The sequence below is a fragment of the Nostoc foliaceum FACHB-393 genome, from assembly GCF_014698505.1.
Taxonomy (GTDB): Bacteria; Cyanobacteriota; Cyanobacteriia; order Cyanobacteriales; family Nostocaceae; genus Nostoc; species Nostoc foliaceum_A.
Window position 1 is genome coordinate 1 of record NZ_JACJTD010000032.1, and the last position, 57,671, is coordinate 57,671.

Annotated in this window: 47 protein-coding genes and 3 pseudogenes (1 of these 50 running past the window's edge); 30 read left to right on the plus strand and 20 right to left on the minus strand. The window is 42.0% G+C overall.

The annotated features are described in order from the left end of the window. Both H6G92_RS39655 and H6G92_RS23300 read right to left on the minus strand, forming a co-directional pair. Positions 1-154: pseudogene (locus H6G92_RS39655) on the minus strand (RNA-guided endonuclease TnpB family protein); the annotation flags it as partial. Between the two features lie 185 nt (positions 155-339). Continuing rightward, a pseudogene (locus H6G92_RS23300) lies at positions 340-774 on the minus strand (ISAzo13 family transposase); the annotation flags it as partial. A 150-nt stretch (positions 775-924) separates the two neighbouring features. On the opposite strand from H6G92_RS23300, the pseudogene H6G92_RS41355 reads away from it, so the two are divergent. Continuing rightward, positions 925-1,008: pseudogene (locus H6G92_RS41355) on the plus strand (DUF7219 family protein); the annotation flags it as partial. Here the strand turns inward: H6G92_RS41355 and H6G92_RS23305 are convergent. Continuing rightward, entirely contained in the window at positions 1,007-2,638 is a 1,632-nt protein-coding gene (locus tag H6G92_RS23305) for a DUF655 domain-containing protein (protein WP_190896219.1), read from the minus strand. The pseudogene H6G92_RS41355 and the gene H6G92_RS23305 sit on opposite strands and share 2 nt — an antisense overlap. Before the next feature lie 217 nt (positions 2,639-2,855). Here H6G92_RS23305 and H6G92_RS23310 point away from each other — a divergent pair, with 217 nt between their 5' ends. From H6G92_RS23310 to H6G92_RS23345, 8 genes are all read left to right on the plus strand, one after another. Continuing rightward, positions 2,856-4,025, plus strand: coding sequence for a cysteine desulfurase family protein (locus tag H6G92_RS23310; protein WP_190896353.1), 1,170 nt, complete (start codon positions 2,856-2,858; stop codon positions 4,023-4,025). 277 nt (positions 4,026-4,302) lie between these two features. Further along, a complete protein-coding gene (locus H6G92_RS23315) occupies positions 4,303-5,154 on the plus strand; it encodes an STAS domain-containing protein (protein ID WP_242059285.1) in 852 nt (283 codons plus the stop codon). Between the two features lie 10 nt (positions 5,155-5,164). Next, positions 5,165-5,578, plus strand: a complete 414-nt coding sequence (locus H6G92_RS23320) for an STAS domain-containing protein (RefSeq protein ID WP_190896222.1) — start codon at positions 5,165-5,167, stop codon at positions 5,576-5,578. Next, a complete protein-coding gene (locus tag H6G92_RS23325) occupies positions 5,565-5,963 on the plus strand; it encodes an anti-sigma regulatory factor (RefSeq protein ID WP_190896224.1) in 399 nt (132 codons plus the stop codon). Before H6G92_RS23320 ends, H6G92_RS23325 begins: the two co-directional genes overlap by 14 nt. 1 nt (position 5,964) lies before the next feature. Next, entirely contained in the window at positions 5,965-6,975 is a 1,011-nt protein-coding gene (locus H6G92_RS23330) for an ATP-binding SpoIIE family protein phosphatase (RefSeq protein WP_190896226.1), read from the plus strand. Between the two features lie 69 nt (positions 6,976-7,044). Then, positions 7,045-9,219, plus strand: a complete 2,175-nt coding sequence (locus tag H6G92_RS23335; RefSeq protein ID WP_190896228.1) for an ATP-binding protein — start codon at positions 7,045-7,047, stop codon at positions 9,217-9,219. Then, positions 9,212-11,203, plus strand: a complete 1,992-nt coding sequence (locus tag H6G92_RS23340; RefSeq protein ID WP_190896230.1) for a hybrid sensor histidine kinase/response regulator — start codon at positions 9,212-9,214, stop codon at positions 11,201-11,203. Before H6G92_RS23335 ends, H6G92_RS23340 begins: the two co-directional genes overlap by 8 nt. Before the next feature lie 282 nt (positions 11,204-11,485). Continuing rightward, a complete protein-coding gene (locus tag H6G92_RS23345) occupies positions 11,486-12,220 on the plus strand; it encodes a DUF1995 family protein (RefSeq protein ID WP_190896232.1) in 735 nt (244 codons plus the stop codon). A gap of 205 nt (positions 12,221-12,425) precedes the next feature. Here the strand turns inward: H6G92_RS23345 and H6G92_RS23350 are convergent, their stop codons facing one another. Then, complete coding sequence (locus tag H6G92_RS23350; protein ID WP_190896234.1) at positions 12,426-15,437, minus strand: zinc-dependent metalloprotease; 3,012 nt, start codon at positions 15,435-15,437, stop codon at positions 12,426-12,428. 533 nt (positions 15,438-15,970) lie between these two features. Here H6G92_RS23350 and H6G92_RS41360 point away from each other — a divergent pair. The 6 genes from H6G92_RS41360 to H6G92_RS23380 all read left to right on the plus strand — a co-directional run bounded on the left by H6G92_RS41360 (position 15,971) and on the right by H6G92_RS23380 (position 25,848). Beyond that, positions 15,971-17,740 (plus strand): pentapeptide repeat-containing protein, encoded by a 1,770-nt coding sequence (locus H6G92_RS41360; RefSeq protein WP_190896236.1) that lies wholly within the window; start codon positions 15,971-15,973, stop codon positions 17,738-17,740. 46 nt (positions 17,741-17,786) lie between these two features. Next, positions 17,787-18,026 (plus strand): hypothetical protein, encoded by a 240-nt coding sequence (locus H6G92_RS23360; RefSeq protein WP_190896238.1) that lies wholly within the window; start codon positions 17,787-17,789, stop codon positions 18,024-18,026. A gap of 223 nt (positions 18,027-18,249) precedes the next feature. Next, positions 18,250-21,150, plus strand: coding sequence for a pentapeptide repeat-containing protein (locus tag H6G92_RS23365; protein ID WP_190896240.1), 2,901 nt, complete (start codon positions 18,250-18,252; stop codon positions 21,148-21,150). A gap of 329 nt (positions 21,151-21,479) precedes the next feature. Continuing rightward, entirely contained in the window at positions 21,480-22,550 is a 1,071-nt protein-coding gene (locus tag H6G92_RS23370) for an LOG family protein (protein WP_190896242.1), read from the plus strand. Positions 22,551-22,969: 419 nt separating this feature from the next. Then, positions 22,970-24,292, plus strand: coding sequence for a D-alanyl-D-alanine carboxypeptidase (locus H6G92_RS23375; RefSeq protein WP_190896244.1), 1,323 nt, complete (start codon positions 22,970-22,972; stop codon positions 24,290-24,292). A gap of 341 nt (positions 24,293-24,633) precedes the next feature. Further along, positions 24,634-25,848 (plus strand): HhoA/HhoB/HtrA family serine endopeptidase, encoded by a 1,215-nt coding sequence (locus H6G92_RS23380; protein WP_190896246.1) that lies wholly within the window; start codon positions 24,634-24,636, stop codon positions 25,846-25,848. A gap of 371 nt (positions 25,849-26,219) precedes the next feature. Here the strand turns inward: H6G92_RS23380 and H6G92_RS39660 are convergent, their stop codons facing one another. From H6G92_RS39660 to H6G92_RS23420, 8 genes are all read right to left on the minus strand, one after another. Next, the gene (locus tag H6G92_RS39660; RefSeq protein ID WP_242059286.1) at positions 26,220-26,411 is read right to left on the minus strand and encodes a plasmid stabilization system protein; all 192 of its coding nucleotides are present in this window, start codon (positions 26,409-26,411) and stop codon (positions 26,220-26,222) included. After that, entirely contained in the window at positions 26,408-26,635 is a 228-nt protein-coding gene (locus H6G92_RS23390) for a hypothetical protein (RefSeq protein ID WP_190896248.1), read from the minus strand. Before H6G92_RS23390 ends, H6G92_RS39660 begins: the two co-directional genes overlap by 4 nt. A 29-nt stretch (positions 26,636-26,664) precedes the next feature. Continuing rightward, the gene (locus H6G92_RS23395) at positions 26,665-27,567 is read right to left on the minus strand and encodes an MBL fold metallo-hydrolase (protein WP_190896250.1); all 903 of its coding nucleotides are present in this window, start codon (positions 27,565-27,567) and stop codon (positions 26,665-26,667) included. An 11-nt stretch (positions 27,568-27,578) separates the two neighbouring features. Beyond that, positions 27,579-27,962: an aspartate 1-decarboxylase gene (gene panD, locus H6G92_RS23400; RefSeq protein WP_190896252.1), complete on the minus strand. Its 384-nt coding sequence runs from the start codon at positions 27,960-27,962 to the stop codon at positions 27,579-27,581. A gap of 136 nt (positions 27,963-28,098) precedes the next feature. Further along, positions 28,099-28,611 carry an inorganic diphosphatase gene (locus H6G92_RS23405; RefSeq protein WP_094349222.1) on the minus strand — a complete coding sequence of 171 codons (513 nt, stop codon included), beginning with the start codon at positions 28,609-28,611 and terminating at the stop codon, positions 28,099-28,101. A 402-nt stretch (positions 28,612-29,013) separates the two neighbouring features. Next, positions 29,014-29,202 (minus strand): hypothetical protein, encoded by a 189-nt coding sequence (locus H6G92_RS23410; protein WP_190896254.1) that lies wholly within the window; start codon positions 29,200-29,202, stop codon positions 29,014-29,016. Positions 29,203-30,169: 967 nt separating this feature from the next. Further along, positions 30,170-31,141, minus strand: a complete 972-nt coding sequence (locus H6G92_RS23415; protein WP_190896256.1) for a DUF362 domain-containing protein — start codon at positions 31,139-31,141, stop codon at positions 30,170-30,172. 73 nt (positions 31,142-31,214) lie between these two features. Then, positions 31,215-32,297 carry an ATP-binding protein gene (locus H6G92_RS23420; RefSeq protein WP_190896257.1) on the minus strand — a complete coding sequence of 361 codons (1,083 nt, stop codon included), beginning with the start codon at positions 32,295-32,297 and terminating at the stop codon, positions 31,215-31,217. 176 nt (positions 32,298-32,473) lie between these two features. On the opposite strand from H6G92_RS23420, the gene H6G92_RS23425 reads away from it, so the two are divergent. Continuing rightward, positions 32,474-35,221: a cation-translocating P-type ATPase gene (locus H6G92_RS23425; RefSeq protein ID WP_190896259.1), complete on the plus strand. Its 2,748-nt coding sequence runs from the start codon at positions 32,474-32,476 to the stop codon at positions 35,219-35,221. A 132-nt stretch (positions 35,222-35,353) separates the two neighbouring features. On the opposite strand, the gene H6G92_RS23430 is transcribed toward H6G92_RS23425, so the two are convergent. Then, on the minus strand, positions 35,354-36,790 hold the full coding sequence (locus H6G92_RS23430; RefSeq protein ID WP_190896261.1) for an aspartate ammonia-lyase: 1,437 nt from the start codon (positions 36,788-36,790) through the stop codon (positions 35,354-35,356). A 171-nt stretch (positions 36,791-36,961) separates the two neighbouring features. Between H6G92_RS23430 and pgsA the strand changes: the two genes are divergently transcribed. From pgsA to H6G92_RS23445, 3 genes are all read left to right on the plus strand, one after another. Next, positions 36,962-37,489 (plus strand): CDP-diacylglycerol--glycerol-3-phosphate 3-phosphatidyltransferase, encoded by a 528-nt coding sequence (pgsA, locus tag H6G92_RS23435; protein ID WP_190896263.1) that lies wholly within the window; start codon positions 36,962-36,964, stop codon positions 37,487-37,489. Between the two features lie 118 nt (positions 37,490-37,607). Continuing rightward, positions 37,608-38,513, plus strand: coding sequence for a S66 peptidase family protein (locus H6G92_RS23440; protein ID WP_190896265.1), 906 nt, complete (start codon positions 37,608-37,610; stop codon positions 38,511-38,513). Positions 38,514-38,674: 161 nt separating this feature from the next. Beyond that, positions 38,675-39,478, plus strand: a complete 804-nt coding sequence (locus H6G92_RS23445) for an FkbM family methyltransferase (protein WP_190896267.1) — start codon at positions 38,675-38,677, stop codon at positions 39,476-39,478. Positions 39,479-39,525: 47 nt separating this feature from the next. On the opposite strand, the gene H6G92_RS23450 is transcribed toward H6G92_RS23445, so the two are convergent. Continuing rightward, a complete protein-coding gene (locus H6G92_RS23450) occupies positions 39,526-40,275 on the minus strand; it encodes a class I SAM-dependent methyltransferase (RefSeq protein WP_190896269.1) in 750 nt (249 codons plus the stop codon). A gap of 820 nt (positions 40,276-41,095) precedes the next feature. On the opposite strand from H6G92_RS23450, the gene H6G92_RS23455 reads away from it, so the two are divergent. The 3 genes from H6G92_RS23455 (at position 41,096) to H6G92_RS23465 (ending at position 44,328) form a co-directional block, all read left to right on the plus strand. Beyond that, positions 41,096-41,755, plus strand: coding sequence for a glycosyltransferase family 2 protein (locus H6G92_RS23455; RefSeq protein ID WP_190896271.1), 660 nt, complete (start codon positions 41,096-41,098; stop codon positions 41,753-41,755). A gap of 73 nt (positions 41,756-41,828) precedes the next feature. After that, a complete protein-coding gene (locus H6G92_RS23460) occupies positions 41,829-42,980 on the plus strand; it encodes a glycosyltransferase (protein WP_242059288.1) in 1,152 nt (383 codons plus the stop codon). 52 nt (positions 42,981-43,032) lie between these two features. After that, positions 43,033-44,328, plus strand: coding sequence for an ABC transporter substrate-binding protein (locus H6G92_RS23465; RefSeq protein WP_190896275.1), 1,296 nt, complete (start codon positions 43,033-43,035; stop codon positions 44,326-44,328). A 3-nt stretch (positions 44,329-44,331) separates the two neighbouring features. On the opposite strand, the gene H6G92_RS23470 is transcribed toward H6G92_RS23465, so the two are convergent. Continuing rightward, complete coding sequence (locus H6G92_RS23470) at positions 44,332-45,081, minus strand: hypothetical protein (protein ID WP_190896277.1); 750 nt, start codon at positions 45,079-45,081, stop codon at positions 44,332-44,334. Between the two features lie 222 nt (positions 45,082-45,303). Between H6G92_RS23470 and hemE the strand changes: the two genes are divergently transcribed. The 3 genes from hemE to H6G92_RS23485 all read left to right on the plus strand — a co-directional run bounded on the left by hemE (position 45,304) and on the right by H6G92_RS23485 (position 49,282). Then, a complete protein-coding gene (hemE, locus tag H6G92_RS23475) occupies positions 45,304-46,365 on the plus strand; it encodes a uroporphyrinogen decarboxylase (protein WP_190896279.1) in 1,062 nt (353 codons plus the stop codon). A 165-nt stretch (positions 46,366-46,530) separates the two neighbouring features. Continuing rightward, positions 46,531-47,490, plus strand: a complete 960-nt coding sequence (locus H6G92_RS23480) for an NAD-dependent epimerase/dehydratase family protein (protein ID WP_190896281.1) — start codon at positions 46,531-46,533, stop codon at positions 47,488-47,490. A gap of 193 nt (positions 47,491-47,683) precedes the next feature. Next, entirely contained in the window at positions 47,684-49,282 is a 1,599-nt protein-coding gene (locus tag H6G92_RS23485; protein WP_190896284.1) for a B12-binding domain-containing radical SAM protein, read from the plus strand. A 209-nt stretch (positions 49,283-49,491) separates the two neighbouring features. Here the strand turns inward: H6G92_RS23485 and H6G92_RS23490 are convergent, their stop codons facing one another. After that, positions 49,492-50,760 (minus strand): tetratricopeptide repeat protein, encoded by a 1,269-nt coding sequence (locus H6G92_RS23490; RefSeq protein ID WP_190896286.1) that lies wholly within the window; start codon positions 50,758-50,760, stop codon positions 49,492-49,494. Between the two features lie 263 nt (positions 50,761-51,023). Between H6G92_RS23490 and H6G92_RS23495 the strand changes: the two genes are divergently transcribed. After that, positions 51,024-52,172: a DUF711 family protein gene (locus H6G92_RS23495; protein WP_190896288.1), complete on the plus strand. Its 1,149-nt coding sequence runs from the start codon at positions 51,024-51,026 to the stop codon at positions 52,170-52,172. Positions 52,173-52,174: 2 nt separating this feature from the next. Here H6G92_RS23495 and H6G92_RS23500 read toward each other — a convergent pair whose 3' ends face one another. Then, positions 52,175-52,843: a 2OG-Fe dioxygenase family protein gene (locus H6G92_RS23500; RefSeq protein WP_190896290.1), complete on the minus strand. Its 669-nt coding sequence runs from the start codon at positions 52,841-52,843 to the stop codon at positions 52,175-52,177. Between the two features lie 261 nt (positions 52,844-53,104). Between H6G92_RS23500 and sfsA the strand changes: the two genes are divergently transcribed. Further along, positions 53,105-53,830: a DNA/RNA nuclease SfsA gene (gene sfsA / locus H6G92_RS23505; RefSeq protein ID WP_190896292.1), complete on the plus strand. Its 726-nt coding sequence runs from the start codon at positions 53,105-53,107 to the stop codon at positions 53,828-53,830. 189 nt (positions 53,831-54,019) lie between these two features. On the opposite strand, the gene H6G92_RS23510 is transcribed toward sfsA, so the two are convergent. Then, positions 54,020-54,421, minus strand: a complete 402-nt coding sequence (locus H6G92_RS23510; RefSeq protein WP_190896294.1) for a fasciclin domain-containing protein — start codon at positions 54,419-54,421, stop codon at positions 54,020-54,022. An 855-nt stretch (positions 54,422-55,276) separates the two neighbouring features. Here H6G92_RS23510 and H6G92_RS23515 point away from each other — a divergent pair. Continuing rightward, the gene (locus H6G92_RS23515; RefSeq protein ID WP_190896296.1) at positions 55,277-55,687 is read left to right on the plus strand and encodes a 2TM domain-containing protein; all 411 of its coding nucleotides are present in this window, start codon (positions 55,277-55,279) and stop codon (positions 55,685-55,687) included. Positions 55,688-56,029: 342 nt separating this feature from the next. Here H6G92_RS23515 and H6G92_RS23520 read toward each other — a convergent pair whose 3' ends face one another. After that, positions 56,030-56,266: a TIGR03792 family protein gene (locus H6G92_RS23520; RefSeq protein ID WP_390625466.1), complete on the minus strand. Its 237-nt coding sequence runs from the start codon at positions 56,264-56,266 to the stop codon at positions 56,030-56,032. A gap of 206 nt (positions 56,267-56,472) precedes the next feature. Here H6G92_RS23520 and H6G92_RS23525 point away from each other — a divergent pair, with 206 nt between their 5' ends. Both H6G92_RS23525 and H6G92_RS23530 read left to right on the plus strand, forming a co-directional pair. Then, complete coding sequence (locus H6G92_RS23525; RefSeq protein WP_190896299.1) at positions 56,473-56,796, plus strand: phasin family protein; 324 nt, start codon at positions 56,473-56,475, stop codon at positions 56,794-56,796. A 78-nt stretch (positions 56,797-56,874) separates the two neighbouring features. Continuing rightward, a complete protein-coding gene (locus H6G92_RS23530; protein ID WP_190896301.1) occupies positions 56,875-57,396 on the plus strand; it encodes an FKBP-type peptidyl-prolyl cis-trans isomerase in 522 nt (173 codons plus the stop codon). Positions 57,397-57,457: 61 nt separating this feature from the next. Here the strand turns inward: H6G92_RS23530 and dnaB are convergent, their stop codons facing one another. Continuing rightward, positions 57,458-57,671, minus strand: the 3' end of a protein-coding gene (dnaB, locus tag H6G92_RS23535; protein WP_190896303.1) for a replicative DNA helicase. Its footprint extends 1,130 nt past the window's final position; only the last 214 of its 1,344 coding nucleotides appear in the window; the start codon falls outside the window, past its right edge; it ends in the stop codon at positions 57,458-57,460.

A 57,671-nucleotide genomic window follows, 5' to 3' on the forward strand; every position in this document is an offset into this window, starting at 1 on the left:
CGCAATATTTATTAAGGTCATATCTGCCAATATTTTTATTATCCATCCAGTAGCGCAAGCACTTATTTTGGATGAATTGACTAGTGCGTATGGCTTCGTCAATAGCGCTATACTGTTTTTCTTTCCCTTTAACTTTGAACTCGTAAACAATCATGGTGTCGACCAGTTAACCACTAACTTATGTTAACACTTCTCACATAAGATAGCCAAATTTATTTGGCATATTCGCTTATATCCCCCGGTTGGAAACCGAGGGTTTTACGCATCACACTTCATAAAAATAGCTTTATTTACCCTCGCGATCGCTACTAAGGAGTTATGTAAAAATAACTTGAACAATTAAGTGCCTACTTTGGGTTTGATAATATAGTTCCACTCACCATGAAAAGAATTTCGTTCGATTGCAATAGTCTCAAGCTCTTGGTCTGTAACTTTGATTCCCGTTTTGTAGAGATTTGGATCTAATCTAGCCTCAACTTCTAATCCTTGCGTGGTGGTAGTATTGCGAATTAGATTAATCACAACTTGTAAGCTGGTCAATAGTCTGCCTCGCCAGTTTTGGGTAATGTGGCAAAACAAGCGATGCTCAATCTTATTCCATTTACTTGTGCCTGGAGGAAAATGGCACACATGAATAGTTTTACCAGTCTGGGTTGCTAATTCTTGTAGCTTCAATTTCCACAATCGAGAGCGATAACTATTGCTACCACCACAATCAGCCGTAATCATTATATGCTGACTTTTTGGATAAACTTCTTTTCCCATTGAGTACCACCTCTCGTTCAAATAGGGCTTTAACGAATCATACTTGTCTTGAATGCTTTGTACTACTTGGTTATCAGACATCTAAGCCTTTAATTCGGTTACATTCTGATGATCTAACCATTCCGCAAATTGTTCAAGTTATTTTTACATGATGCCTAAGGTCAAGTTAAACCAAAAAACTTAGTATTTAATGCCAACCTCCAAGAATTTGCTCAAAAAGTTAGTAAACATCTGTGCGCCCTTACCAAATAAGGCGCTCACCCCATTTTTCTAATGTCTTAGTACTAACTCCTGGAACTCTTTTCAAGTCTTGTAAAGATGTAAATTTTTGCTGTTGACGGCTAACAATTATCCGCTGTGCTAACTTCTTGCCCACGCCAGGGAGAGTTGCTAATTCTTCCATACTTGCAGTATTGATATTTATTTTTTTAATTGCTTGTTGTTCACTTGATGAAGAACTTTTTATCTGGGGACAGCGTGTTTGTTCTAACTTAATTTTTTCTTGAATTACTGGTGGTAAGCCGGGTTTAACCTTGGTATAAAGACGAGCAAATTCCCGCACATAATGGGCAGCAACGATAGGACTTTCAATTACTACAAGCGTCTCATCGTTACCATTATTAGCAGCATCTGACCAATTATGAGAACCTGTAATTAGTGTTTGACTATCAATAACACCAAATTTGTGATGTAATAAATCACCCTTGGTTAACACAGGTACGCCTACAGTTGTAATTGGATTTTGCCAAGGATGGTTATCAACTTCATATTTACATTTGTTACTAAGAGCAACCCCCATCATATCCAATGCTTCACTATAAGGACGATAGGCAAATTGTGGTTCAATTAAAGTGCGAATTTGCACACTTTGTTGATGGCGTTTTTCTAAAATATTGGCAATCTGCTGTTCGGAAAAGACAAATAATGCCATATCAACAGATTTACTTGCTGAATCTAAAGTTTTACCAATTAAACCATTACTACTGTTACTCCAAGATTGAGTTGGAGAAGTAGGCGAAAATTGCACAGTAATTTGGGTGTTTCCTAAAGTTATTTGTTTAGGTAAACGCATCGGTTTTTTCAAACCAAATTGACTATCTAGCTTACCTCCTGGGCCATCTCCCCACATGATATTAAACTCTTCTGTAAATAAAGATGCTAATTCTGGGCTGTCAATCTGCAATAAATTATTGGCATTGCCTAAACTGCTATAATTTGTGAAATCACCATAAGTATCACTTAAAGTAAAATTAGCCGAAGTTATAATTACAACGCGATTATCCACAATCACAAATTTGTGGTGCATCAAACTGCTACCAGCTGAACCATCTGCTTGATCATCTATCCAGAGAATTTTGGCATTTTGCAAAATTATCAAAGCATCTCTTTGATTTATTTCTGCTGGAGTGAGTTGATTATCTTGGTTGATATCAATAAATTTGCGAAATTCGTTGTAGCGTTCCTGTTCCCTTTTATCTAACTTACCTACTTCAGTAGATGTTAAGTTGCTCCAAGGTCGGCTATAGGTATTTTCTAAAATTATCCTGACTTTCACCCCAGCTTTTTGTCTATCAACCAGTGCTTGGGCAACTTTGGGTAAACGTAATTCTTGCACCGCCACATCTACTGTAGATTTAGCTTGCGTAATCGCATCGACAATCTGTTTTTCTAAATCATCCCCAAGGCGAGTTTGCTGACGGTAAGGTTCTTTGTATTCTGAAGACTCAGAATGGTTAAAGTAAACTTGAACTAACGGGTCTTGTGGTAAAGGTGCTGGACGCTGATTGAGAGACTGGACTCGTTGACAAGCAGCAAGGGAGAATATCAGTAAAAAGATATATAAAAAATACCTTTGTCTAGATAAAAGTTGCACTGTAATCTGTTAAAAGTGGATTGGGAGTGGACATATTTATAATTCCCAAAATTTTGTGCTCTGAATGAAGTAGAAAATAACTTTCCAAGTAAAGGGAAAAATCCACTGCTAGAGGCAGAATTACAGAGATTTTTTTCAGGATTTGTCCACTCAAAGTGTATATGCTGGCAAGATCAGCAGCCTACTACCAACGTGTGTTCTCACCATTATCGGTTATATGCAAATTTATCTAGATTACAGTGCCACTACTCCCACTCGAAAAGAAGCGATCGCAGTTATGCAAAGAGTCCTCACCCAAGAGTGGGGCAATCCTTCCAGCTTACATGAATGGGGACAACGCGCTGCAACGGTTGTAGAACAAGCCAGAGTCCAAGTTGCTGGACTAATTAATGCTGTCGATCCAGCATCAATAATCTTTACATCTGGTGGTACAGAAGCAAATAATCTCGCAATTATGGGTGTGGCTCGGTTGTATGCTGTTCCTCAACATATAATTATCTCTAGCGTCGAGCATTCCGCAATTTCTGAGACAGTAAAGCTTCTAGAAATGTGGGGTTGGGAAGTTACGCGCCTAGGTGTAGATGTTAAAGGCAGAGTCAACCCCCTAGATTTAAAGGCAGCATTGCGACATAACACAGCCTTAGTTTCTATAATTTACGGTCAAAGTGAAGTTGGCACTGTGCAACCAATTGAGGTACTGGGTAAGATTGTGCGATCACGCGGTGCTTTGTTCCACACAGATGCAGTGCAAGCTGCGGGACGCTTACCCATAGATGTGCAACAACTGGCCGTAGACTTACTTAGCCTTTCCAGTCATAAAATATATGGCCCCCAAGGTGTAGGGGCGCTGTATGTGCGTCCTGGTGTGGAGTTGATGCCCTTACTGGGTGGTGGTGGGCAAGAAATGGGACTGCGTTCTGGTACGCAAGCAGTACCGATAATTGCCGGGTTTGGTGTAGCAGCAGAATTAGCAGCGCAAGAATTGGCTACAGAAACACCACGATTGATTGAGTTACGCGATCGCGCCTTTGCCCAATTAGCTGAAATTCCTGGTTTAATTCCTACAGGGGATGGCTGCGATCGTTTACCTCACCATGTGAGTATGTGCTTAGAAAACGCCGATGGTAAAAAAATGAGCGGTAAAACCTTAGTACGACAGCTAAACCTTGCAGGTATCGGCATCAGCGCTGGTGCTGCCTGTCAAAGTGGTAAACTTAGCCCAAGCCCGATATTGTTAGCAATGGGTTATTCCGAAAAAGCTGCTTTGGGGGGAATTCGCATCACATTGGGGCGTGATACCACTGAAGCTGATATAGATTGGATAGTGATGGTGTTGAAGCAAGTTTTGCAAAGGCTGACACAGGATTTATCTTTAGTTAAGCGTTGATCGCTCATACTAATAAGCTCATGAACATTTAAGTTGCATAAAAGGCTGACGCAAGGCTGAAACTAACACCTATGTATTCGCAGACTGGGCCAGGGCGATTTCGGGCCAGTTTGGTCAAACGACGTGGTTATGTAACTAATCAAGAATCACAATCGCCAACGGCAGGTGTTGCCCAGTTCTCCTAAAAACATCGCTCTCCAATATCAGCTTTCACGTTGGACTGAATCGTCATACACTGAATTTTGGACTAATGAAAGCGGTTGCCCTTATAGGAACGATGAGCGAAAGTAAGATACCAGAGATCCTGGAAACCTTTGAGGCAGACCTGCTGTCGGAGTGGACTCAGGAGTTAGCCACTGTCAATATTCGGAGAGGCTTGATTAAAGAAGCCGAGCTAAAGGAGGAGTGCCGGGAATTCCTTAGCCTGTTTCGGATCGCTGTTGGGCAGGGTAAGTTGACCAATATTCAAGCAGCAGTGTGGGAGGACATGCGAGAGATCCTAAGTAGCATTTCTCGATCGCGATCGCAAAAAGGCTTCACACCGTCGGAAACAGCTACATTCGTCTTTTCGTTCAAGCAACCCCTGTTCAACCGAATGCGTCAGCAATTGAAAGACCCCGTTGAGTTGGGTGAAGAGATATGGCTAGCCACAAACTTACTGGATCAGCTGGGATTGCTGACAGTTGAAGTGTATCAAAAGACGCGGGAAGAGGTGATTTTGCGGCAGCAGGAAGAGTTGATGGAGCTGTCTACCCCAGTAATTAAACTCTGGGAGGGAATTTTGGCATTACCCATTATCGGCACCCTGGATAGTGCCCGCACTCAAATGATGATGGAGTCGTTATTGCAGAAAATTGTTGAAACCGGGTCAGAAGTTGCCATTATTGACATTACCGGGGTTTCCACCGTCGATACCCTCACCGCTCAACATCTGCTCAAGACCGTTACTGCTGCCCGTCTCATGGGAGCCGATTGTATGATCAGTGGCATTCGTCCTCAAATTGCTCAAACAATCGTTTATCTCGGCATAGATTTGGCAGATGTAATCACCAAGGCGACGTTAGCCGATGCCTTTCTCATGGCGCTAAAACGGTTGGGAGTGACCATTACCCGCTCTCAACCTCAATAGGTAGGAACCAATGGAACGCATTCCTATACTCAAAATGGGCAATTTTCTGCTTGTGACGATCCAAGTAGATATGCACGATCACCTTGCCATGACATTACAGGACGACCTAACCAACCGCATAACTCAAACTAACGCTCACGGTGTCTTAATCGATATTTCGGCATTAGAGATTGTTGATTCCTTCATTGGTAGGATTTTAGCCAATATTGCCAGAATGTCACGGGTACTAGATGCGGAGACGGTTGTCGTTGGGATGCAGCCTGCTGTGGCAATTACCCTGGTGGAATTGGGGGTGTCGCTGACGGGCATTCGCACTGCCCTAAACGTAGAAAAGGGCATGGCACTGTTGCGATCATCACTCAATGAAACCACAAATCCGGTCGCTGCCACCAAACGGAGTGCAGATGACAATGCAGAAGACTGAAACAATCAATATTCAATCTTCTACAGATGTAGTTTTAGTTCGGCAAGCCGTGCGCCAGCTGGGCGTGGAGATTGGCTTTGGCTTAGTAGACCAAACTAAAATTGTGACCGCTGCTAGTGAGTTAGCCCGTAACACCCTAGAATACGGGGGAGGTGGCACCGTAAAGCTAGAAACCCTTCAGGAAGGAAGACGACGAGGACTCCGGCTGACCTTTGAAGATCAGGGACCGGGAATTCCCGATATTGATCTGGCGCTGAAGGATGGGTTCACCACGGGGGGCGGGTTGGGTATGGGACTGGGCGGTGCCAAACGACTTGCCAACGAGTTTGAGATTCAGTCTGCGGTGGGAGAAGGAACACGGGTAACAATTGTACGATGGAAATAAAATGAGAGAATCTGTCATCATTACAATTACTGAATCTAGCCAGACCGGAGAAGCCCGACGGGTAGCGATCGCTTTAGCAACTCGGCTCGGCTTTCAAGAAACTCAACGGGGCAGGGTTGGCATTGTGGTGACAGAGCTGGCGAACAATCTGATCCAGCACGGTCAGGGTGGAGTGTTGTTACTAAGATTGATCGAACACGATTCAGCCATCGGTATTGAAGTCTTGTCGCTAGATAAAGGACGGGGAATGGTCGATGTGGATGAGTGTTTGCAAGATGGCTTTTCCACAGCCGGAACCTTAGGCAATGGATTGGGCGGTATTCGTCGCCTCTCTGGTTTATTTGAAATTTACTCGATTCGCAATCAAGGAACGGCGCTCCTCGTCCACCTCTGGGCAAACTCGGCACCCCATCCGCCTGAAAAGACTTTAGAAATTGGGGTAATCTGTTTGCCCAAACGAGGGGAGGAGGTTTCAGGAGATGCCTGGGCATGTCAAGTCGATCAATGCCGCAGCCTGTTGCTAGTAGCCGATGGCTTAGGGCATGGGCCTGCGGCTGCCAGTGCTGCTTCACAAGCCGTAAGAATTTTTCAAGAACATCATCGCTCTCCTGGTGCGATCGTCGAAGCTGCCCACGCCGCCTTGCGAAGTACACGAGGAGCGGCACTCGCCATTGCCGAAATCGACTTTGAACAAGAGTCTGTCCGCTTTGCCGGAATTGGCAATATTGCTGCCAGGATTATCTCATTTACTGAACACCACCATCTGATGTCTCACAATGGCACGGTCGGACATGAAATTCGCAAAATTCAAGAGTTTAGCTACCCCTGGTATGCCAACGGACTTTTAATTATGCATTCTGACGGATTAGACAGTAAGTGGCAGCTTGATCGCTATCCAGGCTTGAGTCAAAAACATCCCAGCCTGATTGCAGGTGTATTATACCGAGACTTTAACCGAGATCGGGACGATGTGACGGTGTTAGTGGCTAAAGGAATGCAAAATAATAACTAATTCGTAATTCGTAATTAATGGTACAAGTCCCAAAGAAAGTGCAATTTTTTTGAATTGGAGCAAAGCAACTTGACAATCGTTTTCACGCTCGAAATCCACTACGAACAGGATGTTGTCCAAGCTCGACAACGAACTCGTGAGATCGCCGAGCAATTGGGCTTTGATACTCAAGATCAAGCACGATTGGCAACGGCAGTTTCCGAAATTGCCCGCAACGCCTTTCAGTATGCCAGAGGTGGAACGGTTGAATTTTGTGTGGCAGGAGAACCTCAGGCGTTTCTAATTCGGATTCAGGATCAGGGAGGGGGCATTCCTCATCTAGCAGAGGTTTTGGCAGGACGCTACACCTCTCTTACAGGAATGGGGCTAGGTATTATGGGCAGCCGCAAGCTGATGGATTTCTTTGAGATGGAATCGCTGCCGGGACAGGGAACAACGGTGGTGATGAGCAAAAGGCTATCGAAGCGCACACCTACTTTCAGCGATTCGCAATTGCAGCAGATTCGAGAAACCGTGATGAAGCGATCGCCCCAGAATCCCTATGAAGAAATCCAGCGACAAAACCAGGAATTACTGCGGGCAATGGCAGAGTTACGGAAGCGCGAGGAAGAACTGACCCAACTCAACCGAGAACTGGAAGATACTAATCGTGGTGTAGTTGCCCTCTATGCGGAATTGGATGAGAAGGCAGACTCTTTGCAAAAGGTCAACGAGCTAAAAACCCGCTTTCTCTCGAACATGAGCCATGAGTTTCGCACACCGCTCAACTCGATTTTGTCGCTATCTCGGATGCTGCTGGCACGGATGGATGGCGATTTGACCGCCGAGCAAGAAAAGCAGGTGACATTCATCCAAAAGGGGGCGAGCGGATTATCAGAACTAGTCAACGACTTACTGGATTTGGCAAAGGTAGAAGCTGGAAAAATTGAAGTACGTCCCAGTTCCTTTGAAGTTAGTGACTTGTTTGCCACGCTGCGGGGAATGCTGCGCCCATTATTGGTTCAAGGCTCCTCTGTCGCGCTAATTGTCGAGGAACCTGACGGTATTGGGCAGATATATAGTGATGAAGGTAAAGTCGCGCAAATTCTGAGAAACTTTATCTCAAATGCCCTCAAATTTACCGAGCAGGGAGAAGTGCGTGTAACCGCTGTGCAAAGGGGTCATACAGTGATTTTCTCCGTGTCCGATACGGGCATCGGCATTGCGACCGCCGATCAAGAGCGCATTTTTGAGGATTTTGTCCAAATTGAATCCCCTCTGCAAAAGCAGGTGAAGGGAACCGGGTTAGGATTGCCGTTATCGCGCAAGCTAACGGAGCTACTCGGCGGCAGCATTTCAGTTAGAAGTAAGCTGGGTGAAGGCTCCACCTTTACAGCATCGATTCCGATCATCTACCCACATGGAACTGAATTTCCCACCCTACTGCAACCGATGACCGACCGTCGATCGGAAACCATCGTATCATTTGAGCAAACTCGCCTGCCCATTCTAGCGGTTGAAGATCATCTAGAAACCCTATTTATTTACGAAAAGCACCTTCAGGAGTCAACCTATCAATTAATTGCGACCCGCACTTTAGCTCAGGCAAGGCTTGCCTTACAACAACTTCAACCTGCGGCGATTATGCTAGATATCATGCTAGAAGGGCAAAACGGCTGGACGTTCTTGCGAGAAATCAAAGGAGATGAAACTACTCGTACTATCCCTGTACTAGTTATTACCATCATTGATAACGAGAAGCAAGCACTAGCGTTAGGAGCCAACGGTTTTCTAATTAAGCCGGTAGACAGATTGCCGTTGTTGAACAAACTTAATACGCTAATTAATCAGAACAAGCTTCAAAAAATCTTGTTAATTGACGATGACCCTGCCTACCGATATTTGGTGAAACAGTTGTTAGTAAATACACAATTGACTATTTTAGAAGCCATGAACGGATGGGAAGGATTAAAGTTGGCACAATGCGAGCAACCGACTGCGATCGTGCTTGACCTGGAGATGCCAGAGTTCAGCGGGTTTGATGTACTCAAGCAGCTTAAGAGCAATCCCGTCACTCAGTCGATTCCTGTGATTATCCACTCATCTGCACAACTGGATGCAGAAGCGCAGAGCCAATTAGCAAAAACAAGCATCGCTATTCTTTCCAAAGAAACAGGCTCTCAAACGGCAGCGAACGCTCAACTTCAAGATGCACTGATCAAAGCCGGGCTTGTTCTAGATATTTGCGGGCAAAGTCATGTCTGAGCCACGGGTTATCATCCTGCATGTTGACGATAACGAAGCAAATCGTTACGTTGTCACCCGGATTTTGCAAAATGCAGGCTTTACCGTCGTGGAAGCGGCAACCGGAGCAGCAGGATTAAAGGCAGCTGCTGAACATCAGCCTGCTCTGGTGATTTTGGATGTCAAATTACCAGATATCAGTGGTTTTGAAGTCTGTCGCCAAATTAAGGCAAACCCCGAAACTGCTTTTATTCCCGTGTTACACCTTTCTGCAAGTTTTATTCAAAGCCAGGATAAAGCAGAAGGCTTAGACAGTGGAGCCGATGCTTATCTGGTGCAACCTGTTGAACCCATTGAACTACTTGCTACGGTGCGATCGCTGCTGCGAATTCGACGAGCGGAAGAAGCGGCTTTATCCTCAGCACGGGAGTGGCAAACTACCTTTGACTCTATCAAGGACAGCGTATGTCTGGTAGACACAGAAGGTATAATTCTGCGCTGTAATCTAGCGATGATGCAGCTTTTTTGCAAGCCCTCCCACGAAATTTTAGGTTGTGTTCACCATGAGTTGATGGACGCAGAATTGGGAATTGGTGATGGCACCTGCTTTCGCCGTGCTAAAGAAACTCATCAACGGCAAGTTTTAGAATTCCAGTCCACAGGACGATGGTTTGCCAAAACCATCGATCCGGTATTTGATGGGCATGGGACTCTCACGGGTGCCGTTTTCATCCTGTCCGATATCACCGAACGGAAGCGAGCATCAGCCTTGCTGCAAGAGCAGAACGATCGCCTCAATCAGCTGATGATTTCTTTGCAGCAACAAACTGAACAAGCGCAACAAGCTAATCGGATTAAAGATGAGTTTCTAGCAGTGCTGTCTCATGAATTGCGATCGCCTTTGAATCCTATTTTGGGATGGGCAAAAATTTTGCAAACGAGCCACCAGAACGCAGCCAAAACTCAGTATGCACTCGAAACGATCGAGCGTAATGCCAAGCTGCAAGCACAATTGATTGAAGATTTGCTCGATGTGTCGCGTATTCTCCAAGGCAAGTTGAGTTTGCATACAGTTCCAGTCGGTCTAACTTGTACCATCAAAGCGGCTCTGGAAACCGTGCGGCTCGCTGCTGAAGCTAAATCCATTCAGATTCAAACAATATTTGAACCGAACGTTGGGCAAGTGTTGGGTGATTCTGGTCGCCTGCAACAGGTTGTTTGGAATCTACTTTCTAACGCGATTAAATTTACCTCACAGGGTGGTCGGGTAGAGGTGCGGTTAGAAAGGATTAAGGATAAAGCTGAAGGGATGAATGAAGTTGATACTCATCCTTTGGAATACACTCAAATCTCTGTCAGCGACACTGGTATGGGTATCTCTGCTGACTTTCTGCCCTACGTCTTTGACTACTTCCGCCAAGCTGATGGGACAACGACTCGAAGATTTGGAGGATTGGGGTTAGGGTTAGCGATCGTGCGTCATTTGGTTGAATTGCATGGAGGAACTGTTGAGGTAGCAAGCCCTGGAGAAGGTCAAGGATCAACGTTTAAAGTCAAATTTCCACTGATCGCTGCGGCAAAACTGAATCAAGATGATACTGCGTTTCATAATCACTCAGACTTCAATCTGAATGGATTGCAAGCGCTGCTTGTAGATGATGACAGAGATTCGCGGGAGTTTATCGGCTTCCTGCTAGAACAGTACGGGGCGCAAGTGACTGAAGTGGAATCAGCACATGATGCTCTGAGCAGTTTGAAGCAAGCAAAATTTGATTTGCTAATCAGTGATATTGGTATGCCCGATATGGATGGCTATACACTAATTCGTCAAATTAGAAAGCAGTCGGCTGACCAAGGCGGAGAAATTCCGGCGATCGCTCTCACTGCTTATGCAGGAGAAATTGATCAACAACTTGCACTAGCAGCCGGATTTCAACAGCATATTTCCAAACCAATTGAGGTAGAGGTACTAATGCAAGCTATTTTAACAATAGTAGGGGTATAGCAACGATTGGTGAAAACTTCTGCCATACTTGCGATCGCAAGTAACCAATGAAATTTTTGACCTTGCTTTTAAACGAGTCTTTTACTAACAGGTAAAATTTTGAGTGTGTCTTCTGTGCGATCGCACTTCTTCAATTGAGCTTTATGCTTACTCCTATGAATCACGGGCTACGCCTACCCAACACCCATTGGGGCTATCCTGGGGTTGATCGTCATCGCCTGTCTACTCAATCAGAGCTAATACTGGAACAATGGGAGTAATGCTAAAACGACATAATAAACCATGAATGAACTTCCAAATACTCTTGAAGATGCGATCGCCCAATCTCGTGTAGCCGTCCAAGCCGCCCTTGCAGCTGGCTGTACTCGCATACAAGTTGATTTCCTGTTCCCAGAACTCAAGTTTATGCCGGTGGCGGAACAATTTCTGCCACTGTTTACAGAATATGATTCCCGTTTGAAGATTTTCTTTGCTGACGCTGGTGCTGCGGCTTTAGCCCGTCGTAATTGGGCAGATACACCATTTCAAATTTTGGATATCGGCACGGGAAGGGCTGCTTCTTTGCAGACAAAAATTCAGCCAGAGGATGAAATTTTCTTGTTCATCGCCCCCACTTCTGTAGAAGTACCGCAGGTGGAAAAGTTATGTCAAGAAATAGGCGATCGCCCTTTAGTCTTGTTAAATCCCCGCCTAGAAGATTCTGGAACTGTGGGCATTGGTTATACAGCTAGAAAAATCCGCGATCGTTTTATTAGTACCATTGAATCCGCCTATTATCTCCGCCCTGTAGACGATGAAAGTGCCTTATACCGCTGCTATCCAGGACAGTGGGAAGTTTGGCTGGAAATTGGCGGCGAATATCAAAGAATTGCCGAATTACCCACAAAACCATCGGGTGATGAGTTGGATCTCATCCTCTTGAAGGGACAACCGCAAACAGCAACAGACGCGACACCTGCGAAAAAGCCCAATGTGTTTAAGAGTTTGCAACGCTTCTTAAAGGCGTTGAGTAGTTAAAAGAAACAAAGGGTAGCAGGAGGAAACTTTCTCATCTGCTGCCTCATTTTGAGTTTTTTATATATAAACTTGATGCTGAAATCGCTGAAAGTCTTAATTGCTAACGATTTAAGCGTTTTGGAGTTTCCTCCCTTTCCACATCATAATGGGAGAAGAAGAATTAGGAGTTAGGAGTTTTAATATTGACTCCTAACTCCTAACTTTTTTAATTCGCTTGCAATGGCGCGTTTAAGACTTTCTCGATGCGATCGCGCGTTTCTAGTAAGTGCGCTTTGGTGTATTCATCCTCGGAATTAACCCCCTTGAGTTTATCATTTAGTTGTCTGAGTTTATACCAAGCCAGAGTGCGAGCATCTTCTGGAACATATTCTTTTCGCAACACCATACCAGTCAAAATATCCAGGTATTGCCGCTGTAAGCCTCGCCGCAAACTGGCAATCTTCATTGGTTGACCTTTTGGTTTGATTACTTCTGTCCAGATACCTGACTGCAAAGTGTCAAATAGTTCCGGCAGAGTCAATGCATTTTCTGGCTTGGTTTTCAGTTCAATATCCTTGAGGCGAGAGAGGCGATCGCCTGAGAGTAAATCCCGCAACACAGAACCTTGCATCAACAGCACCAAGTCATGAATTGGAAAATCCAAACGACCAACTTGCGGAGAACTACCCCAGTGTCGCCAACGGGAAGGAGCTAATTTATTCAGTAGTTCTGGTGAAAACTTCAAGGCATCTTCTGCAAATACATATTTTTGCAGCGTTTCTAAAGCCTGCCGTTGTTCTTCAACTGGTACCGGTTTAAATGGTAATCGCTGTTGGTTAACTCCAGATGTGATTTCGCTAGGGTGGATGCGATAAAAAGACTGTCCCCCAATATATTTTGTGGTGTAATATATTTGCTGGAAATAGTTACCCAATACTGTACTAAAACGTTCGCTCACATCGCTGTAACTATCACCAGCCATTGGGTAACGCTTATCAAGACGTTCCCACATCACCCGTGAATTATTCAACTGCCACTGAGAATAAAGCAGGACATTGCCGCTGTTATCCCAAGCATCGGCTGTGGGGTCAAGGTCATAGACATCTTCATCAGTGGAATAACTCAATTCTGGCTTATGGGATTGTGCAGCAATTTCTTCCAAAATCGGCTTTTCTGCTATGGGAGTTGATGTCTGAATTGGTATGTAGCCATATTTAATCGCCCACTCATCATAAGGCCCCACCATATTGGGAAAATAATCTCCCTGTTTTGTCCCTTGAGGGGCAATATTTGGGGGAATATAATCCATCACCGAAGTTGTCAGACCTTTAGTTTTGGTAATTTCGGTATTATTCATCTCGTCTGGTGATAGCAGTGTACTACCACGGAAGTTATGGCGCAAACCAAGAGTATGGCCAACTTCGTGAGCGATGATTAAACGTAAATATTGATTGATATATTCTTTCAACTGGTCTGGAGTGGCCATAGTATCTGGCAGCAGAGACATCGCCAGTGAACCAAGGGCAAACTGGTTAGCAGCTTCCATCCCGTAGCATAAATCGTACTCGCCAGCCATTTTAGATAAACGATTCAACAACCCTTGTTGCCCTTGCATTTGCTGGGGTACACCATTGTTTTTTGCATCTAAACCATTAGCGCAAAGTAGACGATTTTGCATCAAAGCTGATAGAGTGGTGCGATTTTCTGTTTGGCTGGGTTGGACGATTTTGCGATACTCACTCTTGAGTACCCGCACAAAGCTAGCATCTACGAGAATGTCTGCATCCAAAATTTCTCCAGTCAAGGGGTTAACGCGGGATGGCCCCATTGCAAAATAACCATCGACTGTGTTGATCCAGCGAATCGTGTTGTAACGAATATCTGCTGGGTCCCATGTGGCATCATCTGGCATTTGGCGGACTTCAATTGCATCCTTGAATCCCGCTTTGAGAAAGGCTTTGTTCCACATCAGGACACCTTCTTTCATGGCATCGCGGTACTCTAAGGGCACAGCGTTATCAATCCAGAACACAATCGGTTTTTTGGGGCGAGAAATTACTGCTTTTGGCTCTTGTTTTTCTAAATCCCAGCGATTGATGTAGCGGACAAAAGAATCGCCGCGATCGTCTTTGGATAAATCTTGGTAGGCGGTGATGAAATAGCCGACGCGATCGTCAGCAAGGCGCGGGCGATAATTTTTATCTGGTAGTTGGGAGAGACTGTAGTGGACGCGCAGGGTAAAGCCACGGTTATCAGCTAGCGACGCAAAGCTTGCTATTTCACTGTCACGGCCAGTACCACCAGAGAAATTTAAAACTGATTCAATTTCTAAATTTTGGGGAAACGCTTTAGCAGTACCAAAATAAGACTGGTCTGTGCTTCCTGGGACTCCTAAACTTACAGACAATCCAGCCAAGTCTGTGAGTAGCAAATCTCCCAAGTCGATGAGAAGGGTTTTGCGTTCTGGATGAATGCTTTTAAGAGAAATGCTGTAGAGAACAGAGTCACTAAAAGACCGGGCTAGCGATCGCACTTGAGGATCTCCCTCACGAGTGCGAAAATTAACATTGCGGATGACGAAGTTTAATTTATCATCGACCCGCTGGAAATAAAATAAAAAATCTTGCAGAGGCATACCACTGTAAATACCTCGTTCGCCAATGCCCGATTCCAGAGTTGCCGTAGCTAGGTAATTTTTATTGAGTTGCTCTGGCTTAATTTCTAGATAAATTTTATTCTTTTCTTTATTGCGATAAAGGGTAAACAAACCCCCTGACTTTTGGGTGTCTTTGATTACTTCGTCAAAGGCTTCTAACTCATCCTTTGTTGTTGGTGTTTTGCTAGGTTTAGGCTTTTCTGGGGGTTTTGCAACTTGTAAAAATGGTTGCTGTCCTACTTTTTTTAGGTCTTTTACTACCCAAATAAACGGTTGAGGCTGTACGTCTTTATTTTTATTAACTACCCAAACTTGCCCTGAAGGTAGGCTCTGTTTCTGGGGAATATTGATATTCCTTGACGATAACTCTGAGATTTTCGTTGAAGAAGTTCCTATCGTTAACTTACTATTGGATTTCTCTCCACTTCTGGCTGTAACTACAGCTTCGACAACCCGTACAGCCTTATGCTTCGCTGATAACTCTGTACCAATGTTAACAGACGGTGACTTGGCGCTAGCCGTTGCTATTCCTAAAAACAAACTATGTAACAAAATCATATAAAAAGTTAATCTGTTGTTCATCGCATCAATCCCCCAATAACTATCCCGTAGTTAATTTTTAACTTTTGCAAAGCTATATAGCCTACTTTTTGCCGATTTTCTCAGATGCTTGATATCAAGCACCAAACTTTAGACTTTAATTTTAGTTGCCATTTTTCAACTTTGTTACGCTGTTGTACAGTAAGATTTTTCCTAATAATTCCGTCTCTTACAAAGAGTAAGTATTATTTTTACATCAGATTAGTAAATATGTTGAGAAAAAAGTATAACAAATTAGCCCAAATAGGAAAATTACTTGATTTTTAAAAGAATTTTGCCGATGACATTTTATTTGCATCAGCAGAAGAAGCTTGAGGTTACTACGAGTTAGCGATAAGCCTCCCTCCAGGAACGCCGTCGGTGTAGTCAATTGTAGACATCGCCAACGCATGTTATTTTTCGTGTAGTATTTATTGATACTATTAATTTTTGACAATGATAAGCAAATTAGCACAGAAAAATTTTTAATTCAGGATTATCAAAACAGTAATTTAAATGTAACAACGGACACAAAAATGTCAACATATTTATCTCAAGTCTGGCAACTGCTGAGAAATTATGTGAAGGATATAAGGTTGCAAGAGATGTCAAAGACCACAGCTATGGGAACTGAAGCAGTTTTGCCTCTAGGAAAAAGTATTAAAGAACCAGACAAAAGCGTTAAATTGGCTAAAAATAATTTCCAGGAAGATTTATGGTCTCAAAGGCTGCAAGAAAGCTTAGAAAAATGGACAATATCAAGGAGCAGTTTGACTTCTAAGATAGGTGATCAGACATCGGGCACACTACCATCAGAGTTCTGCTTGAGAGTGTGCGATCGCCAGATGCACGAAGAGATTTATGATTTACTGGGCAATGGGGCGCTGAAACCAGAAATAGTCAACCAAGTAATGGAATTGGTAGTGACTGGTAAAAAAATTCGCCCAGAACTGCTTTTCTGGCGGTTAGAAGATTTTTATCGTCGCTGGTGTCAGGGTGAATTTATCGATGGGACACCAGATGATAACCTACCTCAGAAAACAAGATTAAAGTTAGCGGCACAAAATATTGCGATCGGGCTGAGACAGGTAGACATATATACAGGGCTGAACGTATTAATTTTACTGTTAGAGTTACACCGCTACGCCCAAGATCAAGATGAACTCAAACAAAAAATCACCTTCTATCCATCTGCTCAACCAGACACAGACAATTTTTTCACATCTCAACTGCTGCGGATCATCAACTATAGTGATGCCCTGGAAATTGGTAATTTTAGTAGTATAGTCGGGCAATTCCTTAAAGGCGGCAACTTTCGGAATGCTTACCTGGGCGATGCCAACCTCACCGGGGCAGACTTTAGAGGTGCTGACCTAAGCCTTGCTTATCTTGGCGATGCTAACTTAACTGGTGTAAACTTCAGCGGTGCCAACCTTAGCGGTGCCAACCTCGGCGATGCCAACCTCAGCGGTGCAAATCTCAGTGGTGCCAACCTCAGCGGTGCTGACCTCAGCAGCACCAACCTCAGCGGTGCCAACCTTAGCTGTGCCAACCTTAGCCGCGCCGACCTCAACCGCGCCGACCTTAACAGCACCAACCTTAGCCGCGCCGACCTCAACCGCGCCGACCTCAACCGCGCCGACCTCAGCAGCACCAACTTTAGCCATGCCGACCTAAGTAACGCCATCCTTTTCGGTGCGAATCTAAGTGAAGCCAACCTCAGCAGCGCCAACCTTAACCATGCCGACCTCTGTCGTGCCGACCTCAGTGGTGCTGATTTGAGTCACGCCATCCTCAACGGTACGAACCTCAGCGACACAATTCTTTTCAGTACCAACCTTAGTGATGCCGTCCTCATCGCCGCTGACCTCAGCTATGCCAAACTTAACGGTGCCAAGCTTAATGATGCCAGACTCAACGGCGCAATGTTCTTAGGCGCAGACCTCAGTGGCGTAGACCTGAGTCGGGTAATCCTCAACGAAGCCGACCTCAGCGGGGTGATTCTTAGCGAAGCCGACCTCAGTGGTGCCGACCTCACCGACGCTATCCTTTTTGGCACAGACCTCAGCCATGCCAACCTTAACAGTGCTAACCTCAGTGGCAGTAACCTCAGTGGTGCTATTCTCAACGGCGCGAATCTCAGCTACAGCAACCTAAGTTATGCCATTCTGGGTGGTGCTGACCTCAGCGACGCCAATTTGGAAAAAATGACCTGGGGTAAAAAGCAGCAGTGGGAAGGTGTGCGGGGATTAGAGACAGCAGTTAATATGCCAGAGACGTTGAAGGAAGAACTGGGGCTGAATTGAGATAAGGGGATAGGGGGACATGGGGACGCGTTGACATTTTTATTCTTTGCGTCCTTTGCGCACTTTGCGGTTCGTTATTCTCATACACCACCTTTCGAGTTCTGAACACGACTTTCCCAGTTCCGAACACGACTTTCCGAGTTCCGAACACCATATTTCGAGTTCCGAACACCAACTTCCGAGTTCCGAACACCAACTTTCGAGTTCCGAACACCAACTTTTGAGTTCCGAACACCAACTTCCGAGTTCCGAACAACAACTTCCGAGTTCTGAACACCATTTATGAGTATTTCAGCTTGAATAATGAACTCAGAAACAGCAAATGTCTAATTATTAGCACGATGCGATCGCTTCTTCTCTTCTTCCGTGTCGCGCCAGTTGCTATAAGTCAGGGAACCGCAAGGGCGCACTGGCTTCTCTGCGCTTAGGCAGTTCGTCATTCTTGCTACTTTCCATGAATTCTAAAATCGCTAGCCTCTAGATAATTAGAAATTTAGGAGCATAAGCGAATGAACAAGCGTTTATCGCAAATCTGGCAAAGCTTTCAGCAATCGTTCTCAGTAGCAGAGAGTCTGAACAACACAGTTGAGACTGGCAAGGCAGTTTTAGAAGCCGCAAAAACTTTTAAAGAAGAAGGTGCCAGTATAGAACTATTGAAACCTCTGTTACAAAATTCATCTTCACTGCTAGATGTGTTGTGTTCACCCTTAGCGCAGGTGGTGGGTGCTGGTTTGTCATTCGTGCCGCTTGGAATTACCTTGCTGGAGTTTTCCCGTGACATAACTAAACAAAACCCTTCTCTTGAGAACTGTGTATCTATAGTTTGTCAAGCTGCTTATTTAGAAAGTGTCGAAGAAATTTTATCCTTATATCCATCTATTAACTGGGATACTGACCTTAATATTAATAAAACACTCACCAAACAACTACAAAAACTCAATGACGTTAAATTAGATGATAAAAGTGCAAGTAATGCTGTAATCTGTTTCCATGAATCAGAATTAGCCAAAGCATTTAATCAAGTATTATTGGCACGGTTAGCAGCAGCAAACATCCCCAAAGCTAACCTGGATTTCATCACCGAAAGAGTAGCTTGGAACACTCGTCGGTACATATGTAAAGCCTGGATCAAGTTAGGTGCCCCTCTCAACCAAGAAATTCCCATTACTTTTGGAGAATGGGAGACAGAACAGGAAAAGTTCTCTAGCATTGATAGATACCTAAAAACTCATATTGCTAGCAAGTTTTTAGAGCCAGTTTTTGACGAGAGTTTCTCATTTAAAGATATTTACGTACCCCTAAAAGCCAAGCCTGTAGATAGAAATGGTGAGATAGATCAAGAAGCAAACTCCTTCTATTTAAAAGAATGGGCTGAGGAAATTCTCTTAAATCCAGATAACCTAGAACAAGTGATGTTTGTTCAAGGAGGTCCAGGAAGAGGCAAAAGTTTCTTCTGTCGGATGTTTTCTGATTGGGTGCGGCAGCATTTGTATCCCAGTTTGATACCAATTTTGATTCGATTACGGGATCTAGACTCCTTTGAATCGCATTTAGAAAACACTTTAAAAGCAGAACTGAAAATTAATTTTATTCAAAATGATGAAAACTGGTTAACGAATAAAAACACCCGTTTCTTGTTTATCCTTGATGCATATGATGAATTGCATATTGAGGCTAGAACCAACCTCAATCTAGAAGCATTTATCAAACAAGTCTCTGGATTTCAGCAGAAGTGTAAAAGTTACCCTGAGATGGGACATCGGGTATTAATTACTGGTAGATCGATGTCTTTACAAGGTATCCATCACTTGCCTCGCAATTTAGAGCGGGTGGAAATTGCCGAAATGGATGGAGAACTGCAACAAAAATGGTTAGATAAGTGGGAAAAATTACCAGCCAATAAAGGAAAAACCGCAGCCTTTGGGCAGTTTTTACAAAGTGATAAATGTCCATCTGAGGTGAAAGAATTAGCCCAAGAGCCGCTCTTACTTTATTTGTTAGCGGCAATGTATCGAGATGGGAAATTAGAGCAACCAAACCAACAGAAAACTAAAATCGTAATTTACCAAGAGGTTTTAAACTGGGTACTGAAAAAGCAGCGTTCTGAAATAGAGAGTTCTCAACGATATGGGACTAGATTCTTTGATTTAAATCCTGATATAACTAGACAGCAGCCCGAAGATTTAAAACGTATTATCAGAGAAGCAGCTGTTTGTGTTGTGCAGCTACAAGGCGAATGTGCTTCAATATCAATGTTAAAAGCACGTTTACAAGACGACGAAACAGCAACAGGCTTAATTCTGGATGACGAAGCTCTCAAAACAGCTTTAGCTGCTTTTTACATTCGCCCTGCTGATAAACAAGAGGGTAGATTTGAGTTTTTTTATAAGAGTTTTGGCGAATTTATCTTTGCCGAATGCTTAAAATTACGCCTGGAAGCTTGGACAGAATACTACGAAACAGAAGACGGAAGACAACTAGTTATTCCCGAAGCTCAAATGAATTGGCAAATTTATGATTTGCTTGGTTTTGGCAGACTCACAAGAGAAATTGTAGAGTATTTGATAGGGTTGCTGACTGAAAATCAAGATTTCCCTTGGGAGCAGTTATTTAAACGCTTAGAAAAGTTTTACGGTGACTGGTGTAAGGGAAAATTTATTGACTCTGCGGAAGAGGTTTTGCCCCAGAAAAAGCTGCGACAGTTGCAAAAGTATAGAATTCAAAAGCTAGGTCTGCGACAGGTGGATATTTATGCAGGCTTGAATGTAATGATTTTGCTTTTGGAGTTGCACCGCTATGCTAAAAGGCGCGATACTCTCAAAATTACCTTTTATCCATCTGGTCAAGCACACAAAATTCCTTGGCCAGACCAACTACTTTGCATCATTAACTATAGTGATTGCTTTCACCTTGGAACTTTTAATAGTGTAGTTGGGCAATTCCTCAGTGGTGCAAACCTTAGTGATGCAAACCTCAGCCGAGCAGACCTCAGTGGTGCAAACCTCAGTGGTGCAAACCTCAGTGGTGCAAACCTCAGTCGCGCAATCCTTAGTGGTGCAAATCTCAGTGGTGCAAATCTCAGTGGCGCAATCCTCAGCGCTGCAAACCTCAGCGCTGCAAACCTCAGCGCTGCAAACCTCAGTGCTGCAAACCTCAGCGGCGCAAACCTCAGCGACGCAAACCTCAGCCCCGTAAGCTTTAGGCGTGCAGACCTCAGCCGTGCAGACCTTAGCGGTGCAAACCTCAGCGGCGCAAATCTTAGCTGGGTATACCTCATTGATGCAAACCTCAGCGATGAATTGTTTGGAGATATCCGTTGGGATGAAAATACAATATGGGAAGATGTCAAATGGCTGGATACAGCCAGGAATGTGCCAGAAGCCTTAAAACAAAAGTTGGGTCTGAGTTGAGAAGAGGTGGGAGCTAGGGAGAATGATTTAGGGATTTCCAACAAATAAATTATCTAATCTTGTGCGGTGGGTAATATGGGTACCTTCGGTTACGGGTGGGCGAGACCCCACCCCACAAGTAGTTAGAGCCAAAAGCCTTAAAATTGGTGGATTTTAACACCACCTTTTGAGTTTCAATCTCAAAAGATGGGGATCTGAGCTTGACTAATGATCAATACTACCTCAAAGCCAGTTCTGAGAATGCTAACTGCACATCAGAGGGCTATATCCCGCTTGCTAGAGTGTGAGTCATTCACGTAAAATATAGTGCCATTGTTGCGGCAGTTCTCATGACCTCATCTGCGTCGTTTGACACATTAGAGTCTTTACAGGCGGATATCGCTGAATTGATCGCTCGTTTACCGACATTAAAAAATCGGCAATTTATTCAGCAAGCACTTGCTACTATTGTTCGCCTAGCTGATAGTGAAATTGAGCGTCTCGATTGGAAAATCTTATCGGCTGCGTTAGCAGATATGGAGCGCGGTTTCCAGCTATTTTATGATTACCGACACGTTCGCAAAGTTACCATCTTTGGTTCTGCTCGTCTAGCGCCAGATACACCAGAGTACCAAATGGCCCTTGAGTTTGCTCGCGCTGTTTCTCAATTAGGATTTATGGTGATGACCGGCGGCGGCGGTGGAATCATGCAGGCGGGACACGAAGGGGCTGGGCGAGAAAATTCCTTTGGATTAAACATTCAGTTACCCTTTGAGCAGGAAGCAAACCCTTTTATAGAAGGAGATCCCAAGTTAATTCACTTCAAATATTTCTTTACCCGCAAGCTATTTCTCCTCAAAGAAAGTGATGCTGTAGCCTTGTTTCCAGGAGGTTTCGGTACGCAAGATGAAGCTTTTGAATGTATGACATTAAGCCAAACTGGTAAATTTGGCCCAGTACCTCTAGTTTTAATTGACCACCCTGGTGGCGATTACTGGCGGTCTTGGAGCGAATATATTGATAAGCAACTAGTGCAAAATGGTCTTGTCAGCCCTGAAGATCCCAGCCTTTACACGGTGACAGACAACTTGGATGTGGCTTGTGATGCCATTACTCGTTTTTACCAAGTTTATCACTCTTGTCGATATGTAGCCGATCAGTTAGTCATCCGCTTGAAGACAGATATATCAGACGCTCAGGTAGAGCAACTCAATGCTGATTTCAGCGACATTATTATTCAAGGACGGATTGAAAAAAGTCAGGCATTACCTCAAGAAGCACAAGATGAAACTATTGAATTACCCAGGCTCATTTTGTACTTTAATCAACGCGACTTGGGGCGCTTATATCAGATGATTGCCACAATTAACCAGATGGGTATTCTTTCGCCAGAGGATGCAGCACATCCAGAAAGAAAGTAGGTATTAACTAATTCGTAATTCGTAATTCGTAATTTTCGGGTTTGAGTCCCGGACTAAATTTTAAAACTGCTGGTCTATAATTAGTTGGGATATGATTCCTTAACTAATTCAATTACGAATTGCGAATTATCTTTTTCAGAACTATTTTGATGAGATGCGATCGCCTCATCCTTGTCCATAAACTTTTATCATAACTAATTCATATGATTGCCTCAGTTGGAGATTTTTTATTTCCATGCGTCTCTCTTCATGAGCAATGGGCATTTTGGCATTGTCAAAGCAGGTACGAAAACAATATTATTCATCCTACTTCCAGATGAGAAAAACACCAGCTATTATGACTCAATACTGATTATCGTAAAAAAGCTTGTATATTAGCACAATAAACAACGTATCAGATCCTAACAGAGGAATAAAACATGCTGGAATTATTGGGTTCAGGTTTGGTGTCGCTTTGGCTGGAGATGGCCGGGGTACAAATCAAGCCTCTAGATGCCTTAGATGCTTTGACTTGGCAAAGTAGTCCTGGCTTGGTTCTTGCTCCTGATCCAAATCCAACTGGGGCAACTACGGTGCAGAAATATCTGAAAGAGCTAGTAACATCGAAACTGATAGCACAAAATCTGGCTGAGAGTCAGGGAATTTGGATGCAGTCGGGGCCGATGCTGATGGCAAATCACCAAGGGACGACACCTCTGCCGGCTGCCTCTTTAACCAAAATTGCTACTTCACTAGTTGCTTTGAAAACTTGGGGGCCAGACTACCAATTTGATACTTTGGTGAGTGTTACTGGCCCAATAGTCAAAGGGGTTGTGCAGGGCGATTTGGTGATTACAGGCGGTGGCGATCCTTTGTTTGTTTGGGAAGAAGCGATCGCTCTTGGTAATACTCTTAATCAAATGGGTATCAAGCAGGTAAAGGGAAATTTGATCATTAACGGCAGTTTTGCCATGAATTTCCAACGGCAGCCAATGCTGGCGGGTCTAATGCTCAAGCAAACACTAAATCGTGCTACTTGGGGTCGCCCCGCTGTTTATACACACTCAATCATGCCTAAGGGAACACCCAAGCCTCAAGTCGTGATTGCGGGCGCTGTCAAAGTTGCAATGCAACCCAACGCTCAACAAATCTTGTTACTGCGTCATCGCTCATTACCCTTGAAGCAACTAATCAAGGAAATGAATGTTTATAGTAACAACGATATGGCAGAGATGCTGGCAGAGTCAGTGGGAGGAGCAACTGTAGTCCAATCAACTGCTGCTAACCTTGCTAGAGTACCACAAGTAGAAATTCAGTTAATCAATGGTTCTGGACTGGGACAGGAAAATCGCATTTCCCCCAGAGCTGCTTGTGCCATGTTGATGGCTATTCAAGGTGAAGCAGCCGCCCATCAACTGAATCTGGCTGACTTGTTCCCCATGTCTGGATTTGATCACCGGGGGACACTACACGCCAGACACATTCCCGCCGCTACTGTGATCAAAACTGGTACTCTCCGGGATGTCAGTGCTTTAGCGGGAGTAATGCCCACACGCGATCGCGGTTTGGTTTGGTTTGCTATTATCAACCGTGGGACAAATCTCTGGGGTTTGCGGACTGGACAAGACCAACTACTGCAACGCGTTGTCCAACAATTACAAGTCCCTCCAACTGTTCCCACTAATCTCACTCCCCACTCAGCCATCAACTCTTTACCTCAGTTAGGCGCAGCCAGTCGGAATGAAATTTTATTCAAAAGTTAGTTCATTGACAAGGTTTTGAACCAACAGTGAGCATGGGTATCCACTATCCCCTATCTCCTTTTTATCGGTGTCACTACTTTGAAAGGTATATTCTTATTAGCAATCCAAAAGTTTTATTAATGGGTAAAAACCGAACTTGTAAAGGGTAAATGTCCATAATAGCTTTTGGGTTAAATTTTACATTAAGTTGATTACAGGTAGTTCGCAAAATGCCCTAACCCCATTATTGGAAAGAGCAGGCGAAACCCCAAGTAAAAAGCCAACGTCAATTTTGTAAAAATAACTGTAAATAGATTTGTCACGACTAAGCAACAATTAGGCTTATAAATTAGGTTGTGATTATGCGATTTCCCAAATCATCCCGGTCTCTACGTCAACTCAGTACTCATGTTTTAGCGATCGCGCTAGGAGTGCTACTAACCGTTAGCACATTGCAAGTGTTGCCCTCCCAAGCCGAACCAGCACCCCTAGTAACTACTGGAGATACTTCACAACTGATTGCCCAACGGCAATCACCAGCCACTGCTGCGATCGGTAGCACTAGCTTTGTCACAGCAGCAGTGAATCGTGTTGGCACAGCAGTTGTTCGGATTGATACTGAGCGGACAATTACTCGTCGCGTTGATCCATTTTTTGAAGACCCGTTTTTCCGTCGGTTTTTTGGTGAGGGTTTGCCTCAACAGATGCCTTCTGAACAGTTACGCGGTTTAGGCTCAGGTTTCATTATTGACAAAAGCGGCTTAGTTATGACTAATGCTCATGTGGTCGATAAGGCTGATAAAGTAACAGTCCGACTCAAAGATGGGCGCACCTTTGAAGGGAAAGTTCAAGGTATTGATGAAGTCACAGATTTGGCAGTAGTCAAAATTAACGCTGGTAACGATTTACCAGTCGCACCCTTGGGTTCTTCTAGTAATGTACAGGTAGGAGACTGGGCGATCGCAGTTGGTAATCCTTTGGGATTTGATAACACCGTTACCTTGGGAATTGTCAGTACCCTCAAACGTTCCAGCGCCCAAGTTGGCATTAGTGACAAACGCTTAGATTTCATTCAGACAGACGCTGCCATTAACCCTGGTAACTCTGGCGGGCCACTATTGAATGGCCAAGGTGAAGTGATTGGCATTAACACAGCCATTCGTCCTGACGCGATGGGTATTGGGTTTGCAATTCCTATTGATAAAGCTAAAGCGATCGCAGCCCAATTGCAACGTGATGGCAAAGTCGCTCACCCCTATCTAGGTGTGCAAATGCTAACTTTGACACCCGATCTTGCCAAGCAAAATAACACTGATCCTAACTCTCCTATTCAAATACCAGAAATTAATGGTGTTTTTGTCATGCGAGTTGTTCCCAATTCTCCAGCTGCATCTGCGGGTATCCGGCGCGGGGATGTAATTCTTCAAGTTGATGGTAAAGCTATTACCAGTGCTGAACAATTGCAGAATGTTGTGGAAGACAGTCGTCTTGGTCAAGTATTACAGGTGAAAGTGCAACGAGGTAATCAGACACAGCAGCTTTCAGTCCGCACAGCCGAGTTGCAAAATGCTTCGTAGGGGCAATATAGCCAATTTTAATTGTGTGGACATAGTAGGGGTACAGCAATGCTGTGCCCAAAGCGCGTGTAGTGATATTATCAGATAGTTAATAACCCGCTTTTGTCACTCTCCGGGAGGGCGATCGCTAGAAGCCCGATGAGGCAATCAATACAAGCTATACTATTAGAAAAAATTTGGTCTTGTATTTGTTATTAGAAAATAATCGCGCAAACGCCTGCTATACAAAAGCTCTAGAATTCAGAAATGGCAAAATTTTTCGGAGAGTGACAGAACAGGGATAAACTTCATCATACGTTCCGATGTCGAGCAGAACAATAGCTTCAGTATTCGTTTCTGCATCCAGTTCAATGGAGAAAACAACACGACAATCATAGCCGCAAGAGCAGGACTGAAGACCGTCGAGTTTGCCGCTCAGTTTGTAGAGTGCCTAATGCTGGGGCAAATACATCTGCTTCCATTTGTTGAAGAGTGTCTTCAATGCGTTGCTGGAGTTCAGCATTTCGCTTCACAAACTTACGCAATGCTCGTTTGAATTTTGGAGTCAAAACCAGCAGTCTCATTTCTCTGGTTCATTTAAAGACTGGCGTAATTCTGCAATAACATCTTGCGCTGACTGATGCAGAAATTTACCTGCATGGAAATCAGTTAGGGTTTGTTGGGCATCTACAGCTATTTCTGCACGACGGTTTTCGTGGTGACGATTTTGTAAAATCTTGATCAGCATTTCTTGCTGTTCGGAGGAAAGTTGCAAAGCGTCTTCTAGCACTTGATCGAGATTACTCATAACTATTTCAAAATGTTAAGAAGACTAAATTACTTAGCAACACTTAATACTAAACCTTCATGAGCTATTATTGCTTCAGGAAAGGCAGATTTAATATCGACTTGAACCTGATCAAGAAAATCATCATGGTCATCTGGGTGATGATGAGAAATGGCTAGCCGTTTAACGCCAGCATTCAGGGCTGCATTGACCGCAGCTTGCCAGAGTAAATCAGCAGAGTCATGGTTGTGAGAGGTAGGGGGAGTGTAAGTGGCATTGGCAATCAGCAAGTCAACGCCTTGAATGAACTGTAAAATCCGCTCTCGCTCCACTTGATCGGCATTCTGGTGCAAATCCGTGACGTAGGCAACGCTATACTCTTGCCAAGTAACTCGGTAACCAACTGACCTCTGAGTTTGATTGATTAATGCGGTTGTAATAATCACATCATCTAACTTCACGTTACTGTCTGGAGTCAGATTGTAAAATTGCAATTCCGACTGCATTACCTGTAAAGGGTAAGGAAAGTGTGGTTGGAGCATCTGGTCGTACAGACATTGTTTGATTGAGGCTCCATTTGAGGCAGCTGTGCCGTAAATATGGAAACAATTTTCCAGAATAAATGCGGGAGCAAAAAAGGGAAACCCTTGAATCCGATTTGATTGGCAGTTGGTAAAAAATAAATGGGCTTGTAGTGGCTGTTGCAGTTCTTGCCAAGTTTTACCCAGTATGCGTAAGCCAGTACCGCCATCAAAAATCAAGCGTTTTCCAGCTACATGCATTTCTACACAAGCGGTATTACCACCATAACGGTTGGTGTTGCTACTTGGGGTAGGAATCAAACCTCTTACACCCCAAAATTCCACTAGAAATTCGCCTGCTGGACTACTTGGCATGGTAGCTGACTTTTCAGGTATGTAGCTCTGGGAACCCGACAACTCAAAATTTGACATTTTCCTTGAAATTAGACCTTACTAAGCAAGTCATCGTAGCGCCGCACTTCTAAGAGTTGGTTTTTTTCGTCCACAATGACTACTGTAGGAGAGTAACTTTTTAACTCTTCTGGAGTGAAATGCCCGTAAGTCATTATAATCAAGCGATCGCCAATAATGCCTAGACGTGCCGCACCCCCATTTAGTTCAATTACTCCTGAATGGGCTGGAGCCGGGATCGCATAGGTAATAAAGCGCTGACCGTTGGCATTATTAACTACTTGCACCTGCTCATAGGGTAAGATACCAGCTTTTTCCAAAAGGATTTCATCGATGCTGATACTACCCACGTAGTTAATATTCGCCCCTGTGAGGGTGCAGTTATGAATTTTTGCCAAAAGGAGAGTACGCTGCATTTGGGTTTGGGGTTGGTGGCAGATTTTAAAATCCGTGACAAGCGAAAGTAATGAGTAGAGACGCGATTAATCGCGTCTGTACGGGAGTTAGGAATAAAAATTTATAACTCTTAACTCCTAACTCCTAACTCCTCTATTATCCTCTATAAGCTTTGACGGATTTTTCTACTAAAGCTGCAACCTTATCCACATCTTGCCAACCGAGAATTTCTGTCACCTTTTTTTCCAAATTTTTATAACTACGGAAAAATTCGGCAATTTCATCTAAGCGGTGTGGTGCTACGTCTTTCAGGGATTTTACCTGAGTGTAGCGTGGATCTTTGTCAGGAACACAAAGGATTTTTTCATCGCGATCGCCACCGTCAATCATCTCCAAGAAGCCAATTGGTCTTGCAGCAATAATGCAGCCTGGGAAGGTTGGCTCGTCAATTATGACCATACCATCTAGGGGATCGCCATCATCAGCCAAGGTATTGGGTACAAAGCCGTAGTCGTATGGATATTGTACCGAGGAATAAAGTACTCGGTCTAGAGCAAAAGCTTCTAGTTCCTTGTCGTATTCGTATTTATTTTTACTTCCGCCAGTAATTTCAATCAGAACGTTGATTAGACCCGGTTTCGGTTGGGCAGGAATACGAGATAAGTCCACAAAAAACTCCTCTGATAACAATGAATTATGGGGGCACTCAGTCAGCTTCGCTCCCCGTGTAGAATTTTAGGGCAATATGGATCTCTTCCCAAGGTATTCATTCCACAGCATTGCTTAACCCAAGCGTATTGCCCTATAACCTATACCGTATTTTTTTGAATTAGCCAAAAAATGGAAAAAGCGTTGCGAATAAACTTCGCAACGCTTTTTCCAAGAGGGTATTATTCTCTCCTGCCCTTGATTTCTGCGTCTACTCTGTCAAGACAACTGAAATCTGGAGTCACACAATACAGATTCAGCTTATGCCTGAGCAACTACATCCACATTTACAGAGGTTATCTAAAAATCAGTTCTCTCCTGTTTGTAGCTCTCCTGCTGGTGAAATGCTACTGGGAAGCTTTATCAATCTTTCCTTCCTTGTAGGTTTTGGATCAGGGGTTGCTGGTTATTTTGGACATCACTTGAAGAATAGTGGGCGATGACAAATACGGGTAGGGTAAGAGTCAACAGAGCGATCGCAGTTCCCACAATGTCTGCCAAACGTTGGGAATATGTGTCGGAAGAATTGGCAGACTGGCTATTTGAATTCATACAAAATTGACGTTTTTCGTATCACTGTGTAGGTCTACTCTCTGAACGAGAGCCTTAATGCTATGTTAGCTATTTTTAGATTGTAAAATGTGTAGCATTCTACAATCTAAACCAGTTTTGCAACTGTCATAACAGCGTTTTTATACATAGAGTTCTTAATACAAAGTTACAAGTAGACAAATCATGTTTTATTTTGTAATTAATATTTTCATATGTTTCTCTGTATGGTGTAACTGCTTGCATACGCAAAACTCACTTTAACAGCATCATAAATTACATTTTTTCGCTGCTTAAAGATTAATTAGCAAAATGTATTTGTTCTATTCTTCATGATTATAACATCCTGCAACGCCTTTGATAAGGTCATTTTACTGGAATTACTAATTTGTGATACAGGACACAAAACCGCAAAAGCACTGAATATCTCTCAGTGCTTTTAATTGTTATACAGTAGTTATACACAAAGATATTTGCCACCAGAGAAGAAATGGCAGGAATGATTTTTGTAACCAATGATAGCTACCGAATAAATACAGATACATTATCCGTGTTGTGCAGCATAGATTCAGTGATACCACTAAACAAATATTTAAGAATTTAAAGTTTCAAATCTATGTAATATCACAGCATTTTTGTCAATCTATATATAGGTAGAGTAAAAATGTTTTATAAGGTAGCGTAGAGGCTTATCGTTAAACTTGACTCATCTTTGAGCAAAATACCCAATTTCCAGATTCTAAATCTGTATAACTTTTTGGATAAATCAAAATCTAAAACGGTAAATTTTATAACAAATTAATCAACTAAAAAAACCGCCACTAAATATAATAGGGCGGTCTGGTTAAGCAATCGGAGGGTAATTAGAGATTACTCTGCTAATAAATAAAATTGCTGTAACGAAGTTTGCACTTGTAAATTAGGGATTGGGTATATTGGGCATAGTTATGCTCCTTATCTCCCACACTCTCTACTCCCTTCCATAAACACTCATTGGTTCTTTAATAAATCGGGTGTAAAGATGCTTAAACGTAGACTTAATTACGCGAGGCATACCAAAATCGATGGGCATTAACTTGTCGGGTAGCCGCCAATCTTCTATTTTTAATAAGTCAGGATTTAAATGCGGAAACTCTATGGCAGCAAGTTCTGGACAAACTCCTAGCCTTTGGGAAGCTGCAACTGTGGGCACTTGTTCAGGAGGAACATTAAGGATTTCTACCATCGCTCGATCTAAAGCAAATATATCTGATGCCGCTGCTAAAATGCCCAACTGGCGAGGTTCACCATTACTGGGGCCATTTCCTTCATGACCAATTATGCCATCCAATATGGTTAAGTTAGGGTTAATTGCCCTGGCTGTTTCTACTAACATTTCGCCAAATCTATTTGCGTCTTTTCCAGCTTCCATGTGCCACCAAGCTTTCATTTTGCCGGGGACGCAACCAAATAAGTTTTTTACGCCCAGTGTTAATGTCAATTGCATATGTGATTTCACTTTCGGTAGGTTAATCACTACATCTGCTTCCATTGCTTCTTTAGACAGCCGCAGATGGTTAAAATTATCACTGACGGTTTGGTAACGCTGACCATGAAAATCGATAATAGGAAGATTGAGTTCTTCTAAGATAGGCAGATAGCCATTTGCTACTGCTACGCCCTTGGCACTTCCAAAAGCAGGACTATCGCCCAAAAATGGCTTACCACCAACCTCAATTACCATCTGGGCAACTTCGTAAACTAGTTCGGCACGGGTGATACATTCTTTACCAGGACGCGTCCCTGTAAGTAGATTTGGTTTGAGTAAAACGCGATCGCCTTTTTTCACAAATGCTGCCATTCCTCCAAAAGGTTCCAGCAGTGTGACTAGAGATTCTCGTAAAGCCTCTCGTTCATAAGATGTAGCCCGAATGAGACTGACAGATGATTTTTGAGTCTGCATGGATAATAAATTATCAGTAATGAAGATATTCTTCTATCTTCCTATTTATACCAATTCTCTAAAATCTCGCGTACTAGATTAACCTCTGCCGCAACCACAAGGCCAATAAAGGTAATGCTAGTTGATAACCCTGTTCAGCACTATAAATTAAACCTTTGTGCTGTAATCCAGTTAGCGATCCCTGAAGGCTACCACCTCTTGAAAGACCATGTTTTTGAATATATTCTTTACTTTGTGGTTTATCTGTAGGATCTAAAGCCAAAGATTCTAAAAGATGCACCTGATTTGCTGGCAATAACATGAGTAAAGATTCAAAAACTAAAGATAAGTCTTTAAGCAATCCTTCTATTGCCTGCTGCACTGCTGCTTCACTAATTAACCCATCAGGATAAGAAAAAGTTTGTAAGCGGCGAATTATTGCCATTGCGTCGCCAATGTGTCCTTGGACAGCATCTAAAAATAATTGCAGTGCTTGGGAGCGAGAATCAAATTTCATTCCTTGTATATGCAATATCTCCCTCGCCCACAATGCTAAAACGTCACTAGCTAAGGGGGCTAACTGTATAGTTTCTAGGGGATAGTTTGTCTCATCTGGATGATGGCTGATTTCAGCGATCGTTGCTACTAAGACGTAGCTAACATGACTTTGTACATTGATTTCTCGTCTGAATGTGGCTTCCCACAAACCATTACGATCCCAAGAGCGAATGTGCGGAAAACTCTGCAAAATTAGCACTACCCGCTTATTTAAAGCAATAGCCATAATTTGGAGCAAATTGAGCAAAATTTCAAATGCTTGCCATAACTGCTTTTGGTTCAGGGAACGCAATGACTTAAGTTTGCCTTCTGGATGAAAGACAAAAAACTCTTTGCCAAAGTTGCTTACCCAGTCTTGAATTTGTGCTGCTTCCCAGTTTTGGCTAATTGTCTCTGTTAGCAGTAGGATAAATCGCTCTCCATCTGTAGCGCGGATGCAGTCTATCTCTAAGACGATCGCACCAACTTCTTGAGCAGCCACTCGCACTAAAGTTCGTCGCCCACTACCAGGTACGCCAGTAATCAGCAAGTCTCCATCTTGGGCTAGTACTTCGACAATTCGCTGAAATTCTAGCGATCGCCCAACCAATTGTAAAGGAGTAGACAAATCCAAATTCACCTAGTTTTTGCCCTTGGTTTTAATCTTCACCTAACGGCAAGCATACCCACTTGCGTGACTACTGAGCAAGCATTGAAAGTAATTATGATAATAGTCAGTTTTTATTAGTGCTTGTTTATATTTAGCACTTAAATTTAGTGCTAAAACTTATTTAAAACTAAATTTAAGGAATATGTATGGTACAGGCAGCATCTCCCATTGCACCCCAAGAAAAGCAATTCACCGTTTGGCATACTTTGGAAATTTCTGAAACGATCGCTCACTTGCATAGTGATGCTGAGAATGGTTTGAGTAGTGTAGTAGCCAAACACTTATTGACAAAAGTGGGAGCAAACGAACTCACAGGCAAGAAAAGCAAACCTTGGTGGTTAAAATTTTTACTGCAATTTAACCAACCACTGCTGATTATTTTGTTGTGTGCGGGTTTAGTAAAGGCGCTAACTGGCAGCTTGGTGAATGCTGGTGTTATTTGGGGGGTGACTACCACCAACGCCATCATTGGATTTATTCAAGAATCGAAAGCCGAAAGTGCGATCGCTGCCCTCGCCAAAGCAATTACCACTGAAGCAACTGTCATTCGTGATGGTCAAAAATTACGCATTGCTTCTGGTGAGTTAGTGCCTGGAGATATTATAATGCTAACTTCTGGTGATAAAGTCCCAGCAGATTTACGGTTAATTAAAGTTAAAAATTTACAAATAGATGAATCTGCCCTGACTGGTGAATCTGTAGCGATAGAAAAGAAGACTCAAATTTTAAAGCCAGATACCGCTCTCGCCGAGCGCAAAAATATGGCTTATGCGGGTGGCTTCGTTACCTTTGGGCAAGGTACTGGTGTTGTAGTTGCCACAGGGAATGCCACAGAAACAGGGCGAATTTCTCAGTTAATGGAGCAGCACACAGATATTTCTACTCCTTTAACTAGAAAATTCAATAAATTTAGCCAGAATTGGCTGTATATGGTCTTAGGATTAGCAGCCCTCTGCTTTGTAGTGAGATTAAGCTTTCGAGGTTTTGAAGAAGCTTTAGAAGCAGCAGTTACTTTAACAGTCAGTGCGATTCCTGAAGGATTACCAGCAGTCGTGACAGTTACACTAGCCATAGGTGTTTCTCGGATGGCGCGACGCAACGCCATTATCCGCAAATTACCAGCCGTGGAAACCTTGGGAAGTGCAACTGTTGTTTGCTCTGATAAAACTGGGACTTTGACAGAAAACCAGATGACAGTACAGGCAATTTATGCCGGGGGATATCAATATACTCTCACTGGTATCGGTTACACACCCGAAGGTGAAATCCTGATAGATGACAAACCCGTGAACCTCAACAGCCATAAAGGTTTACAAGAATGTTTAATCGCAGGTTTATTGTGTAACGATTCCCATTTAGAAAAGAAGAATGGTAGGTGGGTAGTAATGGGAGATCCCACAGAAGGGGCATTAATTGCATCAGCAAATAAAGCAGGCTTTAGTCAGCCTACCTTAGTTAAGCAAATGCTAAAGGTGGATGCGATTCCCTTTGAATCAGACTTTCAATACATGGCAACTTTGCACGCCACACCTCAAGGTAAGACTATTTATGTCAAGGGTTCAGTCGAGGCAATTATTCAGCGCTGCACCCTGATGTTGAACACTGATGGACAATCTCGCCCGTTAGATTGTGTAGAAACATTACGGCAAAGCAGCATCGAGCGAGAAGTTAATATTATGGCAAGGCAAGGCTTGCGGGTATTAGCTTTAGCGAAAAAAGTAGTACCCGATGGACAAAATACCCTAGATCATTCAGATATTGATACCGGGTTAATTTTCATCGGCTTGCAGGGAATGATCGATCCGCCGCGTGAGAGTGCTATTAAGGCAGTACAAGCCTGCCAGGAAGCGGGAATTGAGGTCAAAATGATCACTGGCGATCATGCTGTCACAGCGCAGGCGATCGCTTATCGCATGGGTATCAACAAAAATGGCTCAGTTCTGGCTTTCACAGGTGCAGAACTAGCAAAAATGGATAAAACAGAACTCGCCCAAGTTGCCCAAGAAGGTGTAGTCTTTGCCCGTGTCGCCCCAGAACAAAAGCTACGTTTAGTCGAAGCTTTGCAATCAAAAGGTGAAATCGTTGCCATGACAGGAGATGGTGTCAACGATGCACCAGCCTTAAAACAAGCAGATATTGGGATTGCAATGGGTGGTGCTGGTACAGAAGTTGCCAAAGAAGCCGCAGATATGCTGCTTACCGATGATAATTTTGCCTCCATTGAAGCTGCTATAGAAGAAGGACGAGCAGTTTATAAAAATCTGCTCAAGGCAATTTGCTTTATTTTGCCTGTCAACGGTGGTGAATCAATGACAATTTTAATTAGCACATTGCTAGCCAGAGATTTACCAATTTTATCTTTACAAGTTCTGTGGCTCAATATGCTCAATTCTATTACTATGACAGTGCCTTTAGCCTTTGAGCCAAAGGCGCAAAACATCATGCAACAATCACCCCGACATCCTAATGAACCATTAATTTCAGGGAGTCGGTTGCAACGAATTTTAGCAATTTCTCTATTTAATTGGATTGTCATATTTGGAGTATTTGAATATATCCGCCAAACTACGGGTAATGTTGATTTAGCGAGAACAATGGCGATTAACGCTCTCATTGCTGGACGGATATTCTATTTATTGAGTATTAGTCAATTAATCCCGAATTTGATTGCCAAGATGGACGGCACAATTAAAGATAACGTTGATATTCCCGCCATTGGCTTTGGAATTTTAGGGGCAATTATTTTGCAAATTATTTTTGCTCATGTGCCATTAATTAATGAAGTTTTTGAAACAGCACCATTAAGCTTGCAACAGTGGTTGTTTTGTTTAGCAGTTGGTTCACCAATGATTTTGTGGGCTACAGTAGTAAATCGTTTTGATCCGCCAAATTAAATCCAGCCAAAAACGAACCGCAGAGAACGCAGAGAACACAGAGTTATGAGAGGTTTTTTCTCTCTGTGTACTCTGCGCCTCTGTGGTAGCCTGCGGCAAGCCGCTTTGCGTCTACATTAAAAAAAATTGACACTAATCGATCTGCTTTGATTTTCGACTCAGAGGTAAGATAGCACTCATCTGTTCTAGATTTAACACTGAGGCTAATTCTGCCTCATTCATCAATCCGCGTTCTAAGACAATCTGCCGCAGGGATTTACCAGTTTCTAAAGATTCTTTGGCGACAGCTGCGGCATTTAAATAACCAATGTGGGTATTTAGTGCGGTTACTAAGGCTAAACTACCTTCGGCATAAGCTAAACAACGTTCCTGGTTTGCTGTGATTCCTTCAATACAGCGTTCGGTGAGTGCAGCGATGGTATTGCCGAGAATTTCGATGCTGTGAATTAGGTTATAGGCAATTAGTGGCATCATCACATTTAATTCTAATTGTCCGGCTTGTGCGGCTAATGCGATCGCACTGTCGTAACCCATCACCTGAAAACACACCATTGATGTCATCTCTGCCATCACGGGGTTATATTTCCCTGGCATAATTGAAGAACCGGGTTGCACTGGAGGGAGTTGAATTTCTTTCAAGCCTGTTTTTGGTCCCGAATCCATCAGTCGCAAGTCGTGAGATATCTTGACTAAATCCTGTGCTAGGTTGCGTAAAGCACCGGAAACATTTACAAATGGGGCCATACTCTGCATGGCTGCCATAAGATGGGGTGCAGGTTCTAAAGGAGTATCAATCAATTCTGAAAGAACTTCTACCACACGGGCGCGATACAAAGGATGAGTATTTAACCCTGTTCCAGCTGCACTACCTCCCAAACCCAACACCATCAAATCACCAGAGGCGGTGTAAATCCGGTTTTGATGTTCTGTGAGGATTTGTGCCCAAGCCCGAAAATTTTCGCCCAAACGCACAGGTACAGCGTCTTGTAAGTGGGTTCTGCCAGATTTGACGATATCTTGAAATTCTACAGCTTTGTTTTCTAAAGATGCGATCGCACCATCTATTGCTGGGTGTAATGTCTTGGATAATGCCAATAATCCACCAATCCGAATTGCAGTAGGAATCACATCATTGGTAGACTGCCCATAATTAACGTGATCATTGGGACTAACAAGTTTATAATTGCCCTTTTCTTCACCCAGAATTTCTAAGGCGCGATTTGCGAGAACTTCGTTGATATTCATGTGGTGGGATGTTCCAGCACCCGCCTGATAAACATCGACAACAAATTGATCTCGGAACTTCCCAGCCAGGATTTCATCAGTTGCTTGGACAATCGCCTGACTAATATCTTGGGGAATGCAATTTAGTTCTCCATTCACAATTGCTGTAGCTTTTTTAATGATTAATCCAGCATCTACGTAAGTAGCTAGAGGCTTTATGCCGCTAATGGGAAAGTTTTCGATTGCCCGAAGTGTTTGAATGCCGTAATAAACGCTACTAGCAATTTGGCGATCGCCCATCGAATCGCGTTCGATGCGGAATTGAGAGTCTGTGTGTTCAGTCATAGTATTGTTTTAAGAGAGCTACAGAAAACAGATTTTCCCATGCAGCCACACTCAGATACACTAATCTGCATAGATTTTGCATATTTGCTTGGCTGCTTGTTGCTTTACACTCGTTAATTTTGAAGTTTGATTTATGAATTACGAATTACGAATTACGAATTACGAATTATTATGACCATACCCAACTGGATTACCTTCTCTCGTCTATTGGGAATACCATTTCTGCTTTACGGTTTATATAATCCCACACCTCAAGCGCAGTGGATATGTTTAACGATTTTTCTCGTTGCTGCATTAACTGATTGGTTAGACGGCTATTTAGCGCGGAAACTCAACCAAATTAGCGAATTGGGCAAATTTCTCGATCCTTTAGTGGATAAACTTCTGGTACTTGCACCGTTGCTGGTTTTTATTGAACTAGGAAGAGTGCCAGCTTGGGGAGTGTTTTTGATTTTAGCGCGAGAATTAGCGATCGCTGGTTGGCGGGTAAATCAAACGACGATTACCGGGGCAAATATTTGGGGTAAACTCAAAACTGTTAGTCAAATAGTTGCGATCGCACTTTTAATTGCGCCTTTGGGTGAAGTTTGGCAAACACCCTCTGTAATTGCTTTTTGGATTTCTGTCGCCCTAACTTTAATTTCTGGGGGTATTTACCTGATACCGCAAAAAGTTAGGACTAATGAAACGACAGTATAGTATGTAATTTGAAAAATTATTCAATAAAATTTGATCGGAGTTCTGAGGTATAGTCTTTATTCTTAACCCCTTGTACAGACGCGATTCATCGCGTCTCCCCTCACCCCTAAATATTTTCATGCCATCCCCAATCTTACCACCGCCTTTGAAACCTGGAGACTTACTACGAGTAATTGCCCCTAGTGGTGCTTTGCGAGAATTTGAGGCATTTGAACGGAGTATAGAAATTTGGCGATCGCGTGGTTATCGAGTAGAAATCAGTCCTCAGATAGATGACAAATGGGGTTATCTTGCCGGAACAGATGAAAACCGCCGTCAGCAATTAGCCGCAGCATGGCAAGATCCTGATTGTCGCGGTATTCTCTGTGCTAGAGGCGGTTTTGGCAGCACCCGCATTCTAGAAGATTGGAATTGGCAAGCAAACTCAGTGTTTCCAAAGTGGCTCATAGGCTTTTCTGATATCACAGCCCTGTTATGGAGCCTTTATACAGTAGGCATTTCCGGCGTTCACGCTCCCGTGCTGACGACCTTGTTAGATGAGCCAGATTGGTCAATTGAGCGATTGTTCGATTCGGTAGAGGGTCGCCCTCTCGCTCCTCTCAAAGGTTGCGGGTGGGGTGGTGGGGTTGTTAATGGCACTTTATTGCCAGGTAATCTCACGGTTGCGACTAACCTTTTAGCTACACCAATCCTGCCACATCTGGATGGTGTAATTCTGGCGTTAGAAGATGTTACAGAAGCACCCTATCGCATCGATAGGATGCTGACGCAGTGGCGTTTGAGCGGTGCTTTGTCACAAGTCTGCGGTATTGCTTTGGGCGGTTTTAGTCGCTGCGAAGCGCCGCCAACTGTATCTAGCTTTAGTGTAGAAGAAGTATTGCGCGATCGCTTGGGTGATCTGGGTATTCCTGTTGTTTCTGATTTACCTTTTGGTCATAATAACCCCAATGCAGCTTTACCAGTGGGTGTAGAGGTAACTTTAGATGGGGATGCGGGGATATTAGCGATCGCGCATCCATATTAAGTTAAAATCAGATTCGCTTCCGGTTAAATGTTTTAAAACCTCAGAGTAAATGACTATATCAGAAGTTTATTTTGGTAGCATTCCCATATAAAAAACTATAGATAGTGTAAAGTATTACATGTTTGAACGCTTGCGGTGATTATTCAAGGAAAATGTGATTTATGGATAAAAACTTAATAATTGATGTTGGTGTTCACACAGGCGAGGATACAGAGTTTTACTTAAAAAAAGGCTTTCGAGTTATTGGTATTGAGGCTCATCCTGAGCTTTACGAAGCTACAAAAAAGCGACTAAATTTATATATAGAAAATGGTCAACTTACCCTTCTAAATATTGCTGTATCACCGAAAGATGAGCCAGTCACTTTTTACGCCAATTTGGAGAGAAGCTTTTGGGGTACAACTTCACCAGATTGGGCTATTCGAAACGAAAGCTCTTTTGATGCGCCTTCCATCGAGATGGTTGTAGAAGGGCGGAGATTTGAAAGCATTTTGAAGGAATTTGGCATTCCCTACTATCTCAAAGTAGATATTGAAGGTGCTGATTTATTATGCATACAGGCATTACGGCACTTTGATAATAAACCACAGTTCCTGTCTATAGAATCAACCAAGACTTCTTGGAAGGAACTGCTGGAAGAATTTGCGCTGTTAAAAGAGCTTGGTTATCACAAATTCAAAGCCATCAGTCAGGGGCACGTACCGAAACAAGTCTGTCCTTCACCAGCAAGAGAAGGTCAGTATATCAAACATCAGTTTGAATATGGTGCTAGCGGACTTTTTGGAGAAGAAACCCCAGATACTTGGCTTTCTGAGAGTGAAGTAATCAAGGTCTATAAAGGCATTTTTTTGACTTATAAAATAATTGGAGTGAATGGGATTATTTATCGATTTCCTCTGGGGAAAATGTTACTAGACAGGCTAAATATCAAGGAACCTTGGTACGATACTCATGTTAGTTTATAAACACAGTAGTTTTTATCTTTACATATAAAACTACTGTGGGGCTTGAGTTAAACTGAATCCCATTTCCGGTAGCAACGAGCTGTGCAGTAATAAGGGTGAAAAATTTCTAAGAATTTGCTCTGAAGCGTCCTGTAGAAAGTTTCTACTATTTGAGGATCATCAACGTGAAAAGGATAATCTTGATTAAAGCCTTTAAAGAAATACCAGTTCAAGATTGTTTTACCACCAGGTGTCAGTGCTTCATGAAACTTTAGTAACTGTTGGGTGGGGTCTGACAAATGTTCTAAAACATCAAAAGAAATGATGGTATCAAAAGTCTCTTTTTCAGGCATTTCTAAGCAAAAACTTATTTTGTGGCTCAAACCCATCTGTTCAGCTCGATAACGCACAAAATCATTATGAATAGGATTAAGATCGCAAAATATTACTTGCTCAACCTGTGGACAAAGGGCAGCATTAATTGCATGAGTACCAATTCCACCGCCAAAATCTAACACCCGACCTTGGGCATGATCTACAATCAAATGCAATGTATTTTCAATATTTTGACTTTGTTCTAGATGCCAAGCTCCCAACTCAAATAAATAAATCTCTCCCACCTGGTCACGATAAAAATCCGTTGCTGTATCCCAATCAAAGTCTTTATGGCCTAACTCGGCCATTTCTTCTTGTCCTACCGCTAACTTGTTTTCTAGTGTTTCTGCATCCAAATGCAAAAATTTCTGTAAATGTTGTTTTAAGTTAAATGAATTTTGCCAATAATCACTTAAGAAAGCTGGAGCAGGATACTTAACCATGAATTTAACTATTTTCATTAATTCGATACATTATATTTTAAACTGAATCAAACTTTTATACTTACTTTTTTTCAAAACCTAAATTTTCATAATTGATGCAATCCTGAAACAACAATTCTCCTACCACCCTTAGAACGAGGTGATTTATTAAAGGTAGTTCCTCCTAGTGGGCTTTGCGAGAATTAGAAGCATTTACGGTCGAGGTAGAAAGAGAGGCGATCGCATGGTTATCGTCGATAAATTCGCCCTAACACTAACATTGATTGCTTTAGGAGCTGTCCTAAATTAGAACTAACGCAATAACTCTCTAAAACTCTTATTTCTACCCTTCTCTTGACGGAAACCTTGCACGGACGGGAACGGCTTTGCTCAACGTGTCCTTTGCGATCGCACTCACATTACAACTTTGGCAAAGTTCACAACCCTTTGTCCCTCTTTTACGGTTCTTATAAATACTTACGATGAAACGGTACGTAAGCAAATTACCTTAAATTATGTAGACATGATCACTAATCTGGGTTATAGTCCCAAAAGGAAAAATAGGGCAAATGCCATCTTCAGGACAATAATGTTGAAGTGGTGTTTGATAAAGTCTGCAAAATTGGCTGAGGGGGTCAACCAGTGTAATGTAAATCAACGTCAAATGCACTTACCTTTACTGTACAGCAAGTATTGCACGATGCCTTTGACGGGTGTCAGATCATGGCATATTCAATACCAGTGAATAAATCACAACTAGCATCATTATTTATTTGGTTATGATGCTATTTTGCCAGTGTTAACGATTTTAAACTAGTTACAAATTGAACATTTAACTCTTATGAGTCCCATCGTCTTTGACTACAGTCCCGAAATTTCAGTCATACTTTGTACCTACAATCGAGAAAAATATTTAAATAATTGCATCAATAGTGTTCTTGAGCAAACTTTTAAAGATTGGGAACTTTTGGTAGTTGATGATGGTAGCCAAGACAATACTTTTGAAATTGTCAAACCCTATCTGGAAAAATTTAATAATATACGTTATTTAAAACACCAAAATAAAAAATTAGCGTACTCTAAAAACGCCGGAGTTCAATCATCTTTTGGTAAATATATCACATTTATTGACAGTGATGATACATATAGACCCAATCATCTAGAGTCACGACTTAAATACATGCAAGCTAATCCAGAAATTGACTTGATTGAAGGAGGCTTTTTCTCTGAAGAAGAGATTTTTGTAGCCGATTATTTTCAAACAAATCAAATAATTAATTTACGCAAATGTGTTTTAGGCCCTACATTTTTTGGTAAGAGACGAGTATTTTTTGAATTGCAGGGATTTAATAATATTTCCTATGGAGAAGATACAGACTTTTGGAAACGGGCAGACAAAATTTTCAAAACTCAAAAAGTTACAGAACCGCAAACCTACGTTTATACAAGAGCAGAAACAAGTATTACCAAGAATGTTTTGGAACAGCGCTCATTAACCTAAAAACTTTAATTCGGTTTATCTTAATCCACTAAGCATAACGCTACCTGCAACTATGCATATTTGTCATATAGTTTTGAATAACATTGGTGGAGCGCCAAAAGTTGCTGATTCGCTAATTTCTTCTCAGTCCAAAGCTGGCTACCAAGTCTCTACTGTGGTGCTCACTGTTTTAGAGCCACAATGGATAGTATCTTTTAAAGCTGCCAAAACTGTGATTGTTATGAAAGTTGCAGGTACGCTATTTATGATTGGGGGGATAATACACCAAATACGGGTAGCAATAAAATTAAGCAGGGTTATTGCTAAACAGAAACCGGATATTATTGTTTGTCATAGTGCATTTGTCACTAAACTCTTTTATCTATCTAAATTCATCCCTGGAAGTTTATCTGTTCCCTACATTAGCTATATTCACAGTGATTATATTTCTGAATCACATGTTGAACCTAAAACAAACCCCATCAGTGCATTGATTCAAAACTTATTTATAAGTCTTGCTAGCAAAATTGATATGCTTGCGCTTCAGCAAGCTGGTGGATTAATATTTGTTTGCAAGGCTCTCTATCAAAGGTTTGCAAACATTGGCTTAAACCACCATCGAACCGTCATATCCTATAATCCGGCTATAGATGATATTAGTAACCAACCTCTTCATCCTACAGCCATATCTTGGTTTAACAATTCGCAGTTGATTACCTTTGTATGTGCTTCCAGATTTCACCATCAAAAAGACCATAAAACTTTACTCAAGGCATTTGCTAAGGCTAGTAAAAATTACTTAAATATTCGGCTGATTTTGTTAGGGGAAGGTGATTTAGAGATAGAGATCCAAGCTATGACAAAGTTTTTAGCCATTGATGAAATTGTGCTCTTTGCCGGTTCTGTTCTCAATCCTAGAGCTTACTTTTCATTGTCTAGAGCAGTTATACTTGCTTCCCATTTTGAAGGTTTGCCATTAGTTCTAGTAGAAGCTGTAGCTAGTGGAGTAACGTTTATTGCCACTGATTGTCCAGTTGGCCCACGTGAGATTTCTGAAGTACTTAAATGCGGAACAATAGTACCACCAAATGATGTAGATGCATTAGCTGAAGCTATTATTGAACATATAAAAACTCCTCAAGAAAAGATTAATCGCTCTGAGCAAATAGCACAATTTTTTAGTGAAAATAGCTGTGCTAACAAGTTAGAAACTTTGCTTAAACAAGTTGTTTTTCAAAAACTGTGATTAGTTGGTTGGGAATTACTATATGACTTATATTTGTGTTTAAATAATTTATATGAATATTAATTTTCTAGCTTCCAAAATTAAAGTTTTTTGGCGTTTGTCGCTTCTAGGAATCATTTTGAGCTTGTGTCTTCTATTTTTATTTAGTTGTCAGGGGATAAAACAAAAGGAAGATGGGGTAATTCATCTGACACTATGGCAAGCTATTAATCCCCCCGCAAATCGAGATATATTTCAAAAGCTAGTAGATAAATTTAATCAGACTCATCCTGATATTCAGGTGGAATCTATCTTTGAGAGTGAACCTCAATTACCAAAATTATTAACATCAGTGGTTGCCAATGTGCCACCAGACCTCCTATCTTTCCATCCTGAATATACAGGCCAATTTGTAGAACTAGGGGCAATTCGACCTTTAGAAGAATGGTTAGACAGATTACCACTAAAGTCAGACATCAGACCTAATCTACTGGAAGAAATGCAGTTAGGTGGTCATATTTGGTCAATCCCAATGCACACTAGTAACATTGGTATTTTTTATCGCCCTAAACTTTTTGAAGCTGCGGGGATCACAGAATTACCCAAGACTTGGGATGAATTGAGACAAGTTGCAAAAAAATTAACTATAGACCGCAATGGCGATCGCCGACCTGAGCAGTATGGAATATTACTGCCTTTAGGAAAAGGAGGATGGACCGTATTTAGTTGGTTCCCGTTTTTATTTGGTGCTGCGGGAGAGGTTGTAACTAATAATCGCCCCAATTTAACTAATGCGGGTGCGATCACTGCCTTACAATTCTGGCAAGACCTGATAAAAGATGGTTCAGTATTGCTTTCCGCCCCAGAACGAGGTTATGAAGAGGACGCTTTTCTTACCGGTCGTGTTGCAATGCAGATCACAGGCCCTTGGACGTTAATCATGAAATCTGACGTTGATCATCAGGTATTACCTATACCAGCAAGTGTCAGACCTGCTACAGTCACAGGTACTGGAAATTTATTTGTGATGAAGACTACACCAGCAAGAGAGCAAGCAGCATTCAAATTTTTAGAGTATGTTTTGAGTGAGGAATTCCAAACCGAATGGAGTATTGGGACGGGTTTTTTGCCAGTTACCCTTACATCGGCTCAAAGCAAAGCTTATCAGCAATTCATTAATGAAAAACCAGTGTTAAAAGTGTTTTTTGAACAACTATCTGTGGCACGTTCTCAACCGATAATTGCTGGATATAGTCGTCTTTCTGACAGTCTTGGTCGAGCGATCGAGGCTACATTGCTAGGTGAGTCTGCCGAAAAAGCACTCAAAACAGCACAAGAGCGTTTAGAACTTATTTGGGATGACAAATGAAAATCATGAAGAAACTCTAGTTTGTCCATGTGGATTTCTTTTCAATACACACAAACCAATTGCTGGTATGGCTCCTAGTATTACTGCTGTAAGCCCTTGTCCACTCCAATATAATATGAAAGTACGGTAGGTGTCTGGAATCAAATTTTGCACAATAAAAAGCAACCAAACCAAAATACTAATTAATAAGAAAGAAATTGAAGGTAAAAAATTCCACCACCAAATACCTGTTGTATATCGCCTCAATACCAGCCATTGGCAAAGCCCCAGCCAAATACCAGAAATTATATATGCGATCGCAGACAGAAATCCAAAAATAAAAGTTTGTTCAGGAGATAAAGTTTCATTTAACGATGAGGCAATAGTTGAAATGTAGTTAATCCAGGCTGTAGAAACGCCGTTGGCAATCAGCCAACCAACGCTAGTAGCAAATAGCCACTGCCAACCCGGTAAATATCGGTAAAGCACAAGGCTCTGGTCAGCAGCGAAAATTACTGCAAATACAACATTACTGAGACTTCTGGCCAAAATGCTCCATGTTTGTGGTTGGATTGCAACACTAAGTAAGCTTTGGAGAATAATTTTCTCTAAGGCGATACTGGCAACGCCACCCACAACCCATCCAATCAGGGTCATTAAGGTAAACTGAATAAAGAACCTCTGTCGCTGCGATCGCGGAATCAAAAATTTTCCTGGGTTAGGCTCGTTATTAGCAGATGCAACATGATCGGGACTGTTAGAGTCAGTTTGCATATCAAGTTAGGGGAGTAGAGAGTGGAGAAAACACAAAAGAGTGACGAAATTCTTTTATATTCCACTTTTATTGTTAATTCTTGTTTTATCCGATTCCCGACCCCCGATTGCCCTTTGCTGTAAAGCGACTAGCGCTTTTGAGGTAAACCTGCTGAAAAAGCGTAATCCCAGAATGATAAGCTAAACAGTGGCATAAAAATGTGACTTAGGATGAAGTAATAAATGGGTGTTTCTTCAACGACTCCTCATCTCTTACGGGCTGCTCGTGGTGAAGTAGTAGATCGTCCCCCTGTCTGGATGATGCGACAAGCAGGACGATATATGAAAGCATATCGAGACTTAAGAGATAAGTATCCTTCGTTTCGCGATCGCTCCGAAATTCCAGAAGTAGCAATTGAAGTTTCTTTGCAACCCTGGAGAGCCTTTCAGCCAGACGGAGTAATTTTATTTTCTGATATTGTCACCCCATTACCTGGTTTGGGTATTGACATGGATATTGCCGAAGGTAAAGGGCCAATCATTCACTCACCCCTCCGCACTCAAGAACAAATTGAGCGTCTGCATCCTTTAGAACCAGAAGCAGCTCTACCATTTATTAAGACAATTTTGCAGGCGTTGCGCTCCGAAGTGGGCGATAAATCAACGGTGTTAGGTTTCGTGGGTGCGCCGTGGACATTAGCAGCTTATGCGGTGGAAGGAAAAGGTTCTAAAACCTATTCCATCATCAAAAACATGGCATTCTCAGACCCGACGATACTGCATCAATTGTTAACTAAATTAGCAGATGCGATCGCCATCTATGCCCGCTATCAAATTGACTGTGGTGCTCAAGTTGTGCAAATGTTCGATTCTTGGGCGGGTCAATTGAGTCCTCAAGATTATGACACCTTTGCTCTCCCCTATCAGCAGAGAGTTTTCCAGCAAGTTAAGCAAACCCATCCCGATACACCATTAATTTTGCTAGTTAGCGGTAGTGCGGGTGTGTTGGAAAGAATGGGACAATCTGGCGCTGATATTGTCAGTGTAGACTGGGCCGTGGATATGGCAGACGCACGGGCTAGATTGGGCAAACAAGTCAAAGTTCAAGGAAATCTTGACCCAGGTGTGCTATTTGGCTCTAAACAGTTTATCCGCGATCGCATTCTTGATACCGTTCGCAAAGCTGGTAATTGGGGTCACATTCTCAATCTCGGTCACGGTGTCTTACCAGAAACTCCTGAAGAAAATGTCGCTTTCTTTTTTGAAACAGCAAAGGAACTGAATCTTGCAGGAGTTAAGGGTTAAGAGTCATTTAATTTTAGATTTTAGATTTTAGATTTTAGATTTTTCTTTTAATCCAAAATCCAAAATTCAAAATCTAAAATTCCCAGAGTTATCAGTTGGGATTCGGAACTTTTAACTTTATTCTTAACTCTTTAGTTTTAACTCCTAAATTTTGAAAAATTCTCTATGAGCCAGAAACGGATTTTAGTGACTGGTGCAAGTGGTTGTGTAGGTCATTATTTAACAGAAGCCTTAATAAAAGAAACAGATTACGAACTGTATCTACTAGTTAGGAACCCAAGCAAACTGCAAGTTGATATTAAGGCACGTTCGGGTATCAACGTTTTGCAAGGTGATATGCAAAATATTCGCCAATTTGCCGATTTGCTATCCACAATTGATACGGCAGTACTCACAGCCACAGCTTGGGGTGGTGATGAGACATTTGATATTAATGTCGTCAAAACTATAGAGTTGCTGGAAATGCTAGATCCAGAACGTTGCCAGCAGGTGATTTATTTTTCAACAGCTAGCGTTTTGGATCGGTACAATCAACCATTAAAAGAAGCCGGGGAAATTGGTACAGATTACATCCGTTCTAAATATGACTGCTTACAGAAAAAAGAAAAATTAGCGATCGCACCCAAAATTACCACAGTATTTCCTACTGTAGTGTTAGGCGGTGATGCGAATAAACCTTATTCTGCTGTCACATCTGGTATTCCAGAAGTTACAAAATATATTAATTTGATTCGCTTTTTAAAAGCAGATGGCAGTTTTCACTTTATCCACGGACGAGATATTGCTACTGTCGTGCGATATTTAATTGATCATCCTGTCAAAAATGATCAACCACGTCGGCTTGTTTTAGGTCAAGCACCGTTAACTGCTAATCAAGCAGTGAAAGAAGTTTGTGCTTATTTGGGCAAAAAGATTTACTTTCGCATTCCCATATCTATAGCATTGGCTAATTTGATTATTATTTTGTTCCGCATTCAGATGGCGGCTTGGGATCGGTTTTGTATGAACTATCGGCATTTTACTTATGAAAAATTCATCAATCCTGATAGTTTCGGCTTGCCAAATTATTGTGCAACCATGAGTGATGTTTTAAAAATTAGTGGCGTTAAACGTGCTAATAAATAGTCAATAACTCTTTGTCTCGTTCTCAGTCAGACTGGGAATGCCAAATGAAAGGCCGCTACCTTTTGACTTGCGACAGCAGACCAATCAGGTGCATTTCCAGGTAGAAACTGGAAACGAGGTTTTAATAAAAAGTCAATAACTCTTTATTTTCGTTAGAGTGGGATAACAATCAAAGTGTGAGGATTGATACTACATGCGAATCTTGTTAGTGTATCCAATATTTCCCAAAACTTTTTGGTCTTATGAAAAAATCTTGGAGTTAGTCGATCGCAAGGTTTTATTACCACCTCTGGGTTTAGTAACAGTAGCCGCGATTTTGCCCCAAGAATGGGAATTCAAACTGGTCGATCGCAACATCCGCCCAGCAACAGAAGAAGAGTGGGCATGGGCAGATGTAGTAATCCTCTCTGCGATGATTGTCCAGAAACAAGATTTACTTGAGCAAATCCAGGAAGCAAAAAAACGTGGCAAGCTAGTCGCAGTTGGCGGCCCGTACCCCACTTCTGTACCTCACGAAGTTGAAAATGTTGGCGCAGATTTTCTGATTCTGGATGAAGGCGAAATCACTCTCCCCATGTTTATTGAGGCAATTAAACGGGGTGAAACATCTGGCACTTTCCGCGCCACAGAAAAACCTGATGTCACAAGCACCCCAATACCCCGCTTTGATTTATTAGAATTGGATGCTTATGACATGATGTCGGTGCAGTTTTCGCGCGGGTGTCCTTTCCAGTGCGAATTTTGTGACATTATTGTTCTCTACGGGCGTAAACCACGCACCAAAACCCCAGCACAACTGTTAGCAGAGTTAGATTGCCTCTACGAATTGGGTTGGCGGCGGGGTGTGTTCATGGTGGATGACAACTTTATTGGCAACAAGCGAAATGTGAAATTGTTGCTGAAAGAGTTAAAAGTCTGGATGGCAGAACACAAATATCCCTTCCGATTTGACACTGAAGCTTCAATTGACTTAGCCCAAGACGCAGAAATGTTGGAGTTGATGGTTGAGTCTGGTTTCTCGGCGGTGTTTTTGGGAATTGAAACGCCGGATGAGGATAGTTTGCAAATGACCAAGAAGTTTCAAAATACTCGCAGTTCTCTAACTGAGGCAGTGGAAACCATTATCAAAGCCGGATTGCGCCCAATGGCTGGGTTTATTATCGGCTTTGATGGCGAAAAAGCAGGCGCAGGCGATCGCATTGTCCGCTTTGCTGAACAAGCAGCAATTCCCTCAACTACCTTTGCCATGTTACAAGCGTTACCTAATACCGCGCTTTGGCATCGCCTGAAAAAAGAAGGACGACTCCGGGAAAATCAAGATGGCAACATCAACCAAACAACATTGATGAACTTCCTTCCCACCCGCCCTCTGGAAGAACTTGCACGAGAATATATTGAGGCATTTTGTACTTTATACGATCCAGTACAGTACTTAGATCGCACCTACCGCTGTTTTCTGATGATGGGTTTGCCAAGTTGGAAAGCGCCAGCGAAAATGCCAGAGTGGGTGGTTGTGAAAGCGCTGCTAATTGTGATTTGGCGACAAGGAATCAAACGGGAAACCCGCTGGAAATTCTGGCATCATTTGTTCAGTATTCTCAAGCGTAACCCTGGAGTTGTTGAGCATTACATCTCTGCTTGCGCCCACAACGAGCATTTTCTAGAGTATCGCCAAATTGTGCGCGATCAAATAGAAAGTCAGCTAGCTGAATATCTAGCACAAGGTGCAGAACAGCCTTATGTGCTAGTGAAGGAAAAAGCTGAGGAAAAAGCTGAAGCGGTAGTTAGTTAGTTTGATTAGAAAATAACAATTGATCAATCCCATTTTCACCCGTCCATTTATACGGGTGAATTTTCGTGTGTAGTGGCATTTCTCAATTGTAGCGGTTTTCGTTTACGTGAGGTACACCCGTAGGGGCACGGCACTGCCGTGCCCCTACACCTCGTGATGTAATGTTGTACCGCATCTGAATTGGAACTGCCCCCTGCCTCCTTCATATTTTATCTACCGCGATCGCGTTCTAAATCATCAATTACTTTTTGCAAATACCACTCGTCTGACATCCCAGGATAATAATCTTGCTTCTGCTGAATTAATCGTTCGGCAATTTCCCAATACCCACCAACCATTTGCAAAAGGCGTTGACGTAATAGGTTATATTTTTGCTTTTTTGACTGTGGACTAAATTTTTGGATTTTTTCTAGGCTACTTAAGACTTGTTGATAATTTCCCCAGTCTTCTTGTTCACAAAAAATACTCGCCGCCCGTTGATAATTCTCCACAGCGTTTTGCATTTCTTCTATGCAAGTATAGGCAATGCCGCGATTGTAGTAAGCTTGAGCATCATCAGGATTGATTTGTAGTGCTTGGGTGTAATCTTGAATTGCACCGAGATAGTTGCCCATTGCCCGATAGGCATTACCTCTGGCAATATAGATTAAGGGATCTTGGGGTTGTATCTGGAGTGCTTGGTTGAAGTCTGCGATCGCACCTTGATGATCTCCCAACACAGAACGTGCTTTACCTCGATTGCGATAGACAATGGCATCTTGAAAATTTAGTCGCAATGCTTGATTAAAATCTGCGATCGCTTCTCGATAATTCCCCATTTTGCAACGCACAACCCCACGACAGCAGTAAGCTTGGGCATCTTGCGGATCGGCTTTTAATATCCAGTTTAAATCGGCGAGTGCCTCTTGGGTATCTCCCTTTTCAGCTTTTTCTAATAATTGCGTGAAATATTCCTTTGTGGATAAAATAGGCGCATTTGTGGAACGTGATTGCTGTACAGCAGGTAATTCTTGGGGCTGTAGCTGTTTAATTTGTTCCAGACACAGACGACAATTGTCTTTATCTTGTTGTTCTAGATATAATTGTGCAGCTTTTTTAAAGTTAGCGATCGCATCTTGAATATATCCCTGTTTGCGCCGCACTATCCCCCGCAAATTATAAGCAGCAGCGTAGTTGAGATTGAGACGAATAGCGCGTTCAACATCCTCTAGCGCCCCAGGCAAATTTTTCAGCGCCACTCTTGCCAATGCACGACAATAATATGCCTCTACACTCTCAGGATTCAGTTTCAAAGCTTCAGTATAATCTGAAACAGCTTTAAGTATTGCTCCTGAGTCATAATGTGCCAAACCCCGTTGCAAATAGGCTTCGGTAAAGTAAGGTGTTAATTGTAAAGCATGGTTAAATTCCTCAATTGCTCCAGCGTAGTCTTTTCGTCTAGCCTTTTCCAATCCTCTATTGTAGAATTCGTTATTCATGGCATTTGTTTGGTTGATTCAGTTAATTGAATTCCAGCAGGCTTGCTTCATAGCCTAACCTATGCACTCACTCTTAATATTCTAAGTATTCAGTGTGGTTTTGCTTCATTTCGTATTTTCAATGAATTAAAACGAACACATGCCGTAAATTTTATCGGCAGGATTAACCAATTAAATATTATACACCTCCAGATTTTAGAGTTAGATTTAGTACAAATATCGGATACAACTTTGATTAGTCTTATCAATAAGAAGTTATCCCAATGAAAATCAGAACTATCACAACAGGTATATCACTTCAATCTTTACGAGAACAGGAAAAAATTAGACAAGCGGCTGACTTTAATCAGCAAGCACAAATTGTATTTGAAAAACAAGGATATGAGGTACAAACAACGAGAATAGCCACTAATACCTGGGAAGAATATCTGCAAAACTTGTCAACAATTGAAATTATCCATGAAATTAAAAATCTCGAACAACTTTGCCAAAGTCTGAATATCAGCTTCTTCAATATTGGTTATGCCAGCCAACCCGAAACCATAGAGATAATTCCAGATATTAACAAAAATACATCAATTATTTATTGCTCTAGCAAAATTGGCGATAGAGAAACTGGCATCAATTTTGAGAATGCTAGGGAATCGGCCAAAGCTATTAAACGTATTTCCCAAGAAAGTGAAAATGGCGATGGTAACTTTCGCTTTTGTACATGGGCAAACTGCCAGCCAGATATCCCATTTTTCCCTACTGCATACCATACAGGCAATACATCTTTCGCTATAGGTTTAGAATTAAGTGACTTGGTAATGCAAGTATTTTCTCAGGCTAATAATATTACAACAGCAGAGCAGAACCTGCAATTATTTTTAGAATTGGAGTTAAATAAAATCGCAGTTATTGCTGATAAAATAGCTGATGAATTTGCCGTTAATTATAAAGGAATTGATACTTCTCTAGCTCCATCTTTGGATAAGAAAAACAGCATTGCTTTTGCTTATGAAAAATTGATGAGTGGCAAGTTTGGGCATTCCGGAACTCTAGCAATTTCTGGGATGTTGACTCGTGTGTTGAAAAGCGTATCAGTAAAAATCTGTGGCTACTCTGGGCTAATGCTTCCAGTTTGTGAAGATGTTGGATTAGCTACCAGAGCTAATGAGCAAACCTATGATATTACAAATTTATTATTATATTCAGCAGTTTGTGGCTGTGGACTGGATACAGTTCCAATTCCAGGTGATATAACAATAGAAAAAATTGCAGCTTTATTAATTGATATGGCAACTTTAGCCATCAAGTTAGATAAACCACTCTCAGCAAGATTATTTCCGATTCCAAATAAAAAAGCTGGGGAAATGACTACATTCAATTCCCCATATCTCGTAGATTGTAAAATATTTACAGTTGACTAAAATTATTCTGAAAGTAAGCTGGGAGAAGTCAGCACAAAAACATCTCTACTTCCCTGAGCATCAATCTGTGGTTTTATAGGAGTGGTAAAGTGGAAAAAATCATGATCATTGACCAATAAAAGTTCTCCTGGATTTAGAACTTTGCTAAACACAGGCTTTTCTTTTTTGGCAGTATACAAATGTGTTTCTCCACCTTGAATATTATCTCTATCTACTGAGAATATGCCAATAAAATCAGTACCATCTTGATGTATGCCTTCAGGTGCTGGATTACCCAAATTATCTGGCGAACAAATAGTTCTTATTTGATGAATTCCGATTTCAGCTTCAGGATGAAGTTTACAAGAATCACTAAATGCTAAGACAAGATTTCTAAAAATATCAAGTTCTATGAGTGCATCATCTAATTCTGCAAACTCTCTTTTTATATCACCCACTAATGGATTATACTCTTTACTTTGCAAGAGGTAGCCATGAGGTAATTTGATTAACTTATTTCCAGAGACTGTGAACCGAGATAATCGTCTCGAACGATAGTTGCCTTTGATATAAGGGTCAATAGGCATATTACTAAAAAATGCCTTGAAACCTTCTGGATTGATCGAATTGACTTTTCTTAGAGTAAACAGAAAAGCATATTCTAATTCCGTTGATGTCCACACTTTTTGCATAGGATTTACCTCCTTGCACATTGAAATTCTCCCGGATTTTTTATGGGAGACTTATAACACTTAGTATATGCTACTTTTTATTAATATGTTGTAAATTTAACTACAAAATTTGACACTTTGTGATATATAAAGTTACTCAAATTCTGTCACAGGGCGGAGTAATATTCATGGGTGTATGAGTAGCAGCTGAAAAGATTTGCTGATGGGGGTTCGGTTGCTAAGGAATCGACGTATATTTACTAGCAGCAACAAGGTTTTATAATGATTGACTGGCTTTACCGTTACCCACCTTTGTATCCCGGTGTTTTACTCAAGCGCTACAAGCGGTTTTTTGCTGATGTTCAACTTACTTCTGGCGAAATAGTGACAGCACACTGTCCTAATACAGGGCCAATGACTGGAGTCTCGACTCCTCAAAGTGCGGTACAGCTTTCCAAAAGTGATAATCTTAACCGCAAATTGGCTTACACTTTGGAACTAATTCAGGTACATGACAACGAGCCGACTTGGGTAGGTATAAATACTTTTTTGCCCAATCGAGTGGTAAAGCTAGCTTTGGCGAAACATCTTTTTCCAGAATTGGGTGAGTATAGCCAAATAAAGGGCGAGGTGGTTTATGGGCTAGATAAAAAAAGTCGAGTGGATTTTTTCTTAACGGGGAGTGATCAGGAACGCCCGATTTATTTAGAAGTGAAAAATACAACTTTGTCTGAGGAGAGATTAGCCTTATTTCCCGACACGGAAACTATAAGAGGACAGAAGCATTTGCGAGAACTAATGGCGCTGCTACCTCTAACTCGTGCGGTGATGCTTTATTTTATCAATCGCGGTGATTGTACCGAGTTTTCTCCTGGCGATCGCACAGATCCTGTATATGGTAAATTATTACGGGATGCGATCGCTCTTGGTTTAGAAGTTTTACCTTGTCGTTTTGACATTTCCCCCGAAGGTATCCGTTATTTGGGTTTGGCAAAACTAAAAATTTGATTACACCTAATTAGAGACTAGCAATTGCAACATCTCTACACCCATAAAACAATAAATCCATCTAGACAGTATCTAGATGGATTTGTTGGTAGTTGGTGTTAGCTAAAAAACATCCAACCAGACTGTAATGGAGAAACGACTATAGTTAGTTACCGCCCCAAAAATAGCATTCGCTATTCTGACGTTTGCTTATGCAGGGATCAAAACTGTGTCAATTACGTGGATGACACCGTTATCAGCAGCAACATCTGCTGCTGCAACTGTTGCATCATTGATTTTAACGCCATTAGAAGCGTCAATTTTTACATCTGAACCTTCAACTGTTTTAGCTGTCTTCAGTTTAGCTACATCAGCAGCTAGTACCTTCCCTGAGACTACATGATAGGTCAAAATTTTCTTGAGCTTTGGAATATCTTTCAGTAATGCGTCTACTGTACCTGCTGGAAGCTTATTAAATGCTTCATCAGTAGGTGCGAAGACGGTAAATGGCCCATCACTTTTCAGTGTATCTTCTAGACCAGCCGCTTGGATTGCTGCAACTAGTGTCTTGAAAGAACCATTATTAGTGGCAGTATCAATTATGTTGGCCATGTGCTTTACCTAGTTCTGTGTAACTTGTTACAAATCTAAACTATTTGTTTAATAAAATCTATCTATCGTTGGGCGTAGGTCAAATCAAATTTTTTATTGGTATCATAAAAGATTGTATATATTTTTATACAAATAAAGAATTATACGTACATTGTCTGGGCGAATGAGTTGCAAATACTCCTGGATGCGGCTGTTAACTAGTATCAATACAGCACTCTTTTTACCAAAAAGTCAGTTAAATAGATAAATAGAACTATTTAGTTGGTATAAATATGATTTTAGATATTTAGGAAACATCTGGTTGTTTTAGAGAAAAACCTATGCCCCACGGGCAATACAGGTATTTGTTAAGTTTTAGCTGCGCTTGCGATCGCTTTTTGCCAAGATTTATTAACCAAAAAAGTTGGTAATAAACCTATTTGTAATGAATATTATTTCATCACTAAATACATTTAACTTTTTATCTATGTAACTATACTTGCAAAATATAAACGGCTTATCACATTAATGCTTTTAGCAATTGTGCTCAAATACGATGCAAATAGGGCAATTTTTAATTAACATCAAAAACATCCCTTCAAAAACGAGAAGTTTACCTCTGCAATTGTCAATATTTTTTGACACTACTAGCATTCAACTTTCAGATAATGTTTGGCTTAATGTCATAAAAACAATATAGAGGTATTGGCAAATACAGTAGCCCTAAATCGATTGTGAGAAAATAATAAGGTTGTGAATGTCACTAAGTGTTGGGTGCAAAATGTGGAGACGTTCGCTAACTGAATTGAACGAAGCCTATCGAAAACTTCGTGAAATCAAAAGCGCATTTACACACAAACTTATAAGGTAATTAAAATGACTTACGATTCAGAAGATGTGCAAAAAATCCTTCAAATAGCGCTCACTCGTAAACAGGAAGGTGAATTTTCACGAGAACAGCTTGTAGAAATGGCATCTGAGTTAGGCATTTCTTCTGATATTTTAGAAACAACCGAAAAAAAGTGGTTAGCTCAACAAGAAGAGGAACGTTCACGGCACACATTTAATACTTTCCGACGCAAAGCCTTTTGGACACAATTTATTTCCTTCCTAGCGGTAAATTCCTTTCTCATTCTCTTGAATTTAATAACCAGTCCTAGTTATTTTTGGGCTATCTTCCCAGTATTAGGATGGGGGTTAGGACTATTTTTTCATTGGTGGAGTGTTTATCAGACTAAATCAGAGAATTACGAGATAGCCTTTCAGAAATGGCGTGCAAAAATTTAACTTCTATTGACTTTTAAGAATGGAAATGCGAAGGAGATGCTTTAACTTTTATAGCGGTTCCTATTCAGATGCGGTACAAAATTACATCACGAAATGTAGGGGCACGGCACTGCCCCTACGGGTGTACCTCACGTAAACAATCAGGTTTTGGTTGTCAGTATACTTTGCAAAACTGAAGTTGGATTCCTATAATTTTTTGGGGCGATCGCTTCACTAGTCACTGTGGCGGAAGTTTGCCTACCTTTAACAAAGGGATTTTGCCCCTTGTTAAGCTCCAAGCCTTGTTAATTGAGATGGTAGGTGGATTTATGCTGTGCTTCACTAGTGGGAGTGATCTTTCACCTAGAAATGGAGAAATTTCCGTACTTGATACTCTGCTGACTCCACTATTGGAGAGGATTCTCCTAGTAGTTGGATAAATTTGTCTTCAATAGTCGGCAAATCTGCTTGGGGCAAGGCTTTCAACTGCTCCAGTGTCGCCCAACGAATCATGAGGATAACTTCTGTGTGGTCATTGGGGCTTATCCAAACCTTTTTACCGAGAAATTTAGGATATTCAGCCAGCGCTATTGTCCAAATTTGCGTGTCCTTTTAGATAAAATTTTCCCTTAAATTTGGGGCAACCTTAAACTTGAGTCGTTCTATAAGCACACCCTGTGATCTCTGTGTTTGCTAATTTGCCAAAATAGAGATGTAGGCAATCAAGCTACGCTTTTAACATAGCTTGATTGCCTACACTCAGGAGCAAGGATCGGCTGGTTTGAAACAAGTAAGAGGAAGGGAGTATGGACAGCAACAACTGGTTGCAACAGCTAATGATGGTGGGTCTTGGCACAACGTCTTTAGTAGCAGAAAAACTACGCCAAGTCAGCGATGATTTAGTTAAAGACGGTAAGCTCAATCCTGAGCAAGCCAAGGCAGTTATAGATGATATTGCCCAGCAGTTAAAGTCGGAGCAGGGAAACTTCGATGTCCAAATGCAACGGCAAATGCGAAATATGATGCAAGATTTGGGGGTAGCTCGTCAGTCGGAAGTGGACGAACTGCGCGGTAGAATTGATCGTTTAGAGCGTCAATTGCGCGATTTGGAAAATAAGCTTTGGCGTTAGGATGTCCTTTCTGATTTAAACTAAATGTGTCCTGTTGGTAATCTTTTTGCCAGGATACCTAAGTAAGGAGAACTGATTTTGAAACCAATTTTCCTCAGCGTGGCGTTCATGCTGGTGTGTGTTGTGCTTTTGGCTGTGGGGCAAGTAGGCAGTAAACAGAATACTGCCATTGCTGCCCAGTTAACGCAAACGCCGCCAGCGCCCACAACTGTAACTGAAAATAATACTCTAATTGCGAGCAATACTATGTCTAAAGCTGATGCCGTAACCACCCCCTCTGGATTGAAGTATGTCGAGTTAAAAGAGGGGACTGGTGCGACTCCTCAACCTGGACAAACGGTTGAAGTTCACTATGTCGGCACTCTAGAAGATGGTACTAAGTTTGATAGTTCACGCGATCGCGGCCAACCCTTCAGCTTTAAAATTGGCGTTGGACAGGTAATCAAAGGTTGGGATGAAGGACTTAGCACTATGAAGGTAGGCGGTCGTCGTCAGTTAATCATCCCCTCAGAGTTAGGTTATGGCGCTCGTGGTGCCGGTGGCGTGATTCCACCCAACGCAACTCTGCTGTTTGATGTGGAATTACTCGGAGTTAAGTAGGGATTAGAGACTGGGGAATTGGGCATTAGTTTTTCCCAATTCCTAGCCCCCAATTCAATAGCTAAATTTTTAAATTTTGAAACTTTGTAAACTGTGGATTAAACAAAAGTTTCGCAGTACCTGTAGGCCCGTTGCGGTGTTTCGCTATAATTACTTCTGCAATGCCGCGATCGGGAGTATCAGGAGAATAATATTCATCGCGGTACAACATTATTACTAAATCCGCATCTTGTTCAATACTTCCACTTTCTCTCAAATCAGATAACATTGGACGC

Coding starts and splice junctions, on each gene's coding strand:
- H6G92_RS23310 (WP_190896353.1), top strand. CDS start 2,856: ATGCAAATTTATCTAGATTACAGTGCCACTACTCCCACTCGAAAAGAA.
- H6G92_RS23315 (WP_242059285.1), top strand. CDS start 4,303: ATGAGCGAAAGTAAGATACCAGAGATCCTGGAAACCTTTGAGGCAGAC.
- H6G92_RS23320 (WP_190896222.1), top strand. CDS start 5,165: ATGGAACGCATTCCTATACTCAAAATGGGCAATTTTCTGCTTGTGACG.
- H6G92_RS23325 (WP_190896224.1), top strand. CDS start 5,565: ATGCAGAAGACTGAAACAATCAATATTCAATCTTCTACAGATGTAGTT.
- H6G92_RS23330 (WP_190896226.1), top strand. CDS start 5,965: ATGAGAGAATCTGTCATCATTACAATTACTGAATCTAGCCAGACCGGA.
- H6G92_RS23340 (WP_190896230.1), top strand. CDS start 9,212: ATGTCTGAGCCACGGGTTATCATCCTGCATGTTGACGATAACGAAGCA.
- H6G92_RS23345 (WP_190896232.1), top strand. CDS start 11,486: ATGAATGAACTTCCAAATACTCTTGAAGATGCGATCGCCCAATCTCGT.
- H6G92_RS23350 (WP_190896234.1), bottom strand. CDS start 15,437: ATGAACAACAGATTAACTTTTTATATGATTTTGTTACATAGTTTGTTT.
- H6G92_RS41360 (WP_190896236.1), top strand. CDS start 15,971: ATGTCAACATATTTATCTCAAGTCTGGCAACTGCTGAGAAATTATGTG.
- H6G92_RS23365 (WP_190896240.1), top strand. CDS start 18,250: ATGAACAAGCGTTTATCGCAAATCTGGCAAAGCTTTCAGCAATCGTTC.
- H6G92_RS23370 (WP_190896242.1), top strand. CDS start 21,480: ATGACCTCATCTGCGTCGTTTGACACATTAGAGTCTTTACAGGCGGAT.
- H6G92_RS23375 (WP_190896244.1), top strand. CDS start 22,970: ATGCTGGAATTATTGGGTTCAGGTTTGGTGTCGCTTTGGCTGGAGATG.
- H6G92_RS23380 (WP_190896246.1), top strand. CDS start 24,634: ATGCGATTTCCCAAATCATCCCGGTCTCTACGTCAACTCAGTACTCAT.
- H6G92_RS39660 (WP_242059286.1), bottom strand. CDS start 26,411: ATGAGACTGCTGGTTTTGACTCCAAAATTCAAACGAGCATTGCGTAAG.
- H6G92_RS23390 (WP_190896248.1), bottom strand. CDS start 26,635: ATGAGTAATCTCGATCAAGTGCTAGAAGACGCTTTGCAACTTTCCTCC.
- H6G92_RS23395 (WP_190896250.1), bottom strand. CDS start 27,567: ATGTCAAATTTTGAGTTGTCGGGTTCCCAGAGCTACATACCTGAAAAG.
- panD (WP_190896252.1), bottom strand. CDS start 27,962: ATGCAGCGTACTCTCCTTTTGGCAAAAATTCATAACTGCACCCTCACA.
- H6G92_RS23410 (WP_190896254.1), bottom strand. CDS start 29,202: ATGAATTCAAATAGCCAGTCTGCCAATTCTTCCGACACATATTCCCAA.
- H6G92_RS23415 (WP_190896256.1), bottom strand. CDS start 31,141: ATGCAGACTCAAAAATCATCTGTCAGTCTCATTCGGGCTACATCTTAT.
- H6G92_RS23425 (WP_190896259.1), top strand. CDS start 32,474: ATGGTACAGGCAGCATCTCCCATTGCACCCCAAGAAAAGCAATTCACC.
- H6G92_RS23430 (WP_190896261.1), bottom strand. CDS start 36,790: ATGACTGAACACACAGACTCTCAATTCCGCATCGAACGCGATTCGATG.
- pgsA (WP_190896263.1), top strand. CDS start 36,962: ATGACCATACCCAACTGGATTACCTTCTCTCGTCTATTGGGAATACCA.
- H6G92_RS23440 (WP_190896265.1), top strand. CDS start 37,608: ATGCCATCCCCAATCTTACCACCGCCTTTGAAACCTGGAGACTTACTA.
- H6G92_RS23445 (WP_190896267.1), top strand. CDS start 38,675: ATGGATAAAAACTTAATAATTGATGTTGGTGTTCACACAGGCGAGGAT.
- H6G92_RS23450 (WP_190896269.1), bottom strand. CDS start 40,275: ATGGTTAAGTATCCTGCTCCAGCTTTCTTAAGTGATTATTGGCAAAAT.
- H6G92_RS23455 (WP_190896271.1), top strand. CDS start 41,096: ATGAGTCCCATCGTCTTTGACTACAGTCCCGAAATTTCAGTCATACTT.
- H6G92_RS23465 (WP_190896275.1), top strand. CDS start 43,033: ATGAATATTAATTTTCTAGCTTCCAAAATTAAAGTTTTTTGGCGTTTG.
- H6G92_RS23470 (WP_190896277.1), bottom strand. CDS start 45,081: ATGCAAACTGACTCTAACAGTCCCGATCATGTTGCATCTGCTAATAAC.
- hemE (WP_190896279.1), top strand. CDS start 45,304: ATGGGTGTTTCTTCAACGACTCCTCATCTCTTACGGGCTGCTCGTGGT.
- H6G92_RS23480 (WP_190896281.1), top strand. CDS start 46,531: ATGAGCCAGAAACGGATTTTAGTGACTGGTGCAAGTGGTTGTGTAGGT.
- H6G92_RS23485 (WP_190896284.1), top strand. CDS start 47,684: ATGCGAATCTTGTTAGTGTATCCAATATTTCCCAAAACTTTTTGGTCT.
- H6G92_RS23490 (WP_190896286.1), bottom strand. CDS start 50,760: ATGAATAACGAATTCTACAATAGAGGATTGGAAAAGGCTAGACGAAAA.
- H6G92_RS23495 (WP_190896288.1), top strand. CDS start 51,024: ATGAAAATCAGAACTATCACAACAGGTATATCACTTCAATCTTTACGA.
- H6G92_RS23500 (WP_190896290.1), bottom strand. CDS start 52,843: ATGCAAAAAGTGTGGACATCAACGGAATTAGAATATGCTTTTCTGTTT.
- sfsA (WP_190896292.1), top strand. CDS start 53,105: ATGATTGACTGGCTTTACCGTTACCCACCTTTGTATCCCGGTGTTTTA.
- H6G92_RS23510 (WP_190896294.1), bottom strand. CDS start 54,421: ATGGCCAACATAATTGATACTGCCACTAATAATGGTTCTTTCAAGACA.
- H6G92_RS23515 (WP_190896296.1), top strand. CDS start 55,277: ATGACTTACGATTCAGAAGATGTGCAAAAAATCCTTCAAATAGCGCTC.
- H6G92_RS23525 (WP_190896299.1), top strand. CDS start 56,473: ATGGACAGCAACAACTGGTTGCAACAGCTAATGATGGTGGGTCTTGGC.